The sequence below is a fragment of the Sodalis sp. RH24 genome (genome assembly GCF_047324145.1).
Classification (GTDB): Bacteria; Pseudomonadota; Gammaproteobacteria; order Enterobacterales; family Enterobacteriaceae; genus Acerihabitans.
The window spans coordinates 1,838,059-1,895,729 of sequence record NZ_CP178729.1 but is presented as its reverse complement, the minus strand read 5'-3'; the positions used below and the strand labels follow the sequence as shown (position 1 = coordinate 1,895,729).

Annotated in this window: 48 protein-coding genes (2 of these 48 only partly in view); 27 read left to right on the top strand and 21 right to left on the bottom strand. The window is 57.9% G+C overall.

Annotation, left to right across the window (positions count from 1 at the left end; translation table 11 throughout):
* The 4 genes in view from ACL2XG_RS08700 to gsiD are tightly spaced (at most 28 nt apart) and all read left to right on the top strand, a layout consistent with a single transcriptional unit that may run on beyond the window.
* On the top strand, positions 1-1,929 hold the 3' portion of the coding sequence (locus tag ACL2XG_RS08700; protein ID WP_413722362.1) for a dipeptide ABC transporter ATP-binding protein. The gene continues 9 nt to the left of window position 1, outside the view; the window shows 1,929 of its 1,938 coding nt (coding positions 10-1,938); its start codon lies off the left edge, out of view; the stop codon is at positions 1,927-1,929.
* A 28-nt stretch (positions 1,930-1,957) separates the two neighbouring features.
* Positions 1,958-3,499: a glutathione ABC transporter substrate-binding protein GsiB gene (gsiB, locus tag ACL2XG_RS08695; RefSeq protein WP_410015950.1), complete on the top strand. Its 1,542-nt coding sequence runs from the start codon at positions 1,958-1,960 to the stop codon at positions 3,497-3,499.
* Positions 3,500-3,508: 9 nt separating this feature from the next.
* Positions 3,509-4,429 carry a glutathione ABC transporter permease GsiC gene (gsiC, locus tag ACL2XG_RS08690; RefSeq protein ID WP_413722363.1) on the top strand — a complete coding sequence of 307 codons (921 nt, stop codon included), beginning with the start codon at positions 3,509-3,511 and terminating at the stop codon, positions 4,427-4,429.
* A gap of 9 nt (positions 4,430-4,438) precedes the next feature.
* Positions 4,439-5,344 (top strand): glutathione ABC transporter permease GsiD, encoded by a 906-nt coding sequence (gene gsiD, locus ACL2XG_RS08685; protein ID WP_413722364.1) that lies wholly within the window; start codon positions 4,439-4,441, stop codon positions 5,342-5,344.
* Positions 5,345-6,138: 794 nt separating this feature from the next.
* Here gsiD and ACL2XG_RS08680 read toward each other — a convergent pair.
* A complete protein-coding gene (locus tag ACL2XG_RS08680) occupies positions 6,139-6,966 on the bottom strand; it encodes a 5'-nucleotidase, lipoprotein e(P4) family (RefSeq protein ID WP_413722365.1) in 828 nt (275 codons plus the stop codon).
* A gap of 286 nt (positions 6,967-7,252) precedes the next feature.
* Here ACL2XG_RS08680 and ACL2XG_RS08675 point away from each other — a divergent pair, with 286 nt between their 5' ends.
* The gene (locus ACL2XG_RS08675) at positions 7,253-8,362 is read left to right on the top strand and encodes a PQQ-dependent sugar dehydrogenase (protein ID WP_413722366.1); all 1,110 of its coding nucleotides are present in this window, start codon (positions 7,253-7,255) and stop codon (positions 8,360-8,362) included.
* A 140-nt stretch (positions 8,363-8,502) separates the two neighbouring features.
* On the opposite strand, the gene ACL2XG_RS08670 is transcribed toward ACL2XG_RS08675, so the two are convergent.
* The gene (locus ACL2XG_RS08670; protein WP_410015945.1) at positions 8,503-9,129 is read right to left on the bottom strand and encodes a glutathione S-transferase family protein; all 627 of its coding nucleotides are present in this window, start codon (positions 9,127-9,129) and stop codon (positions 8,503-8,505) included.
* 368 nt (positions 9,130-9,497) lie between these two features.
* On the opposite strand from ACL2XG_RS08670, the gene ACL2XG_RS08665 reads away from it, so the two are divergent.
* From ACL2XG_RS08665 to ACL2XG_RS08650, 4 genes are all read left to right on the top strand, one after another.
* A complete protein-coding gene (locus tag ACL2XG_RS08665; protein ID WP_413722367.1) occupies positions 9,498-10,340 on the top strand; it encodes a MetQ/NlpA family ABC transporter substrate-binding protein in 843 nt (280 codons plus the stop codon).
* A 72-nt stretch (positions 10,341-10,412) separates the two neighbouring features.
* Positions 10,413-11,429 carry a methionine ABC transporter ATP-binding protein gene (locus tag ACL2XG_RS08660; RefSeq protein ID WP_413722368.1) on the top strand — a complete coding sequence of 339 codons (1,017 nt, stop codon included), beginning with the start codon at positions 10,413-10,415 and terminating at the stop codon, positions 11,427-11,429.
* Complete coding sequence (locus ACL2XG_RS08655; protein WP_410015942.1) at positions 11,422-12,081, top strand: methionine ABC transporter permease; 660 nt, start codon at positions 11,422-11,424, stop codon at positions 12,079-12,081. Before ACL2XG_RS08660 ends, ACL2XG_RS08655 begins: the two co-directional genes overlap by 8 nt.
* Positions 12,082-12,361: 280 nt before the next feature.
* Positions 12,362-13,561, top strand: a complete 1,200-nt coding sequence (locus ACL2XG_RS08650) for a serine hydrolase (protein WP_410015941.1) — start codon at positions 12,362-12,364, stop codon at positions 13,559-13,561.
* Between the two features lie 54 nt (positions 13,562-13,615).
* Here ACL2XG_RS08650 and ACL2XG_RS08645 read toward each other — a convergent pair whose 3' ends face one another.
* Together ACL2XG_RS08645 and ACL2XG_RS08640 are read right to left on the bottom strand one after the other, a co-directional pair.
* Positions 13,616-14,908 (bottom strand): serine/threonine transporter, encoded by a 1,293-nt coding sequence (locus ACL2XG_RS08645; RefSeq protein WP_410015940.1) that lies wholly within the window; start codon positions 14,906-14,908, stop codon positions 13,616-13,618.
* A gap of 1,232 nt (positions 14,909-16,140) precedes the next feature.
* The gene (locus ACL2XG_RS08640) at positions 16,141-16,362 is read right to left on the bottom strand and encodes a hypothetical protein (protein WP_413722369.1); all 222 of its coding nucleotides are present in this window, start codon (positions 16,360-16,362) and stop codon (positions 16,141-16,143) included.
* A 61-nt stretch (positions 16,363-16,423) separates the two neighbouring features.
* Here ACL2XG_RS08640 and ybjM point away from each other — a divergent pair, with 61 nt between their 5' ends.
* On the top strand, positions 16,424-16,792 hold the full coding sequence (gene ybjM / locus ACL2XG_RS08635; RefSeq protein WP_410015938.1) for an inner membrane protein YbjM: 369 nt from the start codon (positions 16,424-16,426) through the stop codon (positions 16,790-16,792).
* 72 nt (positions 16,793-16,864) lie between these two features.
* Here ybjM and ACL2XG_RS08630 read toward each other — a convergent pair whose 3' ends face one another.
* Positions 16,865-17,131, bottom strand: coding sequence for a GrxA family glutaredoxin (locus ACL2XG_RS08630; protein ID WP_410015937.1), 267 nt, complete (start codon positions 17,129-17,131; stop codon positions 16,865-16,867).
* Positions 17,132-17,375: 244 nt separating this feature from the next.
* Here ACL2XG_RS08630 and rimK point away from each other — a divergent pair, with 244 nt between their 5' ends.
* The 8 genes from rimK (at position 17,376) to rlmC (ending at position 25,396) form a co-directional block, all read left to right on the top strand.
* Positions 17,376-18,278, top strand: a complete 903-nt coding sequence (gene rimK, locus ACL2XG_RS08625) for a 30S ribosomal protein S6--L-glutamate ligase (protein WP_413722370.1) — start codon at positions 17,376-17,378, stop codon at positions 18,276-18,278.
* A gap of 269 nt (positions 18,279-18,547) precedes the next feature.
* The gene (locus tag ACL2XG_RS08620) at positions 18,548-19,027 is read left to right on the top strand and encodes a YbjN domain-containing protein (RefSeq protein WP_410015935.1); all 480 of its coding nucleotides are present in this window, start codon (positions 18,548-18,550) and stop codon (positions 19,025-19,027) included.
* 376 nt (positions 19,028-19,403) lie between these two features.
* Positions 19,404-20,516 carry a spermidine/putrescine ABC transporter substrate-binding protein PotF gene (potF, locus tag ACL2XG_RS08615; protein WP_410015934.1) on the top strand — a complete coding sequence of 371 codons (1,113 nt, stop codon included), beginning with the start codon at positions 19,404-19,406 and terminating at the stop codon, positions 20,514-20,516.
* Positions 20,517-20,640: 124 nt separating this feature from the next.
* Positions 20,641-21,774 carry a putrescine ABC transporter ATP-binding subunit PotG gene (gene potG / locus ACL2XG_RS08610; protein WP_410016594.1) on the top strand — a complete coding sequence of 378 codons (1,134 nt, stop codon included), beginning with the start codon at positions 20,641-20,643 and terminating at the stop codon, positions 21,772-21,774.
* A gap of 14 nt (positions 21,775-21,788) precedes the next feature.
* Entirely contained in the window at positions 21,789-22,751 is a 963-nt protein-coding gene (potH, locus tag ACL2XG_RS08605) for a putrescine ABC transporter permease PotH (RefSeq protein WP_410015933.1), read from the top strand.
* Entirely contained in the window at positions 22,748-23,593 is an 846-nt protein-coding gene (gene potI, locus ACL2XG_RS08600; RefSeq protein WP_413722371.1) for a putrescine ABC transporter permease PotI, read from the top strand. Before potH ends, potI begins: the two co-directional genes overlap by 4 nt.
* 71 nt (positions 23,594-23,664) lie before the next feature.
* Positions 23,665-24,189 (top strand): YbjO family protein, encoded by a 525-nt coding sequence (locus ACL2XG_RS08595; RefSeq protein WP_413722372.1) that lies wholly within the window; start codon positions 23,665-23,667, stop codon positions 24,187-24,189.
* 55 nt (positions 24,190-24,244) lie between these two features.
* Complete coding sequence (gene rlmC, locus ACL2XG_RS08590; protein ID WP_413722373.1) at positions 24,245-25,396, top strand: 23S rRNA (uracil(747)-C(5))-methyltransferase RlmC; 1,152 nt, start codon at positions 24,245-24,247, stop codon at positions 25,394-25,396.
* Here rlmC and artM read toward each other — a convergent pair.
* The 5 genes from artM to ACL2XG_RS08565 all read right to left on the bottom strand — a co-directional run bounded on the left by artM (position 25,373) and on the right by ACL2XG_RS08565 (position 29,020).
* Positions 25,373-26,041 (bottom strand): arginine ABC transporter permease ArtM, encoded by a 669-nt coding sequence (gene artM / locus ACL2XG_RS08585; RefSeq protein WP_410015929.1) that lies wholly within the window; start codon positions 26,039-26,041, stop codon positions 25,373-25,375. The genes rlmC and artM overlap by 24 nt on opposite strands.
* Complete coding sequence (artQ, locus tag ACL2XG_RS08580; protein ID WP_410015928.1) at positions 26,041-26,757, bottom strand: arginine ABC transporter permease ArtQ; 717 nt, start codon at positions 26,755-26,757, stop codon at positions 26,041-26,043. Before artQ ends, artM begins: the two co-directional genes overlap by 1 nt.
* A gap of 9 nt (positions 26,758-26,766) precedes the next feature.
* Positions 26,767-27,498 carry an arginine ABC transporter substrate-binding protein gene (gene artJ / locus ACL2XG_RS08575; protein ID WP_410015927.1) on the bottom strand — a complete coding sequence of 244 codons (732 nt, stop codon included), beginning with the start codon at positions 27,496-27,498 and terminating at the stop codon, positions 26,767-26,769.
* 16 nt (positions 27,499-27,514) lie between these two features.
* Complete coding sequence (gene artP / locus ACL2XG_RS08570) at positions 27,515-28,243, bottom strand: arginine ABC transporter ATP-binding protein ArtP (protein WP_413722374.1); 729 nt, start codon at positions 28,241-28,243, stop codon at positions 27,515-27,517.
* A gap of 228 nt (positions 28,244-28,471) precedes the next feature.
* Positions 28,472-29,020 carry a lipoprotein gene (locus ACL2XG_RS08565; RefSeq protein WP_413722375.1) on the bottom strand — a complete coding sequence of 183 codons (549 nt, stop codon included), beginning with the start codon at positions 29,018-29,020 and terminating at the stop codon, positions 28,472-28,474.
* 666 nt (positions 29,021-29,686) lie between these two features.
* Between ACL2XG_RS08565 and ACL2XG_RS08560 the strand changes: the two genes are divergently transcribed.
* Positions 29,687-30,529, top strand: a complete 843-nt coding sequence (locus ACL2XG_RS08560) for an N-acetylmuramoyl-L-alanine amidase (protein WP_413723412.1) — start codon at positions 29,687-29,689, stop codon at positions 30,527-30,529.
* Here ACL2XG_RS08560 and ltaE read toward each other — a convergent pair.
* The 5 genes from ltaE to cspD all read right to left on the bottom strand — a co-directional run bounded on the left by ltaE (position 30,491) and on the right by cspD (position 36,041).
* Positions 30,491-31,543, bottom strand: a complete 1,053-nt coding sequence (ltaE, locus tag ACL2XG_RS08555) for a low-specificity L-threonine aldolase (protein ID WP_410015924.1) — start codon at positions 31,541-31,543, stop codon at positions 30,491-30,493. The two genes, ACL2XG_RS08560 and ltaE, sit on opposite strands and share 39 nt — an antisense overlap.
* A gap of 101 nt (positions 31,544-31,644) precedes the next feature.
* Positions 31,645-33,366: a ubiquinone-dependent pyruvate dehydrogenase gene (poxB, locus tag ACL2XG_RS08550; RefSeq protein WP_410015923.1), complete on the bottom strand. Its 1,722-nt coding sequence runs from the start codon at positions 33,364-33,366 to the stop codon at positions 31,645-31,647.
* A 96-nt stretch (positions 33,367-33,462) separates the two neighbouring features.
* Positions 33,463-34,362, bottom strand: a complete 900-nt coding sequence (locus ACL2XG_RS08545; RefSeq protein ID WP_413722376.1) for a lysine exporter LysO family protein — start codon at positions 34,360-34,362, stop codon at positions 33,463-33,465.
* Positions 34,363-34,515: 153 nt separating this feature from the next.
* Complete coding sequence (locus tag ACL2XG_RS08540) at positions 34,516-35,466, bottom strand: VirK/YbjX family protein (protein WP_413722377.1); 951 nt, start codon at positions 35,464-35,466, stop codon at positions 34,516-34,518.
* Positions 35,467-35,819: 353 nt separating this feature from the next.
* Complete coding sequence (gene cspD, locus ACL2XG_RS08535) at positions 35,820-36,041, bottom strand: cold shock-like protein CspD (RefSeq protein WP_132922666.1); 222 nt, start codon at positions 36,039-36,041, stop codon at positions 35,820-35,822.
* Between the two features lie 367 nt (positions 36,042-36,408).
* Here cspD and clpS point away from each other — a divergent pair, with 367 nt between their 5' ends.
* Positions 36,409-36,729: an ATP-dependent Clp protease adapter ClpS gene (gene clpS, locus ACL2XG_RS08530; RefSeq protein WP_331122169.1), complete on the top strand. Its 321-nt coding sequence runs from the start codon at positions 36,409-36,411 to the stop codon at positions 36,727-36,729.
* A gap of 27 nt (positions 36,730-36,756) precedes the next feature.
* Positions 36,757-39,030 carry an ATP-dependent Clp protease ATP-binding subunit ClpA gene (clpA, locus tag ACL2XG_RS08525; RefSeq protein ID WP_410015920.1) on the top strand — a complete coding sequence of 758 codons (2,274 nt, stop codon included), beginning with the start codon at positions 36,757-36,759 and terminating at the stop codon, positions 39,028-39,030.
* A 205-nt stretch (positions 39,031-39,235) separates the two neighbouring features.
* Here the strand turns inward: clpA and infA are convergent, their stop codons facing one another.
* The 5 genes from infA to trxB all read right to left on the bottom strand — a co-directional run bounded on the left by infA (position 39,236) and on the right by trxB (position 45,313).
* On the bottom strand, positions 39,236-39,454 hold the full coding sequence (gene infA, locus ACL2XG_RS08520) for a translation initiation factor IF-1 (RefSeq protein ID WP_002211347.1): 219 nt from the start codon (positions 39,452-39,454) through the stop codon (positions 39,236-39,238).
* 92 nt (positions 39,455-39,546) lie between these two features.
* The gene (gene aat / locus ACL2XG_RS08515; RefSeq protein ID WP_410015919.1) at positions 39,547-40,275 is read right to left on the bottom strand and encodes a leucyl/phenylalanyl-tRNA--protein transferase; all 729 of its coding nucleotides are present in this window, start codon (positions 40,273-40,275) and stop codon (positions 39,547-39,549) included.
* A gap of 44 nt (positions 40,276-40,319) precedes the next feature.
* Complete coding sequence (gene cydC / locus ACL2XG_RS08510) at positions 40,320-42,047, bottom strand: heme ABC transporter ATP-binding protein/permease CydC (protein ID WP_413722378.1); 1,728 nt, start codon at positions 42,045-42,047, stop codon at positions 40,320-40,322.
* Positions 42,048-42,049: 2 nt separating this feature from the next.
* Positions 42,050-43,813: a heme ABC transporter permease/ATP-binding protein CydD gene (cydD, locus tag ACL2XG_RS08505; RefSeq protein ID WP_413722379.1), complete on the bottom strand. Its 1,764-nt coding sequence runs from the start codon at positions 43,811-43,813 to the stop codon at positions 42,050-42,052.
* A 531-nt stretch (positions 43,814-44,344) separates the two neighbouring features.
* Positions 44,345-45,313 (bottom strand): thioredoxin-disulfide reductase, encoded by a 969-nt coding sequence (gene trxB, locus ACL2XG_RS08500; RefSeq protein ID WP_410015916.1) that lies wholly within the window; start codon positions 45,311-45,313, stop codon positions 44,345-44,347.
* 432 nt (positions 45,314-45,745) lie between these two features.
* On the opposite strand from trxB, the gene lrp reads away from it, so the two are divergent.
* From lrp to ACL2XG_RS08470, 6 genes are all read left to right on the top strand, one after another.
* A complete protein-coding gene (lrp, locus tag ACL2XG_RS08495) occupies positions 45,746-46,240 on the top strand; it encodes a leucine-responsive transcriptional regulator Lrp (RefSeq protein ID WP_005287608.1) in 495 nt (164 codons plus the stop codon).
* Positions 46,241-46,384: 144 nt separating this feature from the next.
* The gene (locus tag ACL2XG_RS08490; RefSeq protein WP_413722380.1) at positions 46,385-49,855 is read left to right on the top strand and encodes a DNA translocase FtsK 4TM domain-containing protein; all 3,471 of its coding nucleotides are present in this window, start codon (positions 46,385-46,387) and stop codon (positions 49,853-49,855) included.
* 210 nt (positions 49,856-50,065) lie between these two features.
* A complete protein-coding gene (lolA, locus tag ACL2XG_RS08485; RefSeq protein WP_410015914.1) occupies positions 50,066-50,677 on the top strand; it encodes an outer membrane lipoprotein chaperone LolA in 612 nt (203 codons plus the stop codon).
* A gap of 7 nt (positions 50,678-50,684) precedes the next feature.
* Entirely contained in the window at positions 50,685-52,028 is a 1,344-nt protein-coding gene (locus ACL2XG_RS08480; RefSeq protein ID WP_413722381.1) for a replication-associated recombination protein A, read from the top strand.
* Positions 52,029-52,137: 109 nt separating this feature from the next.
* Entirely contained in the window at positions 52,138-53,430 is a 1,293-nt protein-coding gene (serS, locus tag ACL2XG_RS08475; RefSeq protein ID WP_410015912.1) for a serine--tRNA ligase, read from the top strand.
* A gap of 325 nt (positions 53,431-53,755) precedes the next feature.
* Positions 53,756-54,901, top strand: a complete 1,146-nt coding sequence (locus ACL2XG_RS08470; protein ID WP_410015911.1) for an MFS transporter — start codon at positions 53,756-53,758, stop codon at positions 54,899-54,901.
* Between the two features lie 1,361 nt (positions 54,902-56,262).
* Here ACL2XG_RS08470 and ACL2XG_RS08465 read toward each other — a convergent pair.
* On the bottom strand, positions 56,263-57,671 hold the 3' portion of the coding sequence (locus tag ACL2XG_RS08465) for an ABC transporter ATP-binding protein/permease (RefSeq protein WP_413722382.1). The gene runs 337 nt beyond the window's last position; the window shows 1,409 of its 1,746 coding nt (coding positions 338-1,746); its start codon lies off the right edge, out of view; it ends in the stop codon at positions 56,263-56,265.

Here is a 57,671-nt window from a genome sequence, read left to right as displayed (position 1 = left end):
GGACGCCATCCGGTTCCGTCACCGGCGGCAGCGCCCGGTTTACCGGAGGAACAGGTATTGTCGGTGCGTGACCTGAGCGTGCATTTTTCCCATGAAGGCCAGCGCATCGAGGCGGTGCGGCGTATTTCATTTACCATCAACCGCGGCGAGACCCTGGCGATTGTCGGCGAGTCCGGCTCCGGAAAGTCGGTCACCGCCTTATCGATTATGCGGCTGGTGGAGCTGGGCGGCGGCCGGGTGGACAGCGGCGTCATGCTGTTTCGTCGCCGTGGCGGCGAGGTGCTTGATCTGGCCCGGGCCGGACAATCCACGTTGCGGGGCCTGCGCGGCGCCGATATGGCGATGATTTTCCAGGAGCCGATGACGTCGCTGAATCCGGTGTTTCCGGTGGGCGAGCAGATAGCCGAATCCATCCGCCTGCATCAGGGCAAAGACCATCGCAGCGCCCGGCAGGAGGCGCTGCACATGCTGGATCTGGTGCGCATTCCCAACGCCGCAAGCATGCTCGATCGCTATCCCCATCAACTCTCCGGCGGCATGCGCCAGCGGGTGATGATTGCCATGGCGCTGTCGTGCAAGCCGGCGCTGCTGATTGCCGATGAGCCCACCACCGCCCTGGATGTGACTATCCAGGCGCAAATCCTGCAGTTGATCCGCACCCTGCAGCGTGAAATGCAAATGGGGGTGATGTTTATCACCCATGATATGGGCGTGGTGGCCGAAATGGCCGACCGGGTGCTGGTGATGTATCAGGGCAATGATGTGGAGTCGGCCCCGGTCGACACGCTGTTCGCCCACCCCCGTCACCGCTATACCCAGGCTTTGCTGGCGGCGGTGCCGAAGCTGGGTTCGATGGCCGACAGCGATTTCCCGGCGAAATTTCCGCTGCTCAACCCACAGGACGCCGCGCCTGCGGATATCGAGGCCGCGGCCAGGGCGCCGGATTCTCCCGCGCTAAGCGCGGCCAAGGGGCAAGATACCGTGCCGCCGCGCGCCGCGCCGATTTTGCAGGTCAAGGATTTGGTCACCGGTTTTGATATCCGCGGCGGTATTTTCAACCGTGTCCGGCGCCGGGTGCACGCGGTGGAAAAAGTCAGTTTCTCCTTGTATCCCGGCGAAACCCTGGCGCTGGTGGGCGAATCCGGCTGCGGAAAATCCACGACAGGCCGCTCGCTGCTGCGCCTGGTGGAGAGCCAGAGCGGCGATATTATTTTCAACGGCCGGTCGATTACCGCGCTCACGGGACATGAATTGCAGCATCTGCGCCGCGATATCCAGTTTATTTTCCAGGATCCGTACGCCTCGCTCGATCCCAGGCTCACCGTCGGTTATTCGATTATGGAACCGCTGCTGGTGCACGGCGTAGCGCAGGGCCAGGAAGCGCAACGGCGGGTGGAAACGTTACTGACGCGGGTAGGGCTGCTGCCCGAACATGCCCAGCGTTATCCCCACGAGTTTTCCGGCGGCCAGCGCCAGCGTATCTGTATCGCCAGGGCGCTGGCGCTTAATCCTAAGGTGGTGGTGGCCGATGAATCGGTCTCGGCGCTGGATGTCTCGATACAGGCGCAGATCATTAACCTGATGCTCGATTTGCAACGTGAATTCGGCATTGCCTTTTTGTTTATTTCCCACGATATGGCCGTGGTGGAGCGGGTCAGCCATCGGGTGGCGGTCATGTATCTGGGGCAAATCGTCGAGATCGGACCCCGTCGCCAGGTTTTCGCCAACCCGCAGCATCCTTATACCCGCAAATTAATGTCGGCGGTGCCTGTTCCCGATCCCACGCGCCGCCGGCCGGAACATGCTTTACTGGTAGATGAGATTCCCAGCCCCGTCAGGGCGCTGGGAGATGAACCAATCGTTGCGCCGTTGGTTAAGGTCGGGGAGGGGCACTATGTGGCCCGTCATCCGATCGGCGGCGCCTACTGACAGGGATATTCTTGGAGAGTGCAACCTTATGATAAAAAACACGGTTAAGCGTAATATGCTTATCGCCTCGGCGGTGATGGGCGCGTTGGCATCGGTACCGGCCTGGGCGGCCAAGGACGCGGTGATTGCAGTGGGTTCCAACTTTACCAGCCTGGACCCGTATGACGCCAATGATACCCTGTCGCAGGCGGTGGCCAAGTCGTTCTACCAGGGGCTGTTTGGCTTCGATAAGGATATGAAGCAGGTTAACGTATTGGCGGAAAGTTATCAGGCCAGCGCCGACGGCCTCACCTATACCATCAAGCTGCATAAAGGCGTGAAGTTCCAGGACGGTACTGATTTTAATGCCGAAGCGGTCAAGGTGAACCTGGATCGCGCCAGCAATCCGGACAACCATCTCAAGCGCTACAATCTGTTCAAAATGATCGACAAGACCGAGGTGGTCGACCCGTTAACGGTAAAAATTACGCTGAAAACGCCGTTCTCGCCGTTTATCAATAATTTGTCCCATCCGGCGGCGGCGATGATTTCCCCCGCGGCACTGCAAAAATACGGCAAGGAAATCGGCTTTCATCCGGTGGGCACCGGCCCATACGAATTTGAGGTGTGGAACCAGACCGATTTTGTCAAAGTGAAGCGTTTTGACGGCTACTGGCAAAAAGACGCCGCCAAGCTCGACAGCATCACCTGGCGACCGGTGGTGGACAACAATACCCGCGCGGCGATGCTGCAAACCGGCGAAGCCAATTTTGCCTTCCCGGTCCCTTACGAACAGGCGGCCTTACTGGCAAAAAGCACGAAGCTGGATGTGGTGTCGGCGCCCTCCATCCTGCAGCGCTATATCAGCCTGAATGTAACGCAAAAGCCGTTTGACGACGTCAGGGTGCGCCAGGCCGTGAACTACGCCATTAATAAAGACGCGCTGATCAAAGTCGCCTATGCCGGTTATGCTGTGCCCGCCGAAGGGCCGCTGCCCGCAGGCATTGATTATGCGGTTAAATATAAACCCTGGCCCTACGATCCGGCCAAGGCGCGCGAACTGCTGAAGGAAGCCGGTTATCCGGATGGGTTCACCACCACTCTGTGGTCATCGCACAATACCAGCACCTTCCAGAAGGCGCTGCAGTTTACCCAGCAACAGCTGGCCCAGGTGGGGATTAAAACCACCGTTACCGCCATGGATGCCGGCCAGCGCGCGGCCCAGGTCGAGGCCAAAGGGGTGAACGAAACCGGCGTGCGCATGTTCTATACCGGCTGGTCCGCGTCCACCGGCGAGGCCGACTGGGCCCTGACGCCGCTGTTCGCCAGCACCTCCGCGCCGCCTGCCATCTTCAATACCGCCTTTTACAGTAATCCGCAGGTGGATAAAGATTTGACCGAGGCGCTGAAAACCACCGACCGCGCCGAGAAAACCCGGTTGTATAAAGACGCGCAGGATAAAATCTGGGCTGACGCACCCTGGGTATTCCTGCTGACGGAAAAAATGCTGTACGCGCGCAGCAAGAATCTGACCGGTTTTTATGTCATGCCGGACAGTTCATTTGATTTCACCCACGCTGATATGAAATAACCCGGCAGAATGCTGAATTATTTTATTAAGCGCTTATTGGGGCTGATCCCGACCCTGCTGATCGTCGCGGTGCTGGTGTTCCTGTTTGTCCACCTGCTGCCGGGCGATCCGGCCAGGCTGGCGGCGGGGCCGAACGCCGATGCCTCGGTGGTGGCGCTGGTGCGCCAGGATTTGGGGCTGGACCGGCCCTTGCCGGAGCAGTTTGTCCATTTTATCTCCAATGCCGTGCGTGGCAATTTCGGCACCTCGCTGGTGTCGAAACGGCCGGTCAGCGCCGAGATAAGCTCGCGGTTTATGCCCACATTCTGGCTGACCGTCGCCAGTATGGCGTGGGCGGTGATTCTGGGCATGGCGCTGGGCATCGTTTCGGCGGTATGGCGTAACCGCTGGCCGGACCGCATCGGCATGACGCTTGCGGTCTCGGGGATTTCTTTTCCCGCCTTTGCGCTGGGCATGCTGCTGATGCAGGTATTTTCCGTCGGTCTGGGCTGGCTGCCCACCGTGGGCGCGGACACGCCGCGGCATTATATCCTGCCCGCCATTACTCTCGGCGCGGCGGTGGCATCCATCATGGCGCGTTTTACCCGCGCCTCTTTTGTCGAGGTGATGCAGGAAGACTATATGCGCACCGCCCGGGCCAAGGGCGTGGGCGAATTCTGGGTGGTGGTAAAACATGGCCTGCGCAACGCTATGATTCCGGTGGTGACCATGATGGGCCTGCAGTTTGGTTTTCTGCTGGGCGGTTCGATCGTGGTGGAGGCGGTATTTAACTGGCCGGGACTGGGACGTTTGCTGGTGGATTCGGTGGAGATGCGCGATTATCCGGTGATACAGGCCGAGGTACTGCTGTTTTCGCTGGAATTTATCATTATTAATTTACTGGTGGACATGTTATATGCGGCAATCAATCCGTCTATCCGGTATCAGTAAGGACCGGCGATGAAATTCTGGCGACGAAACGCCGCCCTGGCGGCGATGCCGGTGCTTAATCCTCATCGCGTGCGCACGCCGTGGAGCGAGTTCTGGCGGCGCTTTAAACAGCAGCCGCTGGCGCTGGCGGCCGGGGTATTTGTGCTGCTGCTGATAATCAGCGCGTTATTGGCGCCCTGGCTGGCGCCGTTTGACGCGGAAAACTTTTTTGATTATGACCGGCTTAACGAAGGGCCGTCGGCCATGCACTGGCTGGGGGTGGATTCCCTGGGGCGCGATATTTTCAGCCGTATCCTGATGGGCACGCGCATTTCGCTGGCGGCGGGCTTTTTTTCCGTCTTGCTCGGCATGGTCATCGGCACGGTGATGGGCCTGGTGGCCGGGTTTTATGAAGGCTGGTGGGACCGGCTGATTATGCGGATCTGCGACGTGCTGTTTGCCTTTCCGGGTATTTTGCTGGCTATCGCCGTGGTGGCGATTATGGGCAGCGGCATGGCGAATGTGATTATCGCCGTGGCGATTTTCAGCATTCCGGCGTTTGCCAGGCTGGTGCGCGGCAATACGCTGGTGCTCAAGCACCAGACCTTTATTGAATCGGCGCGCAGTATCGGCGCGTCGGACCGCACCATCCTGCTGCGCCATATTCTGCCGGGGACGATGTCTTCCATCGTGGTGTATTTTACCATGCGTATCGGCACCTCGATTATCACCGCCGCCAGTTTGTCATTTCTGGGGCTGGGCGCGCAGCCGCCGATGCCTGAATGGGGGGCGATGCTAAATGAGGCGCGGGCGGATATGGTGACGGCGCCGCATATTGCCATTTTCCCGAGCCTGGCGATTTTTTTGACGGTGCTGGCGTTTAATTTGCTGGGGGATGGGTTGAGGGATGCGCTGGATCCGAAGTTAAAGAATTAAGGAGAAGGGTGCCCTGGCGGGGGCCGCGTGCGCTTTTTGGCTTTTACTGGTGGTGCTGATGGGGTGGGTTTGCGAGGCGGAGGCTTCGTTTGCCGGAGTGGGGTTGTCAACGGGTGAGGTGGGGATTTCGCTTGCTGGAGTGGGATGTCTGCGGGTGAGGTGGGGATTTCGTTTGCCGGAGTGGGATGTCTGCGGGTGAGGTGGGGATTTCGTTTGCCGGAGTGGGGTTGTCAACGGGTGAGGGGGGCGCTTGCCGGAGTGGGATGTCTGTGGGTGAGGTGGGGATTTCACTTGCCGCGGGCGGCGGTGTTTTATGGTGCCCCGTGCGGGCAAGCGACGAGGGGCCGGCAGTCGCCCCGGCCCCCTCGACCCCCGGGCTACCGGCAGATCGCACGCCGCTGCGCGGTGCCTTCCGTCCCGGCTCCCGCCCTGCGGCCCGCACGGCACGCGCTCCCGGCGCGGGCCTAAGCTCTCACCGCATCCCTGCGGCTCGTCCGGTCGTGAACCGTGCCGTCAGCGTGCTTGATGCCGGTCCAACGTCAACGTCAAAATCAACGACCAAGTCAACGTCAAAATCAACGACCAAGTCAAAGTCAATGTCAAAATCAACGACCAAGTCAAAATCAAAATCAAAGTAAAAATCAAAGTGAAGGTGAAGGTCAAAAGCAGGTGGCAATAGAAAATGGCACTATCTATAGCAAGAGCCAGTGCCAAAAATAAATGCCATTGGCAGAAGCGACAGTCAATGATAAAAGCAACTGCCACGGACCATTACCCGCAGTGCCAATCCTTCCCTATTTCCCATCCCAGGCATCAATTCTCTCCTCCCTGATCTTCACCTTGCCCTCATCATTCACCTTAAAGTAATCCTGCGCCATGCCCCCCTCCCAATCGCCATAGCTGGGATTGGGCAGCACAATATATTTGCGCCCGAATTCCTCCTGGTGACGGTTAACAAAATCCCGCCGTTGGGTATTCAGTTTATGATAGGTCTCGCCGCTGAAATCATTCAGGTTATCGCCGACATACACCACGATATCATAGCCCTGTTTTTCCACCGCCGCGAAACGCTCAACCTTATTGGAGCTGCCGCCGGTAGGTTTCAATAATACTGTTTGCGGGCTGACGTCGGCAAAACCCAACGCCTTGAGATTATCCACCGTGGCGGTGTAGTCAGCCTGCGCGCGGTTGGAGACATAAAAAATACGACCGCCGTGCTCCAGCACATAGTGGGAGAACGCCACCGCGCCCGGCAGCGCCTTGGCCTCGCGCGCCTGGTTCCATTTGCTCCAGGTAGCGTCGGTAAAGGGCTGGTGATGCTTGATCTGCCAGCCGGCGTAGGCGCTGTTATCGATCATGGTCTCATCCAGATCCACCACCACCGCCTTCTTCAGGCCGGGGCGGGCCTTGGCTTGGATAAATGCCGTTTCGGCGGTATTAAAAGCCTGGTAGGACAGGGCGCTGATTTCGCCCGATTGCTGCATCCAGTTAACGGCAAATACCGTTTGTTCCGTGAGCTTTTGCTGTGCCGTCTCAGGCGCGGCGGCTTGCTGATGAGGAGCGCAGCCGCTTAGCAGCAGGCTGAGGGTCAAAGCGGCGAACCCGCATTTTACAGTATGCATTGTTTCTCCTTGTCGTATTCCGAAACTGTCTATGACTCAACCCATCGAAGCGGGTAATCTCAGTGTTGTCTGGCAGGGGGTATCAATTTTCAAGATAACTTAGTTATTTATAAATTAATAACATGCAATTTATTAATTATGAAACTAAAAACATCGTGCGATTGGGCACGGGAACCACGCGAGGGAATAACGGTAATGTCAGTAAGTGTAAATCCGGCGGTGATTTATCGCGCAACCGGCGGGTCATTTCTACGCTTAAGGGGAACGATAAAATGGAGAGAACACCATGCGTTGGATAACACCTCTGCTGCTGTCGGCCGGCCTGGCGTTTTTCAGCGGCCGGCTCATGGCGGCGGAACTTCAGGTCACCCAATTGCTCACGGGTATGGATCACCCCTGGTCCCTGGCATTTTTGCCGCGGGACGGCGGTATGTTGATTACCGAACGACCGGGACGGCTACGCTACTGGCAGCCCGGCCAGCCCCTTTCGGCCCCCATCGCCGGCGTGCCAAAGGTCTACGCCCACGGCCAGGGCGGGCTGTTCGATGTGGTCCTGGCCCCGGATTTTGCACAGTCGCGGCGCATTTATCTTAGCTATGCCGAAGCGGGCAAAGACGACGCGGGGACGGCGGTCGGGTATGGCCGTTTATCGGAAAATAACCAGCAACTGACCGATTTTAAAGTGATTTTCCGCCAGCAGCCCAAACTGTCCAGCGGCGAGCATTTTGGCGGACGGCTGGTATTTGACCGGCAAGGATTTCTGTTTATCAGCCTGGGCGAAAATAATCGCCGCCCCACGGCGCAGGATATGACCAAACACCAGGGCAAAATCGTCCGTTTAACCGCCGATGGCGAAATACCGCCGGATAATCCTTTTGTCCACGACGATAATGCCCGTCCGGAAATCTGGTCCCTGGGGCATCGCAATCCGCAGGGAATGGCATTAAATCCCTGGACCGGCGTCATCTGGGAGAATGAACATGGCCCTCAGGGGGGCGATGAAGTGAATATCATCGCCAAAGGCGCTAACTTTGGCTGGCCGATCGCCACTTACGGCATTAATTACTCGGGTTTGAAAATCCCCGAAGCGCAGGGCGGTGTGGTCGCGGGCACGGTGCAACCCGCCTGGTATTGGCAAAAATCGCCGGCGATAAGCGGTATGGCGTTCTATAACGCCGATCGATTTCCGCAGTGGAAGAACTCGCTGTTTATCGGCGCATTAAAACAACAGGCGTTAATCAGACTGACGCTAAAGGGAGACGTTGTGAAGTCTGAACAACGCTTGCTGGAAGATCGCCATGAGCGCATCCGCGATGTGCGCGTGGGTCCCGACGGTTTCGTCTACGTGCTCACCGACGAGCGGGACGGTAAATTACTCAGGCTTGGGCTGGAATAACCAGCGGCCTGATAGCCGATGGCTGGGGTCTTTTGAACGGCGTAACGCACGCATGGCGGGCAACGGCCGCCACGGGGATCGGGCCCTTCCGGCCGGGCCCGCATCGCGTCATCATGCCGGCCGGGGGCGGCAGGCCCGGGTTAGCTCAGCGGCAGCATGACCCGCGTCTTGAAGGCATGACGGGAAGAAATGGCGTCATACCAGGTTTGCAGATGGGTACGTGGTTTGCGCTCGATATCAAGCGTAAACCAGTTATACGCCAGGCATCCGATGGGAATGTCGCCGATGCCGAATTTTTCCCCGGAAAAATAGGGGTGCTTTTCCAGAGCGGTTTCAGCGATATCCAATAATTCCTCGCATCGTTTAATGCCGTTTTCTATCAATTGTTTATCACGCTTGGCCGGTGGCGTGCGGATAAGATTGATATACACCGGCTGTAACGCCGGCGACAGGCTGGATAACGTCCAGTCCATCCATTTTTCGGAGGCGGCGCGTACCGCCGCATCCGCTAATAGCCACTGGTCCTGGCCGAATTTTGCCGCCATATAGCGTACGATGGTATTGGATTCCCAGAGCACCAAATCGTTATCATCATCCTGCAGGCAGGGCACCAGGCCGTTGGGATTTAACGCCAGGAACAGCGGATCCTTGTTTTTACCGTATTCGCCGCCAGCCGGTATTACGTTGAACGCCAGTTCAAGTTCCGCGGCGCACCACAGTACTTTTTTCACGTTCACTGAATTCTCACGACCCCAGATTGTCAACATTGCGCCTTCTCCGTTATATTTTTCTAAATAGTTGGGCAATCTTCAGCGTGGCCTAACAGGGGGTTATGCCGTAAAAAAACCGGTTTACCTGCTCCGCCTTTTATCGCCGTATTAAGCCTGATTTTAGCGCATAAAAAGAAAATGAGCTTTTCCCGGACATATCTTCATGGTTTAACCGGTCTTCATAAATTATAACCTGTAAACTATTGCGCTAATTGATAATTATCTAAACATGCATCTTTAAACGATATTTTGTTTCAAAAAAAAATAGCGCGGCAAGAATCCGCGATGTCCGCCTGGGAATTATGCTTTAATCTTGGGTTTTACGGCCATTGGCCGGGTCCATTCATTTAGGGAAAGGTATCGTTATGACAGTGATAAAAATCGTGCGCGCGGTTTTATCCGTAGGGCTGTTTGCCCTGGGGTTGCAATTGGCCCAGGCGAACAGCGATCCAAAAACCATTGTCTTCGGCGTCGCGCCGGGTCCTTATGGGGATATGGTGAAGCAGGCCATCAAGCCTGAGCTGGTAAAAAAAGGCTATACGGTGGAGGTGCGGGAGTTCAGCGACTATGTGCAGCCGAATATGGCATTGGCCAACGGCAGTATTGACGCCAATCTTTTCCAGCATACGCTGTATCTGGAAAAGTTTGCCGCCGACAAAAACCTGAAGGTGAGTAAACTTATCACCGTGCCCACCGCCAGCATGGGTTTCTATTCGCATAAAATCACTGCTATCCGCGAGCTCAAGAAGGGCGATATCATCACGCTATCAAATGATCCCACCAACCTGGCGCGCGGCCTGCGTTTTCTGGAAAAACTGGGTCTGATTAAAATCAAGGCGGATATCGACCCCACTAAAGCCTCCGAACGCGATATCGCCCTGAATCCGCGCGGCCTGGTATTCAAGCCGCTGGAGGCCGCCCAGTTGCCGCGCACCCTTGACAGCGCCAGCGGCGCGCTGGTCAACGGCAACTTTGCCATTGCCGCGGGCCTGAAGATGTCATCGGCCCTGGCGCTGGAAACGCTGGATGAAAATCTGAAAAATGTCATTGCGGTACGCACCGACGATTTGGATAAACCTTTTGTCAAAGACATCAAGGCCGCGGTGGAATCGCCGGCGTATGCTGCGGTGATTAACCAACCCGGCTCGATGTTCAGCCAATTCCAGAAACCCGAATGGATGCAGGCCGCCCCCCAGGTTAAACCCTGACCAAGCCCCTGCCGGCACTCTTGTCCGGCAGGCGGTTTTCCGCTTTGGATGTGATTTTGGAGTATGCGGATAATGATTCAGTTAGACCATATCAGCGTGGATTTCCCCCAGGGAAAGCAACCGGGCGCCCGCGCGGTGGACGACGTCAGCCTGCGGGTTAAACGTGGTGAAATCTACGGTATCGTCGGCGCCAGCGGGGCGGGCAAAAGCACGCTGCTGCGCACCATCAACCTGCTCCAGCGGCCAAGCGCCGGCGAGGTTATCGTTAACGACGTCCGGGTCAGTGCGCTTTCCGGCGGCGCGCTGCGCCGGCAACGGCAAAAAATCGGCATGATTTTCCAGCATTTTAACCTGATGCATACGCGCACGGTGGCGGCGAACGTCGCCTTCAGCCTGCGGGCGGCCGGCAAATCCTCCGGTGACATCGCCCGGCGGGTACCGGAAATCCTGGCGCTGGTGGGCCTGGCCGATAAGGCGGCGGCCTTCCCGGCACAGCTTAGCGGCGGGCAAAAACAGCGGGTCGGCATCGCGCGCGCCATCGCTAACCAGCCTGAGGTGTTGCTGTGTGACGAGCCGACCTCGGCGCTGGATCTGGAAACATCGGCATCGATACTGACACTGCTTAAGGAAATCAATGTCCGCCTCGGCATTACCATTGTATTGATTTCCCATGAAATGACGGTCATCAAGACCATCTGCGACCGCGTGGCGGTGATGACCGGGGGGAAAGTGGTGGAGGAAGGGGCGGTTTTTGACATTTTCGCCACGCCCCGGCACGAATTTACCCGGCAACTGGTTTCGCATACCTTTAATCTGGAGCTGCCGCCCCGCTTAATGCAGGATTTACGCGGTACCCTGTTGAAAATATTGTTTGTTGGCGCCTCCGCCGAGCAGCCGGTGCTGTCGGATGTCGCCACGCGTTTCGGCGTGTCGGTGAATATCCTGCACGGAAAAATTGAGTATATCGGCTACCGCGCGTTGGGCGTGCTGGTGGCGCTGTTAACCCATCCCACCCGGCCGGAACAGGTTGCCCTGGCGGTCACCTATATCCAGGAAAATACCGCGCGCGTGGAGGTGCTGCATGGCTGATTTATGGCTCGATCTTTTTGCCGCGTTTGGCGAAACCTTCCAGATGGTGGGGATCGCCACGCTGTTTGCCATTATCGGCGGCCTGCCGCTGGGCTTTCTCATCTATGTCACCGACCGCCATCTGTTCTGGCAAAACCGCGCCCTCTATCTTAGCGGCACGGTGCTGGTAAATATCATCCGTTCGATACCCTTTGTCATTCTGCTGGTGCTGCTGCTGCCGTTAACGCAATTGTTGCTGGGCAACACCATCGGGCCCATCGCCGCGGCCGTGCCGTTATCCGTGGCGGCCATCGCGTTTTATGCCCGTCTGGTGGATGGCGCGCTGCGCGAAGTGGATCCCGGCATTGTCGAGGCTGCCGAAGCCTTTGGCGCCAGCCCGATGCGCATCATCTGCACGGTGTTATTACCGGAGGCGCTGGCGGGTCTATTACGCGGGTTGACCATCACCCTGGTCAGCCTTATCGGCTATTCCGCCATGGCGGGGATTGTCGGCGGCGGCGGGGTGGGCGATCTGGCCATCCGTTTTGGTTATTACCGCTACGAAACCAACGTCATGATCATTACCGTGGTGGCGCTGGTTATTTTAGTCCAGATAGTCCAGGTGTTGGGCGACGCCCTGGCACAACGCGCCGACCGGCGCAGTAAACGCTAAACCGCCGCCCGCCGTCAGGCGGCGGTAAGATAAAAAAATGTAAAAAGAGCTGAAAATTGATCGCCGTTGCGGCAAAGTTGAACTGTTTCGCATAGACTTAATGTGTTTGCACGGCTGACAAACCAGCACACAAATTTAAAACGGGTATGATGATCAGGAACATCGCTATGTTTATGGTTTTGCCCATCATCCCAAGGTATGGCTTTGTCATCAAACTCTGTTGGGATCTCTACCGTGAGTAACGCGGTTACCATTGTTGAAGGGATACTCTGGCCACGCCATGAAGAATGACATTTTTCCACAAAAAAAAACCACCCTGACCCTGGGCGCACTGCTGGTGCTGGCCCTCATCCCCGCAGCCCGGGCCGATACGCCGCCCGCCGCGCCGGAAGTAAACGCCAAGGCGTTTATCCTGATGGATTATCAAAGCGGCAAAGTGCTGGCGGAGTCAAATGCCGATCTGCGTCTCGACCCCGCCAGCCTGACAAAAATCATGTCCAGCTATGTGATTGGGCAGTCCCTGAAGGCCAAAAAAATCACGGAGCAGGATAAAGTCACCATCGGCAAGGATGCCTGGGCCACGGGTAACCCGGTACTGCGCGGTTCGTCGCTGATGTTCCTGAAGCCCGGAGAGCAGGTCTCCGTGGCGGATCTGAACAACGGGGTGGTGATCCAGTCGGGCAACGATGCCAGTATCGCCCTCGCGGATTATGTCGCCGGCAGTCAGGATGCGTTTGTCAGCCTGATGAACAAATATGTCGACGTCATGGGATTAAAAAATACCCATTTCCTCACCGTGCATGGGCTGGATGCCGAAGGGCAATACAGCACCGCGCGGGATATGGCGATCATCAGCCAGGCGCTGATTCGGGATGTCCCGGACGAATATGCCCTGCATAAACAAAAAGAATTCACCTATAACAAGATTAAACAGCTCAACCGCAACCGGCTGTTATGGAACAGCAATCTCACCGTGGACGGCATCAAGACCGGTTATACCGATGGCGCGGGCCATAACCTGGTGGCGTCGGCTATCACCCCTGGCGGCATGCGGCTGATTTCGGTGGTGCTGGGCGCGCCCACCGACGGGGTGCGTTTTCGCGAGAGCGAAAAAATCCTCACCTGGGGCTTCAATTTTTATGAAACGCTGACGCTGATTCCCGCCGGCAAACCCTTTACCCGCCAGCGGGTCTGGTTCGGCGATCGCAGTGAGGTGGACTTGGGCGTGGCGCAGGATGCGTCTGTTACCTTGCCTAAAGGCCAGATGAAAAACCTGAAGGCGTCATTTACCCTGGCGTCTCCTCATCTTGAGGCGCCGCTGGCTCGCCACCAGGTGGTAGGAACCATTGATTTTCAACTGGACGGCAAGGTTGTCGAACAACGCCCGCTTGTGGTGCTCGATGAAGTGCAGAAAGGCGGCTTTTTCCGCAACATCTGGGATTGGATCCTGCAGACCATACACGGCTGGTTTGGCAAATAGGCCGTCTCGTCTTCCGTTATTATGATGCCTCCCAGCGGGAGGCATTATCCCACCTTATTCCAGCAGCTTATACAGAATCGCCGACAGCGCGATAAAGCCTATGGCCCAAACAAAATAATTGCTGGCCGCGCCGCGATAGCGGGCCATGGCCGGCACCTTGGCTATGGCATACATGGGCAGCAGAAAAAGCAGCATGGCGATAATCGGGCCGCCCAGCATTTCAATAATACCCAGGATGCTGGGGTTGATGGTCGCCACCAGCCATGTCGACGCCAGCATAAACAGCCCCGTCAGCCGGTGCAGTGTAACCTCATGGACGGTTCTGCCCGGCTTGCGCAGCGCCTTATCCAGCAGGCTGATAAAGCCCTCGCTGGCGCCGAGGTAATGGCCGAGGAAGGATTTGGTTATCGCGACAAACGCCACGACCGGCGCCAAAAAACCGATAAAGGGATTGTTGAAGTGATTGGCCAGGAAGGACAGGATGGAGATATTTTGCGTTTTGGCGTGCGCCAGGTCCTGGGGCGAGAGGCTAAGGACGCAGCTGAAAACGAAAAACATCACCGTCAGCACCATCAGGATGTTGCTGTATAATAAAATGCGCGAGCATTTTTGCTCGGCGTTATCGCCGTATTCCTTTTTTTTCGACATGGCGAAGGCGGAAATGATGGGTGAATGGTTAAACGAGAATACCAGCACCGGCACCGCCAGCCACAGGGTATGCCATAACCCGCCGTTTCCTGTGCCGCGAAGCGGCAGGGCGGTATGGAAAATGTCGGTGCTCCAGTGGGGCATCAGGAACGCGCCCAGGAACAACAGCACCGCGACAAAGGGAAATACCAGCATACTCATGACCTTGACGATAATCTCTTTACCCAGGCGGATGACGGTCATCAGGCCCATGATCAAGATCAACGACAGCAGCGCGCGCGGCGGCGCGGTAAGGTGCAATTGATGGGTAATAAAACTGTCGACGGTATTGGTGATGGCGACGCCGTAGACCAGCAGAATGGGGTAAATGGCAAAAAAATAAAGCAGGGTAATCACCTGGCCCGCCCGGGCGCCGAAGTGTTGCTCAATCACGTCGGTAATATCCCGGCACGCGCCGTCGCCCGACAACACCAGGCGGCATAAAGCGCGATGGGCGAAAAAGGTCATGGGGAACGCAATCAGCGCCATGATGATCAGCGGCACCAGGCCCCCGATACCCGCATTGATGGGCAAAAACAGCACCCCGGCGCCGATAGCCGTGCCATAAAGCCCCATCATCCAGACAGCATCCGTTTTGCTCCAGGATGCCGACGCGGTCCGATGGGCCAGTGTTTCCGTGGTGGCTTGAGTTGTATCCATTATATCTCCAAAAAACAAAGCGGAACGAATAATATATAAACTGCAAAGGCTTATTACATAGCCGCTTTTATTGCAATAGCAGTTACGAAAAACAGTAAGAGCGAGTCATCAGGTAAATAATATTGGGCGGTGAGATCAGATGGACATAATATAGAATTTGTTCGGGATATTCATGCGCTATGTTGATTTTTTTGATCTAAGTCGATTATTTAATGGTGCAGTACGGGTTAGGTTAATGCGTAATAATAATAACTCCTGCTATAATATTTGTAATGGTTCATTAACGTTAAAGTTATCTAACGCTTTAATATAATAATATTTTTTGGCATCGGCGGCGTTTTTTTCGACCTGCCGCCGTCATGAGATTAATGCCTGCCCAATAGCCTGCACCCCTATAACGCTATTATGCGGCCAAGCACCTAATGTCGCCATTTATTATTGCTGTTATTATGAATTATCTTTTAATTAATTTACTGTAATTGAATTAGTCATTTTTCGTGGAATAATAGGGGATAATACGGCCCCGGCCCAACGACCAGACTAAAAAATCGCTGTCCGGCCTGCAGGTGGCGGCGTCAGCGCAGGGGCGCAGAGGTGCAGGTTGTAGCGGGGAAACCGCCGCTCGATGCGCCAGGCAACCGTTATGACCGGGGGAATGGCGGACAATAAAAAACCCGAAAGTCTTGAACCTAATAGGCGGGACGATCGGGCTCCTCAATTTGGGGACATCAAAGAAAAGCAGTGGCACATATTCAGACTGCGGCCATAAGCGAAAGTTCTGCGTTAGATCAAAAAAATCTCATTTCCGACCGGCGCCATGAGCGCCGGGCTTATGCGTCGGCGCCCGCGCCGTACGGCAGCAGCCGGCAACGCGTACGGCCGGCGCGGCGCGCGCGGCCGGTGGCTGCTGTTTATGTAAAAAAATTAATGTAAGAGGGCGACGTGTCATCATAAGAAAAAACTGAAATTTTCATTTTATTGCGACGCCGCCATGGATAGAAAGGGTCTGATGGTGGCAAAAAGCGTTTCAGCGCCGCGCCCCGGGCAAAAAAAGAAATTATTTTATTTACCGTAAAAAAGTCAGTCTAATGACAAGGTTGGAAGCGTATCATCGGTATTATATGTCCATCGGGGTGTGATTGTTCTCTCACAATGAATAACAAAATTTCATTCTTGCGTAACAAATCGGCCACCTTAATAAGCATGGACCATAACTTTATTGTTACCAGCAACTATTTGATAATTATGAGATTATCAAGTATATTCATTAGAATAAAATCTGAGAATACACCATTATTGCCGCCAGGGAAGCGTACCGGGATTTGACGGTTACCGGACGTTTGCCTTTGGCGTTGTTTTTCCCTTGTCGCCGGGAAAATATACGCCATTTTATCGCGGTAAACATTTTTCTGCCGATGACCGGCGGCCGGGATGAATTGGGCGGCATTCATCATCGGGAAACCGCGTTTTTTTTCTATGGCGTTTTGATCACAGCGTGAATTATGGGAGGCAAAAATGGCGCTCTACCGGCATTGGGCTGGAACCATAAGCAGTGCTGTACTGTTCGGCGTAATCTTTGCCAGCCAGGTCAGCGGCTTCGAAGTGATGAAGACCGGGGATCACGGCGCGGCATTTGGCCTGCTGCTGTTTTTACTGCCCGGCATCGTCGGCAGCCTGCTGTTGCATGAGAATAAAATCATCAATCCGATCGTGGGCGCCCTGATCGCTTCGCCTTTTTGCCTGCTGCTGTTTTACCTCGGACATGGTTTATCCATCAGCCTGTGGTATCAGCTTGCCTACATGTTAAGCGCGGTATTCTGGTGCGCCTGCGGCGCGCTGGGGTGTTACTTTGCCGGCGTGATATACAAAGGGGCGGCGCATTGACGGCGGCGTAAAAGAATAAAGCCAGCCCGGGCTGGCTTCCATCGCAGTGATGCAGTAATAAAGCAGTGCGGATTATTGCTGGTAAAGGCTGAGGTTTTCTTTCGCGTAAGCTTCAAAATCAGTGCAGCCGCCGATATGAACCTGATCGACGAAGATTTGCGGCACGGTTTCCACGGGTTTGCCGACGGTTTTCGACAGGTCGGCCTTGGATATGCCTTCCGCATGGATATCGACATAACGGAAAGAGAAGTCATCCCGTTCAGCGGTCAGTTTTTCAGCCAGCTCTTTAGCGCGCACACAATAAGGACAGCCCGGACGTCCAAAAATGACAGCAAACATATACACTCCTTAACGCATAAAAGAAAAAACGAAACGAATCTTTGCACTCGGTTATGCTTTTCGCTGTCAGCTACTATGCCTGTGACCTGCGTCAAAAAAAAGCAGAAAATACCTTTTAGTCCAATGCATCCCGCCTATCTGTTTCATACGCGTGCAAACCGTCTTTGGACGCTAAACTTTTCTCGACCCGCGCCCGCGGGCGGATTATTATGAGCCGGTCCACTATGATCAATCTGGGTAAACCGTGAAAATAGCCATTTTATCCCGGGACGGCACCCTGTTTTCCTGCAGGCGACTGCGGGAAGCGGCCGAATCCCGACGTCATAGCGTGGATATCATCGATCCGCTCTCCTGCTATATGAACATCAATTGTGACGCGCCCGCCATTCATTACCGCGGCAATCGCCTGGCGCATTACGATGCGGTTATCCCGCGTATCGGCACCGCCATCACCTTTTACGGCACCGCGGTCTTGCGCCAGTTTGAAATGCTGGGTAGCTATGCGCTGAACGGTTCTTCGGCCATTACCCGCGCCAGGGATAAACTGCATTCCCTTCAATTGCTGGCGAAAGAGGGCATCGATCTGCCGGTGACGGGCTTTGCCGATTCCCCGGACGATACCGGCGATCTGATTGCCATGGTGGGCGGGGCGCCCCTGGTGGTAAAGCTGGTGGAAGGCACTCAGGGCATCGGCGTGGTGCTGGCTGAAACATCCCAGGCCGCCAAGAGTGTTATCGACGCCTTTCGCGGCTTGAAGGCGCAGTTTCTGGTGCAGGAATATATTCAGGAGGCGAAAGGCTGCGATATCCGGTGCCTGGTGGTGGGCAACCGGGTGGTGGCGGCTATCGAACGCCAGGCCGAAGCGGGAGATTTCCGCTCCAATCTTCATCGGGGCGGTTCGGCCCGCAAAATTGTCATTACCCCCCGGGAGAGGGCGGTGGCCATCAAGGCGGTCAGCACTTTGGGGATTGATGTGGCCGGCGTCGATATCCTGCGGGCGCGGCGCGGGCCCTTGGTGATGGAGGTCAATGCCTCGCCGGGCCTGGAAGGGGTGGAAACCGCCACCGGCACCGATATTGCCGGAATGATGATTGAATACATCGAACAGCACGGCCAGAAAATGTTAAAACCGGGCAATACCTTGTAAATCCACCGTACCCGCGGCAAAAAGAGCATTTTCAGATTTTGTCCCGGGGGGCGGACATTGGTCTGACCTATGGTGATTAATGAGAAAGCTATCTATTAAAAATCAATATGATGTTGTTTGCCGCGCAATAGCGCGCCGCGCGCCGCTACGCCCGGATAACCGGCCGGGCCGACTGTTAAAATAATTTCCTGCGTTTGTCCATGGCACCTTTGACGATTATTCCGTAAGCTATGCCCCGTTTCGCATTTTTCATTTAGAGGTTGGCCTTCATGGATTCACTTGTTGTCCCGGATCTGGACATCCTTAGACGCTGGCTGGAAAAGCTCAGCCTGACGTTTTTCGAGTGTGACTCCTGCCAGGCGTTGCATCTGCCGCATATGCAAAATTTTGACGGTATCTTCGATGCCAAAGTTGATTTGGTCGATAACGTCATTTTATTTTCCGCCCTGGCGGAGGTGCGTCCCACCGCGCTGATAGCGCTGGTGGGGGATTTAAGTCAGATAAATGCCAGTTCGCTGACGGTGAAGGCCTTTATCGATATTCAGGACGATAACTTGCCCAAGCTGGTGGCGTGCCAGGCGTTAAGCATTGAGGTGGGCGTGACCTTTGGTCAGTTTAAACATTTTATGCAGCAGTCCGAAGAACAGATTTCCATGCTGATTCTGGAAGCGCGTGCCAATGATTTGCTGTTTATTGACGGCGAAGAACAGCCCGCCGACGCCAAAAATACCCTTCCGGTTATCCATTGATCTGCCGCCTGCCGCAGGCGGCGTGCCCTCCCGGTACCTTCCCATCATTTATGCTGTCGTTGCGCCCGCGCGAGCGCAGATCCTTTGTCATTTATGCGTCCAATACCAGATTTGTTCACTAATTAGTGAATAATTAATCGATTAAAGCCATTTTTTTTGCGGATCGCTGGCGTCGCAGTGGCGCTGCGGTTATGCTTGCGATGCTGCGCGTGATCCGTCGGACAACCGTTTTCATAACGTTATCTCCCCGCGCGCGTCCGCGGGGGATCGGCTATTCACGGTGCCGCCAACAGCCGCTGCGCTTATTTAAGCACTGTATACCGGCGACGTTATACAGAAATATCTTTTATTGACCGGGATTTGGAGGAAGCAACGGATGTTCACCCAACGTAAAAAATGGTTGTCGGGTATAGTTGCCGGCCTGCTGATGGCTGCGTCCGTCACCGCATCAGGTGCGGAACAAAAAACGCTGCATGTCTATAATTGGTCGGATTATATTGCGCCGAACACCGTGCCGGATTTTGAAAAACAAACCGGCATAAAAGTCATCTATGATGTTTTCGACTCCAATGAAGTATTGGAGGGTAAACTGATGGCCGGCAGTACCGGCTTTGACGTGGTGGTGCCTTCCGCCAGTTTCCTGGAGCGACAGTTAACCGCCGGGGTATTCCAGCCTTTGGATAAAAGTAAACTGCCGAATTATAAAAATCTGGATCCGGAATTATTGAAACTTATCAGCCAGCATGATCCTGATAACAAATATGCCATTCCCTATATGTGGGCTACCACCGGCATTGCCTATAACGTCGATAAGGTCAAAGCCATTCTGGGCGCGGACGCGCCGGTAAACAGCTGGGATCTGGTGTTAAAACCGGAAAACCTGGCGAAGCTGAAAAGCTGCGGCGTTTCATTCCTTGATGCGCCCTCGGAGATATTCGCCACCGTCCTCAATTACCTGGGCAAGGATCCGAACAGCGCCAACGCCGCGGATTATACCGGGCCGGCCACCGATCTGCTGTTAAAGCTGCGCCCCAGCATCCGTTATTTCCATTCCTCGCAATATATCAACGATTTGGCAAATGGGGACATTTGCGTTGCCATCGGCTGGGCCGGCGACGTGATGCAGGCGGCAAATCGCGCGAAGGAAGCGAAGAACGGCGTTCATATCGCCTATAGTATTCCTAAGGAAGGCGCGCTGGCGTTTTTTGACGTGCTGGCGATTCCGGCCGACGCCAAAAATACCGACGAGGCCTATCAGTTCCTTAATTTTCTGATGGACCCCCAGGTTATTGCCCAGGTCAGCAATCAGATATTCTATGCCAACGGCAATAAAGCGGCCACGCCGCTGGTCAATGAAGAGGTGCGCAATAATCCCGGCATTTATCCGCCGCCCGAGGTGCGCGCTAAATTATTTAGCCTTAAAGTTCAGCCGCCGCAAATAGACCGGGTTATCACCCGTGCCTGGACCAAGGTAAAAAGCGGCAAGTAATCTGCCCGCCGCAGGGTTGACATTATGCTAACCAACAGGCGGTTTCATACCGCCTGTTATGCTATTTCAGAGACGGTAGACGATTAACGATTATCCGTTTCTTCTGTTCCGGAGAGTCATGTCAGTGAACGATGCTATACCCCGCCCACAGCCCAAAACCCAGAAAATGGTAACGCCATTGCTGGAGATTCGTAATTTGACCAAAACCTTCGACGGCCAGTCGGCGGTCGATGATGTCAGTTTAACGATCTATAAAGGGGAAATGTTTGCTTTATTGGGCGCGTCAGGCTGTGGTAAATCCACGCTGCTGCGGATGCTGGCGGGCTTTGAACAACCCACCCATGGCCAGATTGTGCTCGACGGCCAGGACCTGTCCCATATGCCGCCGTATCAACGGCCCATTAATATGATGTTCCAGTCCTATGCGCTGTTTCCGCATATGACGGTGGAACAGAATATTGCCTTCGGCTTGAAGCAGGATAAACTGCCGCGCGCCGAGATTAAGCAACGCGTGGCGGAGATGCTGGCGATGGTGCATATGCAGGAATTCGCCGCCCGCAAGCCCCATCAGCTTTCCGGCGGCCAGCGCCAGCGCGTGGCGCTGGCGCGCAGCCTGGCTAAACGGCCAAAGCTATTGCTGCTTGACGAACCGATGGGCGCGCTGGATAAAAAATTACGCGACCGCATGCAGCTGGAAGTGGTGGATATCCTGGAACGCGTCGGGGTGACCTGCGTGATGGTCACGCACGATCAGGAAGAGGCCATGACCATGGCCGGACGCATCGCCATTATGAACCGGGGCAAGTTTGTGCAAATCGGCGAGCCGGAAGAGATTTATGAGCATCCCAACAGCCGCTTCAGCGCCGAATTTATCGGTTCGGTCAATATGTTCGACGGCCTGCTGGTTGAGCGTCACGACGATGCGCTCATTATCCAAAGTCCCGGCCTGGTGCATCCGCTGCAGGTGAATTCCGATGTGTCGGTGGTTGACGGCGTGCCGGTGCATGTGGCGCTGCGGCCGGAAAAAATCATGCTGTGCGAGGAGGTGCCCGCGGACGGCTTTAACTTTGCCGTCGGCGAAGTGGTCAATATCGCCTATCTCGGCGATCTCTCCATTTACCATGTGCTGCTGCAAAGCGGCCAGACCATCAGCGCGCAGCTGCAAAATGCGCACCGTTACCGAAAAGGCACGCCGACCTGGGGGGATGAAGTGCGTCTCTGTTGGGATGCGGACAGCTGTGTTGTGCTGACGGTATAGGACAGGGGAACATCATGTCTGCATCTGACGAAAAATTACTGCCCCCGCCGGCCGTCGAGCGGGTCAACACCCCCCGCATCTTGACAAGGCTGCAGATGCGCCATGGGCGCAAGGCGGTGATTTTTCTGCCTTACCTGTGGCTGTTGCTGCTGTTTATGCTGCCGTTCCTGATTGTTTTCAAAATCAGCATGGCGGAGATGGCCCGGGCGATCCCGCCCTACACCGACCTGGTCAGCTGGCTCGACGGTAAGCTGGATATCTCGCTGAACCTGGCCAATTACCTGCAACTGCTGGACGATCCGCTGTATATCGAGGCGTATCTGCAATCACTGCAGGTCGCGGCCGTTTCCACCTTTTTCTGCCTGCTGATAGGCTACCCGATGGCCTGGGCGGTGGCCCACAGTAAACCCTCGACGCGCAATATCCTGCTGTTGCTGGTTATCCTGCCGTCGTGGACGTCATTTTTAATCCGGGTCTACGCCTGGATGGGGATCCTGAAAAACAACGGTATTCTCAATAACGTCCTGCTGTGGCTCGGCGTTATCGATCAGCCGCTGGTGATCCTGCATACCAATCTGGCGGTATATATCGGAGTGGTCTATGCCTATCTGCCGTTTATGATCCTGCCCATTTATACCGCGCTGACGCGGCTGGATTATTCCCTGGTGGAGGCATCGCTCGATCTCGGCGCCCGGCCGATGAAAACCTTTTTCCAGGTGATTGTTCCCCTGACCAAAGGCGGCATTATCGCCGGCTCGATGCTGGTGTTTATTCCGGCGGTGGGCGAATACGTGATTCCAGAGCTGCTCGGAGGCCCCGACAGCATCATGATCGGGCGCATTTTATGGCAGGAATTTTTCAATAACCGCGATTGGCCGGTGGCGTCCGCGGTAGCGGTTATCATGCTGCTGCTGCTGATTGTGCCGATTATGTGGTTCCATAAACATCAGAATAAAACCCTGGGGGATCGGGCATGAATACGCTACCTGTCGTGCGTTCGCCCTGGCGCATCGTGATTTTAATCACCGGGTTTACCTTTTTGTACGCCCCGATGCTGATGCTGGTCATCTACTCGTTCAACAGCTCGAAACTGGTCACGGTATGGGCCGGATGGTCGACGCAGTGGTATGGCGTCCTGGTCAATGACCAGGCGATGCTAAGCGCCGTGTCGCTCAGCCTGACGCTGGCGGCCGCCACCGCCACCATGGCGGTGATCCTGGGTACCCTGGCGGCGGTGGTGATCGTGCGTTTCGGCCGCTTTCGCGGCGCCAACGGGTTCGCCTTTATGCTGACCGCGCCGCTGGTGATGCCGGATGTGATAACCGGCCTGTCGCTGCTGCTGCTGTTCGTGGCGCTGGGGCACGCCATCGGCTGGCCGGCGGAGCGAGGCATGTTCACCATCTGGCTGGCGCACGTGACGTTTTGTACCGCCTACGTGGCGGTGGTGGTCAATTCCAGGCTGCGCGAGCTGGATGCCTCCATCGAGGAAGCCGCGCTGGATCTGGGCGCCACGCCCATCAAGGTGTTTTTTATTATAACGCTGCCGATGATTGCCCCGGCCATAGTATCCGGCTGGCTGCTGGCCTTTACCCTGTCGCTCGATGATCTGGTCATCGCCAGTTTTGTCGCCGGTCCGGGGGCCACCACGTTGCCGATGCTGGTGTTCTCAAGCGTCAGGATGGGGGTAAATCCGGAAATCAATGCCCTGGCCACCATCATCCTGGGCGTGGTCGGCGTTATCGGCCTGATCGCCTGGTGGCTGATGTCCCGCGCTGAAAAGCAACGCCTGCGGGATCGCCAGCGGGCGGCCCGTGGCTGATTGCGCAGATTACTGCTAGTCTTTATCCGTGTGCCGCTGTTTAATACGGCGTAATAACAAGGAGAAAGGCCATGTCGGACATCCTGAGGGATGGCAATACGGGCCCGCTGCATTGGCGTATGCTAAAGCGCGCCGCGGCGGAACGGACGCGCTGGCGCGGTAATGTGCCGGTGGCGGTATTGGTCGCCGGCAGCGCCATCGTCGCCACCCGCTGCCTGGGCATGCTGATGTTGACCAGCAACCTGGGCGTGGAGGGGGTGCGCAGCTTTATCGAGACCAGCAGCCGCTCGTGGGATTTGACGCTGCTGTTTCTGGCAAGCCTAACGGTGCTGTTCGTCGAGTTGCGCTGCGGATTTGCGGTGATGCGCGGTCATTCCTGGGCGCGCTGGTATTTTGCCGGGTGCCAGGGCCTGAGCGCCGGCTATTTGTTCCTGGCCACCTGGAATGGTTTTTATCCTGAAATGTTCGCGCTGCCGGGCGCCAGCGCCGCGGAGATCTCCGGCGAACTGCTGATGCATAAACTGCCGGATATGGTGATCGTGCTGCTGTTATTCGCGCCGATCTCCAGCCGGCGGTTTTTTAAACGCGGCCGGTGATTTTTACCTAAAACCGGTGGTACAATGCGCGCCCGTTTAACCGGCCAGAAAATCTATGCATTGCGAACTCTTCAGCGCGGATCGATGCCATTCCTGCCAGTGGCTGGATAAGCCCTATGCGCAGCAGCTGGCGGATAAACAGGCCGCCCTGGCCGGATTATTGTCGGCCATGCCCGTGGCGCAGTGGCTGGCGCCGGTGGCTTCGCCGCCCGCGGCGTTTCGCAATAAGGCGAAAATGGTGGTAAGCGGCAGCGTAGAACGCCCGGTGCTAGGCATCATGGCGCGGGACGGAGAGCCGCTGGATCTCTGCGCCTGCCCGCTTTACCCCCCCACCTTCGCGCCGGTATTCGGCGTGCTTAAGCACGTTATCGCCCGCGCCGGCCTGACGCCTTATCACGTGGCGCGCCGGCGCGGCGAGTTAAAATTCCTGCTGTTGACCGAAAGCCGGCATGACGGCGGCATGATGCTGCGTTTCGTGCTGCGCTCGCAGGCCAAGCTGGACGCGCTGCGCGCCCAATTGCCCTGGCTGCGGGAGCGTGTGCCCCAGCTTCAGGTGATATCGGTGAATCTCCAGCCGGTGCATATGGCCATTCTTGAAGGTGAAACTGAAATCATCCTGACCGAGGATACCGCGCTGGCGGAACGGCTCAATGATGTGCCGCTGTTTATCCGCCCGCGCGGTTTTTTCCAGACCAACCCGTCGGTCGCCGCGCGCCTGTATGCCGCCGCCCGGCAGTGGGTCGGCGAACTGGAAATCAGCAGCCTGTGGGATTTGTTTTGTGGGGTGGGGGGGTTTGGTTTGCACTGCGCGCGCCCGAATATGCGCCTGACCGGCATTGAAATCAGCGCCGAGGCGATAGCCAGCGCGCGCCAGTCGGCGCAGCTGATGGGGCTGACCCAGGTGATGTTCCAGGCGCTGGATTCCACCCAGTTCGCGCGCTCAAGGGCGGAGGTGCCGGATCTGGTGCTGGTCAACCCACCCCGGCGCGGCATTGGCGCGGATTTATGCCGCTATCTGGAGAGCATGGCGCCCCCGTATATTCTTTACTCCAGCTGCCAGGCGGAAAGCCTGGCCCGGGATCTGCAGGCCCTGCCGGCATACCGTATCGTCAAGGCGCAGTTATTTGATATGTTTGCGCATACCGCCCATTACGAGACGCTGGTTCTGCTGCAACGCATTCCCTCAGTTACGTCGTTCAAACCGTAACGCCCGATGCTCGATCAAACGCATCAGCAGGGTCAGCACGCCGTTAACGCACAGATAGATAATGCCTGCGGCGCCGAACACCATGACGTCGTAGGTGCGACCATACATTAACTGCCCATGGCCCATGATATCCATCAGGGTAATGGTGTAGGCCAGCGAGGTACTTTTAAACACCAGCACCACTTCATTGGAGTAGGACGACAGCGCCCGCTTGATGGCGAACGGCATCAATAAGCGCAGGGATTGCAGGCGCGACATGCCCAGCGCCGCGCATGACTGCCATTGTCCGGCGGGAATGGCGCGCATAGCGCCGGTAAAGAGCTGGGTGCTGTAGGCGGCGCTGTTAAGCGCCAGCGCCACCATGGCGCACAGCCATGGCTGCGAGACCAGCGCCCATAACCAGGGAATGGCGCGCAGGGCGGCGAATTGCCCGGGCCCGTAATAAATCAAAAATATCTGCACCAGCAGCGGCGTGCCGGTGAACAGGGTAATGTAGATTTTGATTAACGGCGTCAGCACCGGCGTCTTCAGGCTGATAACCAGGGTAAACAGCAGCGCCAGCAGCAAGGCTATGATGATGGCGCACAGCGTCAGCGTCAGGCTGGTGGGCAGCCCCTTCAGCAGTTCGGGCAGGTAGGCCAGCATCAGGAATCCCTCGTCTCGAAACGGGTGGAACGGCGCTCGAACGCCCGCAGGATGATCTGGCTGAACAGGGTGATGACCAGATACACCGCCGCCGCGACCAGGTACCAGGTAAACGGCTGCTGGGTGAAACTGACGATACTTTTGGTTTGCAGCATCAGGTCATTAACGCTTATCAACGACACCAGCGCGGTATCTTTCAACAGCACCAGCCATTGATTGCCCAGACCGGGCAGCGCATGGCGCCACATCTGCGGCATCACCAGGCGGAAAAAAACCGTGCTTTTTTTCATGCCCAGCGCCTGGCCCGACTCCCACTGTCCCTGCGGGATGGCTTTCAGCGCGCCGCGCAGCGTTTGCGAGGCATAGGCGGCATACAGCAACGCCAGGGCAATCACGCCGCAGACAAAGGGACTGACGTTAAAGTTATCAATCGGCAGGCGCACCGGAATACGCGCCGCAATCAGGTTGAGGCTAAAGCCGTCGGCAAGTATCACCAGCAGCTGCGAGGCGCCGAAATAAATAAACAGCACCACCAGAATTTCCGGCAGGCCGCGCAACAGCGTCACCACGGCGGTGCCGATAAGCCCCAGCCATCTCCAGCGGACGGATTCCCAGGCGGCAAAACACATCGCCAGAAACAGCCCGGCCACCAGCGCGCACAGCGCCAGGCCGACGGTGGTCCCGGCGGCGCTGGCTATGGGTTGAAGTTCATTCATGAAAGGCGATTACTGCTTAAACCATTTCTGGTAGATAGTCTGGTAGGTACCGTCTTGCTTGACTTTATCCAGCGCCGTATTGAACTGGTCGCGCAGCTCATTATTGTTCAGGCGCATGGCAATGCCCAGGCCGGTGCCGAAATAGGCTTTATCGGTGATTTTATCGCCGACGGTGGCCAGGTCGGCGTCTTTCTTCAGCCATTCATTGACCACGGCGGTATCGCCGAAGACGGCGTCCAAACGGCCGTTTTTCAAGTCCAGGATGGCGTTCTGATAGCTGTCGTAAGGCACGGCGGTGATTTCAGGATGTTTATCCAGCAGGAATTTCTGATGGGTGGAGCCGTTCTGCATGCCGACACGCTTATCTTTCAACGCGGCCAGATCGGCGAATTTGCCTTTTTGCGCCACGAAAATGGCGGAGTTTTCATAATAAGGCTGGCTGAACGTCACCTGCTGCAAACGGTCCGGCGTGATATCCATGCCTGAGATCACCGCGTCGAAACGACGGAATTTAAGGCTTGGGATCAGGCTGTCGAAAGCCTGGTTGGTAAAGGTGCATTCGGCTTGAAGCTGTTTGCAGAGCGCATTGGCCAAATCGATATCAAACCCCTGGATTTTGTTATTGGCATCAACAAATTCAAACGGAGGATAAGAGGCTTCCGTGGCGAAACGAATGGTCTGCGCCGCGGCGGCGGAAAACGTCATTCCGGCCAGCACTGCGGCAATAATCAATTTTTTCATTTTTTTATTCCAACAATTAATGCGACAAATAGTGAGCAAACGCCTCGGTGTGGGGGGTGGCGAAATGCGTGGCATCGCCTTGTTCCACAATGTGGCCGTTTTCCATATACACGATGCGACTGGCAGTCTTACGCGCTACCTCTACTTCATGCGTCACAATCACCTGCGTGATGCCGGTTTGGGCCAGTTCACGAATGATGCTGACGATTTGTGCGGTAATTTCCGGGTCCAGCGCCGCGGTCGGCTCATCAAACAGCAGCACCTGCGGTTCCATCATCAGCGCCCTGGCTATCGCGACCCGTTGCTGCTGGCCGCCGGATAAATGCAGGGGAAAACGATCGGCGAAATCGGTTAAACGCAGGCGATCGAGCAGCTTGTCCGCCCGTTCGTTGGCCACGGCGCGCGACAGGGCGAGCACCCGGCAGGGCGCCTCGATCAAATTCTGCCGCACGGTTAAATGCGGCCAGAGGTTGTATTGCTGGAATACCATGCCGACGTTTTGACGCAGTTCGCGAATGGCTTTCTCGCCGGGCGCCTGGATAAAATCGAAATGGTTGCCGGCGATCGACAACTGACCGGCGCGGGGCATCTCCAACAGGTTGAGTACCCGCAGTAAAGAACTTTTACCCGCCCCGCTGGGGCCGAGCAGCACCAGCGTTTCTCCCGCCGGGCAGTCAAGGGTGATATCAAACAGCGCCTGGGTGGCGCCGTAAAAACAGTCAATGCGGTTTAGTTGAATACTCATGCGAAGAAACTGAATAGCCATTAAGGCGGCAGATGTTAACGTCGACAGCCTGTCGATGCAATCTGCCGCGATTAAAATTTACATTTAGGGGCGTAATAATATCACGAACAGCACAAAACGTCATTCCTCACCGCCGTATTGCCGCGATGTGCTGCATTTTAGCCCAGCGGGCAGCGGGCGCAGCGCCCGCTGGCGCCAGCGGCAGCAAGAACCGCTGGCTACATGCGATTAACGTTCTTCCAGCGTTTGGCGCAGGGTGCCGGCGGGATGGGGAGATAGCGTGCCAAGGTAGCGTACGTCGTCCAGCACCCAGCAGTTGCCTTCGCGGATCATCAGCACTTCATCCTGCCAGCGCACCGATTGGCCGTTGCTGCCCTGGCTGCGGGACAGGTCTACGCGCAGGGGGATATTTTTCGCATCGGTATTGAGGATACGCGAGGCGCTGTGAACCTCGGCCGTGGCGGGTCCGTCGGCCTGGCTGCTGAAGATATCCCCGGGCGGCAAGGCGGTAAGCTTGGCCTGCGCTTTACGATCCGTGGTCAATACGTGGAACAACCGTTCGCTGAGGTAAGGGCGGTACTGCCCCAGCTGCGAGACGCTGGGTTTGCCCTGCGGCTGCGCGATGCGCAGATTGTAGAACGCCTGCGCCACCGTATCCGGCCCGCCGTCGACGCAGGGTGCGCTGCGCGTGCCGATATCCTTAAACGCCGGATCGACCTGGGTGCATGCGGCAAGAATCAATGCCAGCGGCAAGAGGGCATAAAGCTTATTGTTCATTATTAACCTTCACGATAGAGGATGGCGAGAGATCAGTACCATCGAGTATAATTAAAAATCAGATGGTTGTGTGAGGATCGGCACGTTTGGCTAAAGACGGGGACGCGCCAGGCCCGGTTAAGATGGCGCCTGGCGTTATTCTGGCGGGCAATGGGGTGGGATAGCGGTCTTAAAATCATTTTATCCCAAGGTATTGTGCGGGTGAATATCTTTATCATCCTTGGAGAATGCGCTTGCATTAAACTTCAAGTGGATGTTATTGCTCAATATTTCCTGATATTTTTTTAATCTGCATTAATTCAGGGCAATCGGCGGGTATTTCATCATTTTTGCCGTCTTGCGGTGGCGCCTGTAAATCATCAATTTCTTTATGGATTAACGCGCCTGTAGCGGTTTTTAATCCTTGGTCTTGTCAAGACCGGAAAATCCCGAGCGCTGCTTTCGCGCCGAGGGGAAAGGATATTTATCAGCCGCGGCATGCGTTGCTGGCGACAGCGTTGAAAATAATTAAATCGTAAACAGGATAGCCGGCCCGATACCTGGCGTATATCATTTACAGCGCGTCACCGTCGGGTGATATGACTCAACAGGATTAGGTGCTTGATGGATATTGGCATGATGAGCAGCGGCGCGCCGGGCTGTCCGGCCGGCGGGCCGAAACCAACGATGCCATGGTGGGCCATGACCCTGTTAATCCTGTGCATCGCCGGCTGCCAGCAGGCAATAACACCGCCGGCCCATGAGGCGGCTTACCGGGTGGACGATTCACGGCGCGCGCATGGCGCGGATGAGCGGGTGCAGTTTTTAGTGATCCATTATACCGCCGAGGATTTCGCCGCGTCGCTGAGCACCCTGACCGCCGAGCAGGTCAGCGCCCACTATCTTATCCCGGCGGTGCCCGGAGGGGCGCCGGGCGTCCCCACCGCGCTACGGCTGGTGGATGAGTCCCGACGCGCCTGGCACGCGGGCGAAAGCTATTGGCGTGGACGCACGCATCTTAACGATACGTCGATTGGCATTGAAATCGAAAATCAGGGGTACCGGCGTACCCTGACGGGCGCGCGCGCGAGCCCCTATCCCCCGGCGCAAATCGCACTGGTCATTGCCCTGAGCCGCGATATCATCCGCCGGTATCATATCCTGCCAGGCAATGTCGTGGGGCACAGCGATATCGCCTGGCGGCGCAAACAGGATCCCGGCCCGTTATTCCCCTGGCGGCAATTGGCGGCGGCGGGCGTTGGCGTCTGGCCGGATACGCGGCGGGTAGAGCATTACCTGGCGGGGCGCGACCCCAACTCGCCGGTGGCGATGGCGGGCATAATGACCCGGATGGCGCAATACGGTTACGATGTAGCGCCGCAACTGCCGGCGGCGCTGCAGCAAAAAGCGCTGGCGGCGTTCCAGATGCATTTTCGCCCGCGGGATTTCCGCGGCCTGGCGGACGCGGAAACCGAGGCGATCCTGGATGCGTTACTGGAAATACACGCCGGTGAGCGGGGCGCCGGATAGCTGTGCCTGATGGCGCAGGAATTCCTCCCAGCAGCCCACCACCTTTTCCAGATCGGCGCGGCTGATATTTAAATGGGTGACCAGGCGGGTAACCGTGCCGGCGGCCACCACGATATCATGCTGTTTCATCCAGGGGCCGAGTTTGGCGGCCAATTCCGCCGGCTGGCGGATAAACAGCATATTGGTTTGCGCGCCCGGGGCCACGATCTCAACGCCCAGTGCCGATAGCCGCTGTTCCAGCCAGCGGGCGTTATCATGATCCTCGCGCAGCCGCTGCACATTATGCTCAAGGGCGTAACGGCCCGCCGCCGCCAGGATCCCCGACTGACGCATCCCGCCGCCCACCATCTTGCGCCAGCGCCGGGCCTGGTGGATATAATCCGCGCCGCCGCACAGCAGCGAACCCACCGGCGCACCCAGTCCTTTTGATAAGCAGATAGTCAGCGTATCGCAATATTGCGTGATTTCGCTGAGCGGGATCTGCAGCGCCGCCACGGCATTGAAAATGCGCGCCCCATCAATATGCAGCGCCAGACGGTGGTCGCGGGTAAACTGCCAGGCCTGCCGCAGGTATTCCTGCGGCAGCACTTTACCGTTATGGGTATTTTCCAGGCTTAACAGGCGCGTGCGGGCGAAATGAAAATCATCGGGTTTGATGGCCGCCGCCACCTTATCCAGCGGCAGGGTGCCGTCGGCGTCGGCGTCAAGCGGTTGTGGCTGGATACTGCCCAACACCGCCGCGCCGCCGGCTTCGAAGCGGTAATTATGCGCCTGCTGGCCGACGATGTACTCTTCCCCGCGCTGGCAATGCGTCAGCAAGGCCACCAGGTTGGCCTGGGTGCCGCTGGGGAAAAACAGCGCCGCGTCTTTGGCGCTGAGCCGGGCCCCGTCGGCTTCGAGCGACGCCACGGTGGGATCGTCGCCATAAACATCATCGCCAACCTCGGCTTCCGCCATCAGCCGGCGCATGGCGGCGCTTGGCAAGGTGACGGTATCACTGCGTAGATCAATCATGCTCACTCCGTTACGTTCTTGATACGGGCGTTAACACCTGTGCCCTAATGATGCCGCCGCCCGGCAAAGGGACCCTGATGCCGGGCGTATCATACCGGGCCCTAGCGCAGCCAGTTGGTTTTGGCCAATTCTACCACTTCATCGCCGCGGCCGTTAATGATGGCCCGCAGCATATACAGGCTGAAACCTTTTGCCTGTTCGAATTTAATCTGCGGCGGCATGGCCAGTTCTTCCTTGGCGGTAATCACATCCACCACCACGGGTCCGTCGGTGGCAAACGCCTCTTCCAGCGCGGCGTCAAGATCAGCGGATTTTTCCACCCGGATGCCCTTGATCCCGGCGGCGCGGGCGATGGCGGCAAAATCGGGGTTCTGCAGGTCGGTGCCGTCGGTCAGATAGCCGCCCGCCTTCATTTCCATGGCGACAAAGCCCAGCACGCTGTTGTTGAAAATCACGATCTTAACCGGCAGCTTCATCTGCGCCATGGATAAAAAATCGCCCATCAGCATGGTGAAGCCGCCGTCGCCGCACAGGGCGACCACCTGGCGCTTGGGATAGGCCGCCTGAGCGCCCAGGGCCTGCGGCATGGCATTAGCCATGGAGCCATGGTTAAAAGAGCCGATAAGCCGGCGCTGCCCGTTCATTTCCAGATAGCGTGCCGCCCATACGGTCGGCGTACCCACATCGCAGGTGAAGATGGCATCGCGGGCGGCCAGGCGGCTGACCTGCTGCGCCACGTACTGCGGATGAATAGGTTTATTGCCGTTGGGTTTGGCCAGGGCATCGAGATCCCCCCTGGTGGCGTGATAATGCTCCAGCGCCTGATCAAGATGATGGCGCCCGGTTTTCTCCGTCAAGCGCGGCAACAGTACCGCCAGCGTGGATTTGACATCGCCGACCAGCGCCATATTCACCGCGCAATGGGCGCCCAGGCTGCCCGGATCGATATCAATCTGGATGATATTGGCGTTGGTGGGATAAAAGGCGCGATAGGGGAAACGGGTCCCCAGCAGGACCAGCGTGTCGGCGTTCATCATGGCATGATAACCGGATGAGAAGCCAATCAGGCCGGTCATGCCGACATCATAGGGATTATCCCACTCCAAATGCTCCTTGCCGCGCAGCGCATGGACGATCGGCGCCTTGAGCAGTCCGGCCAGCCTGACCACTTCATCATGGGCGCCGGCGCAGCCGCAGCCGCACATCAGCGTGATATTTTCCGCCTGGTTCAGCACCGCGGCCAGTTTTTCCAATTCGCCCACCGGCGGGACACTCAGGGACGGCTGCGGGGTATACCATGACGGCTGATAGTCTTCCGGCGCCGGTTTCAGCGCCACGTCCCCCGGCAGCACGATCACCGAGACGCCGCGGTTGAGAATGGCCTTGCGCATGGCGATGCCCAGCACCTGGGGCAGTTGTTCCGGATTGGAAATCAATTCGCAGTAATGGCTGCATTCGCGGAACAGTTCTTCCGGGTGGGTCTCCTGGAAGTAGCCGCTGCCGATTTCGCTGGAGGGAATATGGGCGGCAATCGCCAGCACCGGCACCTGGTTGCGGTGGCAGTCATACAACCCGTTGATCAAATGCAGGTTGCCCGGCCCGCAAGAGCCGGCGCACACCGCCAGCTGACCGGTGACATGGGCTTCCGCCCCGGCGGCGAAGGCCGCCACCTCTTCATGACGGGTGCCCATCCATTGAATGGTGCCCATGCGATTAAGACTGTCGCTCAGGCCGTTAAGCGAATCGCCGGTGACGCCCCAGATACGCTTGACGCCGGCTTGCTCGAGGGTTTTGGCAATGGCTGCCGCAACGGTTTGTTTCATGGCTTTCCCCTTTAAAATGAGTCGGGACTAAGACAAAAAAATCCCATGCCGGTAAAGCTTAGTCCTTTTAAACGGGGAAGTGCAGTGCCTGGCCGGTCAGGCGGAGAATAGCGCGATAAGAACCGGCGCCAGCAGGCTCAATAAAAAGCCGTGCACAATGGCCGCCGGCACCACTTCCAGGCCGCCGCTGCGTTGCAGCACCGGCAACGTGAAATCCATCGACGTGGCGCCGCACAGGCCCAGGGCGACGCTGCGGCTGCGGCGCATCAGCCCGGGAATCAGCATGATGGCCAGCAGCTCGCGTATCAGATCGTTAAAAAATGCGGCGCTGCCCACCACCGGGCCAAAGGCATCGGTCATTAAAATGCCGGAAAGGGAATACCAGCCGAAAGCAGAGGCCATGGCCAGTCCGGTAAGCAGGGGCAACCCAAGGATCATTGCCGCGCCGGCGCCGCCGAGCATCGCGCTGGCAGCCACCACCAGGGCGATATTGGCGCCGCGCCGGTTCAGCAGTATCTGCCGTAGCGTCATGCCGCTGTTGCGCAACTGCATCCCCACCAGCAGCAGCAGCAGGATCAGGGCGAATTCGCTGGCGCGCGAGGCGACGCTGAGCCAGCGCCATTGGGTCAGGCCGATGGCAAATCCCGCCGCCACCACCAGGCAGAGCTTGAGCGAATCCATGGCCATGCGCAGCCGGGAGGGAGGCGTGTCCTGATGGGTGGGCGCCGGCCAGGGCGCGCGCTTCTCCAGCCACCACAGCGCGGCGCCGTTAACCGTCAGGATGCACAGGGCGCTGATGCCGGCATACCAGGCAATCAGCAACAGGTTGCTGGCCAGGTTATCTAAAAATGCCAGGCTGATGCCCATGAAGAACAGAATGATATAGACCATCGCGCTCAACAGGCGGTTGGCGGCCCGCAGCACCCCTTGGCGCAGGCGTGGCAACAGGTAGCCGAGGAGTAAAGGAATGAGAATAATCAACAGGCCGGAATACATAGTGGGGTCACATCCTTTTGTGCGGCGGGGAAAGCTGCCTTAAACTAACCAAAACCGGGATAACTGTAAAGGCGGCGTGGGGCGATGGTGTCTTGCGCGGATGAACGTGATAAGTACGCACGGCGCTGCCGCCTGGGACCAGGCGGCAGCCGGCTAGTCCCTGGCGAAATGCGCGTTGATTTGTCGGGCAAGCTGGTCCAGCAGCTCATATCGGCGTCGGTATTCGGCGCGTTTTTTGCTGGGCACTGTTTCCAGAGGCTTGCGCGGGATGCTTAATGGCAGATGGAAATAACCCTGTTCGTCGCGTTGACCATTGAGGGATAACCAGAAATTGTCGTAGTCAGCGTGCAGGAACCGCCTTTTTTTAGAAGAGTAACGCCGCGCCCGGTACATATGGCTATTATTGCCCACGGCGAGAATGCGCTGGATATCCAGGTTGGCCGCCAGCAGCATTACCGTCTCGAGCGCCAGCCGCTTGGGAAACAGGCCGTGGCAGGATTTTGTGGCGGCATGTATCGCCTCGTGGGCCACCTGCCGCCCCGCCCCCTGCAGGCCGCCGATAAAGAGCGTGGCACCCTGGCCGGGGGTAATGGCAAAGGTTATCTCGGCCAGCATGACATGGTGTTCATCGGTAAGCAGCACGGTGGCCTCGCCTTCGCGGTTTAAATGGTCCAGCGAGTCGAGGCGCAGGTAAAAACGCCGCCCGTCCCTGGCCGCAAGCTCCGCCAGGATGATGCCTGCGCCCGTCAGGTGTCCGTTGAGCAGGGACGGGGGGAGGTGCGCCTGGGTATAGGTGTAGTGAAACAGCAGGGCGTCCAGCCGTTGTTTACGGCGCATGTTCGCGGCGAGATAGGGGCGGTGCAGCTTACAGGGCAGCCCCGGCTGTGAGGCGAGCATCTGCGGCAACAGCGGGGATTGCGCCAGGTATGCCAGCCAGGGCGCGGAATACGCGAACGTGCAGAGATAGCGGAGCATGAACTTGCAGCGATAAACCGGGCGGGCCCAAGCCGCGCCCGGCATCAGCTTGCCGAAAAACAGGGCCAGCGCCAATTGCCAACCGGTTAATGAATCCGGTTTTTCCAGACTGGATACAAGCTGTGACATATCTGTATGACCTGGTTTAAAACAAAAGCCTATTTCAACAAGGCCTTGTTAAACGGTTGGTCAATATGGCGGGGGGATGAAGAAGAGATAATAACTTGTTTACCATATGTTTATGGTGCAGGGCTTGGACCGCAGGATATCGCGTCAGCCGGGGGTGAGATGGCGGGAGGAGGGAATCAGCGCGCGCGGGGAAAACCTAAGGCGATTTAGTGATTGCTACTGATATAATTATGCTTGCGTCTTAAAAGAAAAATGTTATACCTTGAGTATGCAGGGACCAGCTTGCGAAAAAAATGCCAGCGATTCACTGGCATTTCACTAGCATCCTTAGGCATTAATCGCGAGGCGCGTCATCAGGCAACAGTCTCGGTTTCAACAGGCACAATCAGACTCGCATGGTTCCCCTTGGGACCCTGATGAACGTCGAATCTGACCACTTGCCCGGCTTTGAGCGTGCGATAACCGTCCATTTGGATTGTTGAGTAATGCGCAAATATATCCTCGCCGCCGCTTTCAGGACAGATAAACCCAAAACCTTTGGCGTTATTGAACCATTTTACTTTACCCGTCTCCATGCTTCTACATCCCTCGCAACCGAATCTTATATGTGATGAGGATTGTTGACGTCGTAAGCCTGATTGGTCAAAACAGCAGCGGCTTACGCAAGTACACTCTAGAGGATAGGAAGCACAGGTCAAGAGGATGCTGGAGGAGTTGGCTGATGACATTACTAAACTTTGAAGCAGGTAACGATATTGACGCTTTTTTGACAAAATCTCAAGGCGCCGGTCGCGATCAAAATCCTATTATTGTTATAGGTTTTAGCAGGCGGCGGTTTTGAACATCTAATGGTAGACTGTTAACCATGATGGGGCTGCGCTCCGGGGTAGCCGGCGGTTGCAGCGGTATATCAAGAAAGAGCAACGTATTGACGGAAAGGCGATGGGTAACACAAGCGAAAGGCCAGGCGAACAGAATTTTGCCGAAGACCTATTGAAAGATGCGGTAAAACCCCCATCAATGTATAAAGTGATACTTATCAATGACGATTACACTCCGATGGAATTTGTCATTGACGTACTGCAAAAGTTCTTTTCTTATGATGTTGAACGTGCAACGCAACTGATGCTTACGGTTCATTATCACGGCAAGGCTATCTGCGGAGTCTACACCGCCGAAGTCGCCGAAACCAAAGCCGCTCATGTTAATCGTTATGCCCGGGAAAATGAGCATCCGTTGCTTTGTACGCTGGAAAAGGCCTGAACAGGCAATCAATTTGGGGAGGTGCCAATGCTCAATCAAGAACTGGAACTCAGTTTAAATATGGCTTTCGCCAGAGCGCGCGAGCACCGGCATGAGTTTATGACCGTGGAACATCTGCTGCTGGCATTGCTCAGCAACCCTTCTGCGCGGGAAGCGCTCGAGGCGTGCACGGTTGACCTGGTGGCGTTACGCCAGGAGCTCGAAGCATTCATCGAACAGACCACACCGACCTTACCGACCAGTGACGAAGAGCGCGATACGCAGCCTACGCTCAGCTTCCAGCGCGTATTGCAGCGCGCGGTGTTCCATGTCCAGTCATCAGGACGCAGTGAAGTCTCCGGCGCCAATGTCCTGGTTGCTATTTTTAGCGAACAGGAGTCCCAGGCGGCCTATCTGCTGCGTAAGCATGATGTCAGCCGGCTCGACATAGTGAATTTCATCTCCCACGGCACCCGTAAAGATGAAACGCAGGCACCCGGCCCTGAAAATCCGGTTAACGAAGAGCAGGCAGGCGGGGAGGAGCGTATGGAAAATTTCACTACCAATCTTAACCAACTCGCCCGGGTGGGCGGGATCGATCCCCTGATTGGCCGTGAGCGGGAGCTGGAACGTACCGTACAGGTATTATGCCGTCGCCGTAAAAACAACCCGCTGCTGGTGGGCGAATCCGGCGTCGGTAAAACGGCGATTGCGGAAGGCCTGGCCTGGCGCATCGTCCAGGGCGACGTGCCCGAGGTTATCGCCGACTGCACGATTTATTCACTCGATATCGGCTCGTTGCTGGCCGGCACGAAATACCGTGGCGACTTCGAGAAGCGCTTCAAGGCCCTGCTCAAGCAGCTTGAATCAGATAAAAACAGCATCCTGTTTATCGATGAGATCCACACCATCATCGGCGCCGGCGCCGCTTCGGGCGGTCAGGTCGATGCGGCTAACCTTATCAAACCGCTGCTTTCCAGCGGCAAGATCCGGGTCATGGGGTCCACCACCTACCAGGAATTCAGTAATATTTTCGAAAAGGATCGGGCGCTGGCGCGTCGCTTCCAGAAAATTGATATCACCGAACCGTCGGTGGAAGAGACCGTGCAGATCCTGACCGGGCTTAAGCCAAAATATGAGGCCCATCATGACGTGCGTTATACCGCCAAGGCGGTGCGCGCGGCGGTTGAGCTGGCGGTGAAATACATCAACGATCGCCATCTGCCCGACAAGGCCATCGATGTTATCGATGAGGCGGGCGCCCGCAGCCGGCTGATGCCGGTGAGCAAACGTAAAAAGACCGTTAACGTGGCGGATATCGAATCGGTGGTGGCGCGTATCGCGCGGATTCCGGAAAAAACCGTCTCCTCCAGCGATCGCGATGTGCTCAAGCACCTGAACGAACGCCTGAAGATGCTGGTGTTCGGACAGGATAAGGCCATCGAGGCGCTGACCGAAGCGATCAAGATGAGCCGCGCCGGGCTGGGCCAGGATCATAAGCCGGTAGGTTCCTTCCTGTTCGCGGGTCCGACCGGCGTGGGTAAAACCGAAGTCACGGTGCAACTGGCGAAAGCGCTTGATATCGAGCTGCTGCGCTTTGATATGTCCGAATATATGGAGCGTCATACGGTCAGCCGGCTGATCGGCGCGCCTCCGGGATATGTGGGCTACGACCAGGGCGGCCTGTTGACCGATGCGGTCCTCAAGCATCCGCACGCCGTGCTGCTGCTTGATGAAATCGAGAAAGCGCATCCGGACGTGTTCAATCTGCTGCTGCAGGTGATGGACAACGGTACGCTGACCGATAACAATGGCCGTAAGGCGGACTTCCGCAACGTTATAGTGGTGATGACCACCAATGCCGGGGTGCAGGAAACCACGCGCCAGTCTATCGGTATGATCCAGCAGGATAACAGTACGGATGCCATGGGCGAGATCAAGAAGATCTTTACCCCCGAATTCCGCAACCGCCTGGATAACGTGATTTGGTTTAATCACTTGTCGCCGGAAATCATCCAATTGGTGGTAGACAAGTTTATCGTGGAACTGCAGGCGCAGCTGGATGCCAAGGGCGTGTCGCTGGAAGTCAGCGATGAAGCCCGCGACTGGCTGTCCACCAAGGGCTATGACAAGTCCATGGGCGCGCGGCCGATGGCCAGGGTGATGCAGGAGAACCTGAAGAAGCCTCTGGCCAACGAACTGCTGTTCGGGTCGCTGGTCGATGGCGGTTCAGTCACCGTAGAGCTGAACAAGGACAAGAAAGAGCTGACCTACCATTTCCTCAGCGCGCAAAAACGCAAAGCGGAAGGCGTGGTCCACTAAACCCCGATCAGCGGGTAACGGGCAAGATAAAAAGGCGATGCGCTGCATCGCCTTTTTTTATTCCCCCAGCGGAGCGGCGGCGGACGAGGTCCGGCTGCGCGACAGGGGGCCGGGCCGTGTTCCGGCACCGGCAGGTATCATTATGGAGTATCAGGTCGGCGCGGATAAACGCCCGCACGGCGCATATCGGCGGTAAGGAAGCCTATCAGCGGCTACGGAAGACAATGCGGCCTTTGCTCAGGTCGTACGGGGTCAGCTCAACAGTGACTTTGTCGCCCGTCAGGATGCGGATATAGTTTTTGCGCATTTTACCGGAGATATGAGCGGTTACCACATGCCCGTTTTCCAATTCCACACGGAACATGGTGTTAGGCAATGTATCCAGTACCGTGCCTTGCATTTCAATATTGTCTTCTTTGGCCATCGAATCCTCTAGGTTTAAATACCATAGTTTTTAACCGGCAAGATAATGCCGAAAAACCCTCATTATGTAAAGAAGTGATGAAGAACGCCGCATTATTCACAACGATCGGGGTCGCTGTCTACGCTGCCGGCAGAGAGGGTTTGTGGTTGCCAGCAATGGGGTGCCAGCGTTAAAGGGTGTAACTGACTCAGCAGGGTCAGATAGTCGCGTCGTGGTATTTCCCGTGCGCCTAACGAGGCCGTGTGTGAGTTCAATACCTGACAGTCTATCAGTTTTCCCCCTTGTTGCCTAAAGAAACGGCAAAAAGTCAGCAACGCCGTCTTGGACGCGTTGTCCCGGCGGCTGAACATGGATTCGCCGCAGAACAGGGCGCCCTGCGCCACGCCGTACATACCGCCCACCAGTTCATCGCCCTGCCAGACTTCCACCGAGTGAGCCTGTCCAAGGGCATGCAGGCGGCGATAGGCCAAAACCACCTCGGGGCCAATCCAGGTGCCTTCTATGCCCCGTTCGGCGCAGGCGGCGATCACCTCGGCAAACGCCTGGTTGAGCGTAACGCGAAACGGGCTGTGCCTGAGAAAACGTTTCAGGCTGCGGCTGATATGGAATTCCTCCGGGAACAGCACCGCGCGGGGATCCGGCGACCACCACAAGATGGCATCCCCCGGCGAGTACCAGGGGAAAATGCCCAGTTGATAGGCGGCCAGCAGGCGCTCGGGGGAAAGATCCCCGCCGAAGGCCAACAGCCCGTTGGGTTCATGCAGCGCGGATGTCGGCGCGGGAAATCGTATTGAATCCGGAGAAAGCCGGTACAGTCGCATAGCGCTTATTTTTTATTCTCCTCAACCGTCCGCTTTAGCGATAATTATACGCCACCCGGAGAGTGATAACGAAAATACCGCCCCTTTTCCGCCATCAGCGTCGCATGGGAGCCTTGTTCAGCGATCCCGCCCCGATCCATGACATAAATTCTATCCATCATATCCAGGCCCTGCAGCCGATGGGTGATAATCACCAGGGTCTTGGCCCGGCCCAACTGATGCAACGCGTCCAATACACGCCGTTCGGTGGCGGCGTCCAGCCCTTCGGTCGGTTCGTCGAGCAGCAGCAGCGGCGCGTCGTGGAGCAGGGCGCGGGCGATGCCGAGCCGCCGCTGTTCACCACCGGATAACTGCCGTCCGCCTTCGCCCAGCCAGGCGTCGAGGCCTTGGTTTTCCAGGAGCTTGTCCAGCCCCAGAAGCGAAAGGATATGGGCCAGCCGCGCGTCGTCCGCCTGGGCCGCGCCCAACAGCAGATTGTCGCGCAGCGTGGCGTTGAAAATATGCACCCGCTGGGGCACCACGCTCATCATGGCGCGCAGCGCCGGTTCACTCCAGCGCGCCAGGGATTGACCGTTTAACAGAATTTGCCCGCGGTCCACGTCCCAGGCGCGGGTCAGCAATTGCAGCAGGGTGGATTTGCCGCTGCCGGTGTGGCCCAGGATGGCGATATGTTCTCCCGCGTTTATCCGCAACGACACCCCGGCAACCGCCGGCAGCGGCTGATCGGGATAACGGAAACCGACGGCGTCGAGGACCAGCGCGGCATCGCCGCCGGCCGCCGGTCCGTCGGCCGGGAAAACCACCGCCGGGTCGCGGCCGATGACGTCGGCGATACGTCCGGCCGAGGCGATAACCTGGCCGAGATGCTGAAAGGCGCCGGCTACCGGGCCAAGCGCTTCGAACGCCGCCAGCGTGGTAAACACGAACAACGCAATCAGCGCGCCGGGATGACTGTCGCCGCCGATGCCGGCGGCGGCAAGCCACAAAATCAAGGTGACCGCCATGCCGGTTATCAGCGTCAGCATCCCCTGCGCCAGGGCGGCCAGGTTGGCCTGCTGCCGCTGACGTTGCTGCCAGCGCCGTTCAGTCTCGTCCAATTGCCCGCGGTAGCGCGCGGCGGCGCCGTAAACCGTTAGTTCGGCATTGCCCTGCAGCCAGGTGGCCAGGTGCTGCCGGTAATCGGCGCGCAGCCGGGTCAGCGCTTCCCCCACCGGCTTCCCGGCCCGATAGAACAGCGGAGGGACGATCAGCAGCACCGCCAGCATGATTGCGCCCAATGTCAGGGCCAGGGAGGCGTCGAGCCAGCTTAGCCCCACGGTGACCACCAGAATCACCACAAAAGCGCTCAGCAGGGGCGAGAGGACGCGTAAATAGAGGTGATCCAGGGTATCGACATCCGCCACCAGGCGGTTAAGCAGCTCCGCCTGGCGAAAACCGGCCAGCGCGCCGGGGGAAAGCGGCAGGATTTTTTGAAAGGTGTAGATGCGCAAATGCTGCAAGACGCGGAAAGTGGCGTCATGGCTGACCACCCGTTCCGCCCAGCGGCCGGCGGTGCGGGTTATGGCTGCGCCGCGCACCCCGGCGGCCGGCAGCATATAGTTAAAGCTGTATAAGCCCGCCATGCCCGCCAGCGCCGAGCCGGCCAGGAACCAGCCGGACAGGCTGAGCAGGCCGATGCTGGCCAGCAGCGTGACGATGGCCAGGAGCATGCCCAGGGCAATCTGGCCGGCATGGCGGCGATACAGGGCCAGGAAGGGGAATAATACGCGCATAGTCAGAGTCCTCCGCGACGATAGGCCAGCAGGTCGGCAAAGGGGCCGGGTAAAGAGGCCAACTGCGCATAGCGTCCCTGCTGCACGATTTGGCCGTTGCCCATGACCCAGATATCATCGAAATCGCGGATATCCGCCAGTTGATGGGTGACCAGTATCGTGGTGTGCCGCCGGGATGCCCGGTCCAGCGCCGCCGTGACCAGCTTTTCGCTGTGGGCGTCCAGGCTGGCGGTCGGTTCGTCGAGCAGCATCAGCGCCGGGGATTGCAGCAGGGCGCGTCCCAGGGCGACACGCTGCGCCTGGCCGACGGACAGGCGCGCGGCATTGTCGCCAAGCACGGTATCCAGTCCCTGCGGCAGCAGCGGTAAAAATTCGCTGATATAGGCCTGCTCCACCGCCTGTTTTAGAACGGCGGCATCCGCGTCGGGCCGCCCGAGCAGGATATTATCCTTCAGCGTCGGCGCGGGCAGGAACGGGTCTTGGCTGATCCAGCTCAGTTGGCTGCGCCAATGCGACGGCGACAGGTCGCGCAGCTCATGGCCGTTAACGCGCAATGAACCCTGGTAGGGCAGGAATCCCAACAGCACATGTAACAGCGAACTTTTGCCGGCCCCGCTTTGCCCGACGATGGCCAATCGCCGGCCGGGTTCCAGCGTGAAATTCAGCGGGCCGGCCAGCGCCGTGCCGTCCGGCGCCATGATGACCAGCTGTTCGGCGCGCAGGCCGATGGGGCCCAGGACGGGCGCGGCGAGACCCGCGCCCTGCGACTGCACGTCGGTCTCGAGAAAGGCAACCAGCGATTCCGCCGCGCCCACCGCCTGGGCCTTGGCGTGGTAAAAAGCGCCTAAATCCCGCAGCGGCTGAAAAAACTCAGGCGCCAGTATCAAGACCAGGAAACCGGCGAACAAGGTGACGCCGGTGCCGTAGCTGCCGAAGTGAAGCTCGCCGAGATACGAAAAGCCAAAATACACCGCCACCACCGCAATGGAAATCGAGGCAAAAAATTCCAGCACACCGGAGGAAAGAAACGCCAGCCGCAGGACTTCCATGGTACGTAAACGGAAATCGTTGGTGGCGCGGCTGATATGCTCGGTTTCCGCCTGCGCGCGATCAAACAGTCTTAGCGTGTCCAGGCCGCGCAGGCGATCGAGGAAATAGCCCGACAGCCGGGCCAGCGCCAGGAAGTTGCGGCGGTTGGCGTCGGCGGCGCCCATCCCCACCAGCGCCATAAACAAGGGGATCAGCGGCGCGGTGCAAAATAATATCAGCCCGGCCATCCAGTTCACCGGGAACACCGCCAGTAAAATCAGCAGCGGCACCAGGCCCGCCAGATACATCTGCGGCAGATAGCGCGCATAATAATCCTGCATGTCCTCAATCTGCTCAAGCAGAAGGCTGCTCCAACTGCCGGCGGGTTTGCCCTGGATCCAGGCGGGGCCCAGCAGTTCCAGCCGATCCAGCACCTGGCGGCGTATTTCCCGTCTCAGCACCTGTCCGGCGATAAAACCGACCCGCTCGCGCAGCCAGCCCGCCAACGCCCGCAGCGCAAACAGCGCCGCCATGGCGATAAACCAGCCCGTAAGCGCCTCGCGCGGCTGCTGCCCGACAATCAGCGCCTGCAGCAGATAAGCCAATACCCAGGCCTGGGCGATGATAACCAGGCCGCTCAGCAGGCCCAGCAGTAAAGAGAAACGAAGCCAGCGCTTTACCAGCGCGCTTTGCGACTTGAGCCAGCGGACAAGCACTTGCTGTCGGTTTTTATTCATTGAAGACAATTTCAGCCGGTGTGATGTGTATGTAAGTCGAAAATCCCATGTGGGGAAGCGAAAAGCCGGAAAAGGGCAGGCGTTCTCCAGCGTGCCGACATATTACCCTGTTGCGGCGGAGGTGAAAATAATAATGACATTTATCAGGGGACCTTTGCCTGCGGGCGCAACGGCATTTCAGCCGACTGGACGGCGCCGTGGGGATATGAAATTCTGCCGCTTTTTCGCATGCCATAAGTTGGGCGTTTTCATGGTATGCCGGGCGCCGGCATGCGACAAGGGGATGGCAGTCGCGCCATCCCCTCCCGGCATCAAATATCACATAAAACAAAAAGAAAGCGTTAACGTTGCAAACAGTGGTTTTGACGTTGTAACGGCATAGCGTGCGCTGGCGGCACAAAGCCCGGCTGGATGAGCCGCCGGGAGCGGCTCAAGCTCAGGGTCGCGCCGGGAGCGCGTCCCGGGCGGTTCAAAAAACGGGCTGGTTGTGGCGACAGGAACCGCGCATCAACGCCGCGCCTCGAAACGCCCTTACCGATCGTTTACCGGCACCAACCCGTCCAGATAACGTTCAGCGTCCAGCGCCGCCATGCAGCCGGTGCCGGCCGAGGTAATCGCCTGGCGGTAGATATGGTCCATCACGTCGCCCGCGGCAAATACGCCCGGAATGCTGGTCTGGGTGGCGTTGCCCGCAATACCGGACTGTACGCGGATATAGCCGTTCTCCAGCTCCAGCTGGTTGCCGAAAATCGCCGTATTGGGATGATGACCGATGGCGATAAATACGCCGGCGACCGCCAGCGTGTCGACCACGCCGCTGACGACGTTCTTCAGCCGCACGCCGGTCACGCCCATTTCATCGCCCACCACTTCTTCCAGGGTGCGGCCGGTATGCAGCACGATACTGCCGCTGGCGACCTTATCCATCAGGCGATCGATGAGGATTTTCTCCGCGCGGAAGATATCGCGCCGGTGGATCAGATGCACCTCGGTGGCGATATTGGACAGATACAGCGCTTCTTCCACGGCCGTATTGCCGCCGCCGACCACCGCGACTTTTTGCTGGCGGTAGAAGAAACCGTCGCAGGTGGCGCAGGCGGATACGCCTTTGCCCTTATAGGCTTCCTCCGACGGCAGGCCGATATAGCGCGCGGATGCGCCGGTGGCGATAATCAGGGCGTCACAGGTAAATTCACCGGTATCGCCGGTCAGCCGGAAAGGGCGGTTTTGTAAATCGACCTGGTTAATATGATCGAAAATGATTTCGGTGTTGAATTTTACGGCGTGGGCGTACATGCGCTCCATCAGCGAAGGCCCGGTCAGCCCTTCCGGATCGCCCGGCCAGTTCTCGACCTCGGTGGTGGTGGTCAGCTGGCCGCCTTGTTCCATACCGGTTATCAGCACCGGATGCAGGTTGGCGCGGGCGGCATAAACCGCGGCGGTATATCCCGCCGGTCCCGACCCCAGGATAATTAATTTACTGTGTTTCGCCGTAGACATATTTTCCTCGTTTAACTCACCGCTTAGATCCCAACTCGTCGATGATAAGAAAGTTACCAGACAATGAAAAGGATGCAAAAAGTTGTTGGCGATTTTTATCATCGTTATGGACTATCGATAGGCGGATTTTACCATCAATTAGGACATTATCGGGCTAAAAAGAGCCCTTAAGCCCCGGACAATGTGTTTCCGCAGGATTTAATCGGCATGTTGTTCTGATTTTTATCGTTTTACTTTGACAATACGCTGCGCTTTTGCGAAAACATCAGGGTAAGGAAAATGATGCGTTGGTTTCGGACAGGCAGTTAGCAAGGCAGTTGAAACAGTTGGCCCTAAAATAAAACAGACAACGGGTCTTAAAGCAAACCCTGATACATTGAAGTCGGCAGGGGTGTGGCAAGCACAGGGAAGGTACTAAGAGAGACAATAATAATGGTAGACAATAAAAAGCGCCCGGGAAAGGATCTCGATCGTATTGACCGTAACATCCTCAATGAGTTGCAAAAGGATGGCCGGATATCAAACGTCGAACTTTCTAAACGGGTTGGATTATCCCCAACACCTTGCCTGGAACGCGTGCGCCGTCTTGAGCGCCAGGGTTTCATCCAAGGGTATACCGCTTTACTTAATCCACATTATCTTGATGCGTCTTTACTGGTGTTTGTGGAGATTACCCTTAACCGGGGTGCGCCCGATGTGTTTGAGCAATTCAATACCGCCGTACAAAAGCTGGAAGAAATTCAGGAATGCCATTTGGTTTCGGGTGATTTCGACTATCTGCTGAAAACGCGGGTGCCTGATATGTCGGCCTATCGTAAACTGCTGGGCGAGACGCTGTTGCGCCTGCCGGGGGTCAACGATACGCGTACCTACGTGGTGATGGAAGAAGTGAAGCAGAGCAACCGGCTGGTCATTAAGACACGCTAAGTCATAACACAGGTGCAAATTTCACGTTTTATGGTTACACTCCTGTGCATTCATACAGTTTCAGCGCCGGCGGCATGACGGCCGGCGCTGTTATTAAGCTATTATATCGGTTATATCGGCATAGATAACCCTGGAGAGCCTTTCTTGAGCCAGGAATATACAGAAGATAAAGAAGTTGAATTGAAAACGCTCAGCAGCAGTCGCCGGTTACTCGAGGCTGTTCTGATTGTCATGGCGATTTTTGCCCTCTATTTGATGATTTCCCTGGTCAGTTTCAACCCTTCCGACCCCAGTTGGTCGCAAACTGCCTGGCATGGTCCTATCCATAACCTGGGGGGCGGCATCGGCGCCTGGTTTGCCGATACGCTGTTCTTCACCTTCGGCGTGCTGGCCTATGCCCTTCCGCCGCTGATGCTGATTTTCTGCTGGACGTCGTTTCGCCAGCGGGAAGAGCAGGACTATGTGGACTATTTTGCCCTGTCGCTGCGGCTGATTGGGACCCTGGCGCTGATCCTGACCTCATGCGGCCTGGCCGCGCTCAATGTCGACGATCTTTATTACTTTGCCTCGGGCGGCGTGATCGGCAGCCTGCTCAGCAACGCCATGCTGCCGTGGTTTAACGGCATCGGCGCCACCCTGACCCTGCTCTGCGTATGGGCGTCCGGCTTGACCCTGTTTACCGGCTGGTCCTGGCTCACCATTGCCGAAAAAATCGGCGGCGTGGTCATGGGTTGCCTGACATTTATGTCGAACCGCTCCCGCCGCGACGAGCGGGACTACGACGACGAGTACGATGACGAAGACCTGGAGGCCGCAGGGGACGACGCGGTCCGCGCCGAAGCGTTGGACGCGCTTGACCCGCTGCTGGCGACCTCCGGCCCTGATGCCGCCGGGACCAAGCCTGATGCCGCTCCCGCGGCTATCGGCACGGTGGCGGGGCCTTCCGCCACGTCCAGCCATCCGGAGCTCGCCGAGCAGACCGGCGACCCGCTGGCCGTCCCGCCGCCGGGCGCGGTGTCGCCGCCGGTGGCGGCCCCTGCGGCCGGCCCCGCGCCTGCCGCCGTCTACTCCCAGCAGCCCGCCGCGCCGGCCCCCCAGTCGGCGTCCGCGCAGGCTATCCCGCAATATCGTTTTGAGTTGCCGGACGCACCGTCCGTTCCTCCTTCCCAGGGCGGCTTTCCCGATGAAGACGATGATGGTCCGCAGATGGGCGACTGGCAGCACGACGGTGACGAATCGCACACGCCATACGATTTCAACGTGGCGCAGCGCAGCAGCGGGCAGGTCACTGCTTCCACGCCGCCTTATGACGCCGCCGCGCTGACCTTTATGCCGGCGTTCAGCGCCACCAGCGACGAAAATCCGCAGGTCAAGCAGGGCATCGGTCCTGAATTGCCGCGTCCTAACCGGGTACGCATCCCCACGCGCCGGGAGCTTGCCTCGTTTGGCATCAAGCTGCCGTCGCAGCGCAACGCGACGGCGACGGCGCAGCAACGCCCGCAGGAAGAAGACGCGCTGTCGCAGGCGCCGCAGTCCGAGGAAGAACAAGCCGCCGCCCAGCAGTCGGCGCTGCACCAGGAATTTCTGCAGCAGCAGGAACAACGCTATGGCGCGGCCGGGACCGAGGGCGACGACGAGGAAGAAGACGCCTGGCAGCAACAGCAGCTGGCCGCCGAATTTCAACGCCGGCAGGAGATGCGTGACGTGGCGGACGCCGACGAACGGGCCATGCCGACATCGCCGGTTTCGCCGCCGGCCGGCATTGATGCGCCTGCGGCGTTCGCTCCGCCGCCGCGGGCCGATCGGGTGGATGATACTCTCGCAGCCCGGTTTACGCCCTCCACGCAGCCTGGTCACGAGTTCGGTTCCGGCGCGTCGACCGCGGCCGGGCATGTTCCCGGCGGTTATGACGAGCAGGCTCATTCCCGCGCAGAGGATTATCCGGCCGACGGTGAGGACGCGCTGTCGGACGGGCATGTCCAGCCTTCGGCACGGCTAGGGGCAGGCGCCGCGCCGGCGCCATTGCCGTCGCCGGTGGGGGGGCGCGCGGTGGTTCAGCCGGCGGCGCCCGCCATGGACAGCCTGATCCATCCCTTCCTGATGCGTAATGAACAACCGTTGCACAAGCCCACCACGCCGCTGCCGACGCTGGACCTGTTAACGTCGCCGCCGGTGGAGGACGAACCGGTGGATATGTTCGCGCTGGAGCAAACCGCGCGGCTGGTTGAAGCGCGGCTGGCGGACTACCGCGTGAAGGCCGAGGTGGTCGGTATTTCTCCCGGTCCGGTTATTACTCGCTTCGAGCTGGACCTGGCGCCGGGCGTGAAAGCGGCGCGCATCTCCAATCTGTCGCGGGATTTGGCGCGCTCCCTGTCGGCGGTGGCGGTGCGGGTGGTGGAAGTGATCCCCGGCAAACCTTACGTCGGCTTGGAATTGCCGAACAAGCGCCGCCAGACGGTATACCTGCGCGAAGTGCTGGATTGCGATAAATTCCGCGAGACCGTCTCGCCGCTGGCTATCGTGCTGGGCAAGGACATTGCCGGCCAGCCGGTGATTGCCGATCTGGCCAAAATGCCCCATCTGCTGGTGGCCGGTACCACCGGGTCAGGTAAATCGGTGGGGGTCAACGCCATGATCCTCAGCATGCTGTATAAAGCGACGCCGGAAGAGGTACGCTTTATCATGATTGACCCGAAAATGCTGGAACTGTCGGTGTACGAAGGCATTCCCCACCTGCTGACCGAAGTGGTCACCGACATGAAAGACGCCGCCAATGCCCTGCGCTGGTGCGTGGGCGAGATGGAGCGCCGCTATAAACTGATGTCGGCCCTGGGGGTGCGTAACCTGGCCGGCTATAACGAACGTATTGAACAGGCTATCGCCATGGGCCGGCCGGTGCCGGATCCTTTCTGGAAACCGGGCGACGGCATGGCCGATTCGCCGCCGATGCTGGAAAAACTGCCATATATCGTGGTGTTGGTGGACGAGTTCGCCGACCTGATGATGGCGGTGGGCAAAAAGGTGGAAGAGCTGATTGCGCGTTTGGCCCAGAAAGCCCGCGCCGCCGGCATCCATCTGGTGCTGGCGACCCAGCGGCCGTCGGTTGACGTGATAACCGGCCTGATCAAGGCCAATATCCCGACCCGTATCGCCTTTACCGTGTCCAGTAAAATCGACTCCCGTACCATTCTCGATCAGTCGGGGGCTGAATCATTGCTCGGCATGGGCGATATGCTGTACCTGGCGCCCAACTCTTCCATACCGGTGCGTGTGCACGGCGCCTTTGTGCGCGACCAGGAGGTGCACGCGGTCGTCAGCGACTGGAAGGCCCGTGGCCGGCCGCAGTATATTGACAGCATCACCAGCGCGGGCGAAGAGGGTGAGGCCGGTCCCGGCGGCATGGACAGCGACGAGGAACTGGATCCGTTATTCGATCAGGCGGTGCAGTTCGTGGTCGACAAGCGCCGCGCCTCGATTTCCGGGGTGCAGCGCCAGTTCCGCATCGGCTATAACCGCGCCGCCCGCATCATCGAGCAAATGGAGATCCAGGGCATCGTCAGTTCGCAGGGCCATAACGGCAACCGTGAAGTACTGGCCCCGCCATCGCCGGATTAACGCGCTGGTGCCCATGACAGGCCTGCTTTGACCGCCAGGGGGGTAACCCCCTGTGCAAAGATGCGTAAAGCGGCAGGTTTTCAGAGGATTGGCCTATGCCTTCCCGTCATTGTTCCGATAAAGTTAAGCCTATCAGGGTGCCGCCTTCCGGCTGGTCTATTTCTTGCCGGCCCGGATGTAGCGCCTTTCATTTTTCAAGGAATGCTTATAATGAATAAAAGGTTATTAGTCGCTTGCCTGCTTAGCGCCGTGGTTGCCGCGCCGGCGCTGGCCGATGATGCCGGCGCGCTGCAAAGCCGCCTGAATCGGGTCAACAGTTTCCATGCCGCATTCACCCAGAAAGTGACCAGCGCGGACGGCGGCGCGGTGCAGGAAGGCGAAGGCGAACTGTGGGTAAAACGGCCGAATCTGTTTAACTGGCATATGACCGCGCCGGATGAGAGCCTGCTGATTTCCGACGGTAAAACGCTGTGGTTTTATAATCCCTTTGTCGAACAGGCCACCGCCACCTGGCTGAAAAACGCCACCGGCAATACGCCGTTTATGCTGATTACCCGCAACAGCCCGGACGACTGGCGGCAATACAACGTCAAGCAAACCAACGATCGGTTTGAGCTGACGCCCAAGACCGCCAGCGGCAACCTGAAGCAATTTACCATCGACGTCAGCGCCAGCGGCACCATCAACAGCTTTACCGCCGTCGAGCAGGACGGGCAGCGCAGCGCCTACCAGCTGAAAAGCCAGAATAACGGCCAGGTGGATGACGCCAAATTCCGTTTTACCCCTCCCAAGGGCGTGACGCTGGACGATCAGCGTCAGTGAGGTAAAAATGAGCAATCTGTCGCTTGATTTTTCCCATAACGAATTCCAGCCGCTGGCCGCGCGCATGCGCCCAAGAACGCTGGAAGAATATGTCGGGCAGCAGCATCTGCTGGCGCCGGGCAAGCCGCTGCCGCGCGCCATCCAGAACGGGCAACTGCACTCCATGATCCTGTGGGGGCCGCCTGGTACCGGAAAAACCACGCTGGCGGAGCTGATTGCGCGTTACGGCAACGCCGATGTGGAGCGTATTTCGGCGGTGACCTCGGGCATCAAGGAAATCCGCGAGGCGATCGAGCGCGCGCGCCACAATCGTGATGCCGGCCGCCGCACCATCTTGTTCGTCGACGAAGTGCATCGCTTTAATAAAAGCCAGCAGGACGCCTTCCTGCCGCATGTGGAAGAGGGCACCATTACCCTGATTGGCGCCACTACGGAAAACCCTTCGTTCGAGCTTAACTCCGCGCTGCTCTCCCGCGCCAAAGTTTACCTGCTGAAGTCGCTTACCGCCGGGGATATCGAACAGGTGCTGGCCCAGGCCATGACCGATACGGAGCGGGGCTATGGCGGCCAGAATATCGTGCTGCCGGACGAGACGCGCCGGGTGCTGGCGGAGTGGGTGAACGGCGATGCACGCCGCGCGCTCAACAGCCTGGAAATGATGGCGGATATGGCGCAAACCGATGCCCAGGGCAACCGGGTGCTTACGCCGCTGCTGCTGAAGGAAATTTCCGGCGAGCGCAACGCCCGTTTTGATAATAAGGGCGATCGTTATTATGATTTGATTTCGGCGCTGCATAAATCGGTGCGCGGTTCCGCGCCGGACGCGGCGCTATATTGGTATGCGCGCATCATCACCGCCGGCGGCGATCCGCTTTACGTGGCGCGCCGCCTGCTGGCCATCGCCTCGGAGGATGTGGGCAATGCCGATCCGCGCGGCATGCAGGTTGCCCTGGCGGCCTGGGATTGTTTTACCCGCGTCGGTCCGGCGGAAGGGGAACGGGCGATTGCCCAGGCGATTGTCTATCTGGCCTGCGCGCCAAAAAGCAACGCGGTTTACACCGCTTTTAAAGCCGCGATGCATGATGCCCGCGAAAACGCCGATTATGATGTGCCAGAGCATCTGCGCAACGCCCCCACCAAGCTGATGAAGGAAATGGGGCTGGGCGCCGAATACCGCTATGCCCATGATGAACCGAACGCCTATGCCGCCGGCGAAGACTATTTTCCCGAGCAGATGGCGCACACCCGCTACTACTATCCAAGCCCGCGCGGACTGGAAGGAAAAATTGGCGAAAAGCTTGCCTGGCTTAGCGCGCAGGATCAAAATAGCCCAACAAAACGCTACCGATAACCAGGCCGTTGCGGTAAGGTTAGCGATAGAAAATCCGTTGCCGCGATAGTCTCTGACGGCGTCGCGAAGTCATATACATCAATCTGATAACAATAAGCACAGGACTAGCATGCTCGATCCCAATCTGCTGCGCAATGAGCTAGACGCAGTTGCCGAGAAACTGGCTCGCAGAAATTTTACCCTGGATGTCGATACGCTGCGTAAACACGAAGAGCGGCGCAAGGTACTGCAGGTCGAAACCGAAACATTGCAGGCCGAGCGTAATTCCCGCTCCAAACTGATCGGCGCGGCGAAAGCCCGTGGCGAGGATATCGAGCCATTGCGCCAGGAAGTCAACGGATTGAGCGATCGCCTCGAGGCGGCCAAATCCGAACTGGATATTTTGCAAGCCGCCATCCGCGACGTGGCGCTGTCGCTGCCTAATATTCCGGACGACCGCGTTCCCTCTGGTAAGGATGAAACCGAAAACGAAGAAATCAGCCGCTGGGGCGAACCGCGTCGCTATGATTTCGACGTGCGCGACCATGTTTCCCTGGGGGAAATGGCCGGCGGGCTGGATTTCGCCGCGGCCGTCAAGTTGACCGGTGCGCGTTTTGTGGTGATGAAAGGGCAGATTGCCCGCCTGCATCGCGCGCTGACGCAATTTATGCTCGATTTGCATACCGAGCAGCACGGCTACCAGGAAAATTATGTTCCTTATCTGGTAAACCACGCATCGCTGTTCGGTACCGGCCAATTGCCGAAATTCGCCGGGGATTTATTCCATACCCAGCCCCTGAGCGAAGAAGCCGACACCAGCGCCTATGCCCTGATCCCCACGGCGGAAGTCCCGCTGACCAACCTGGTGCGCGACGAAATCCTGGAAGAAGACCAACTGCCGCTGAAGATGACGGCCCATACCCCGTGCTTTCGTTCCGAGGCCGGCTCCTACGGCCGCGATACGCGCGGGTTGATCCGTATGCACCAGTTTGACAAAGTCGAGCTGGTCCAGGTGGTGAAACCGGAAGATTCCATGCGCGCGCTGGAGGAACTGACCGGCCATGCGGAGAAGGTGCTGCAACTGCTGAACCTGCCTTACCGCAAGATCCTGCTGTGCACCGGCGACATGGGCTTTGGCTCGAGCAAGACCTACGATCTGGAAGTCTGGCTGCCGGCGCAGAATACCTACCGGGAAATTTCCTCCTGCTCGAATATGGGCGATTTCCAGGCGCGGCGCATGCAGGCGCGCTACCGCGCCAAAGAAGATAAAAAACCACGCCTGGTGCATACCCTGAATGGCTCCGGCCTGGCGGTGGGGCGCACCCTGGTGGCGGTAATGGAAAACTACCAGTTGGCCGACGGGCGCATTGAAATCCCGGCGGCGCTGGCGCCGTATATGAACGGCCTGACCCATATCGGCTAATCACCACTGGCGTTCTCCCTTTAACACGTCAAGTGCAGGTGCGGCGTCAGCGGGCTTACCGCGCCATGGGGCCTCGGTCGGGCGAAAATACCACGCCCGATTCAACCCCATTGGCACGCTCTCCCTTTAACAGGGCAACCCTACGTTCGGTACCCTGATTTTTATCCCGGATGAAGTATGCGATGTTGGCGTCAGCTGCGTCATGGGGCCGCTAATTGCCTGAACACTATCAAAAAATGCTGGCGCTTATTTCGCCTGATTGACTTTTTTTACCGTAGTGGCATGATGCGCCCAATTCCTGCGCGTTGAGTCCGGTTTATTCATCATGTCCGTCTATTCCCGCCCGGTGGTAATGCTACTCACCGGGTTGCTGTCGTTGACCATTTCCATCGCGGTATTAAATACCCTGGTGCCGCTGTGGCTGTCCCACGAAGCCATGCCCACCTGGCAAATCGGGCTGGTCGGCTCCTCCTATTTTAGCGGTAACCTCGTGGGGACCCTGCTGGCGGGAGCATTGATTAAAGCGGTGGGTTTCAACCGCAGTTATCAGTATTCATGCCTGCTGTTTGCCGTCGCGACACTGGGGCTGGGCCTTTCCATCGGTTTTGGCACCTGGGTGCTGTTCCGGTTCGTGGCCGGCATCGCCTGCGCGCTGATCTGGGTGGTGGTGGAAAGCGCCCTGATGCGCAGCGGTACTCCCCATACCCGCGGGCAACTGCTGGCGGCGTATATGATGGTGTATTATATGGGCACGGTGATCGGCCAACTGCTGCTCAGCGGCGTCTCCACCGCATTGATATCGGTATTGCCCTGGGCGACCACGTTGATGATTGCGGCGGTGTTGCCGTTATTGTTCAACCGCATCGAGGGGCAGGGCATGGATGCCCCCCGGATCGCCATCTGGCCGATGCTGCGGCGTCGCAACGCCCGCTTGGGGATCAACGGCTGCATCATCTCGGGCGTGGTGCTGGGGTCGCTGTATGGCCTGCTGCCGCTTTATCTTTCCCATCAAGGGCTCAGCGACGGCAGCGTGGGATACTGGATGGCGCTGCTGGTCAGCGCGGGTATTCTCGGCCAGTGGCCTATCGGCCGGCTGGCGGATCGCTACGGCCGCCTGATGATTTTGCGGGTACAGGTGTTTATGGTCATTATCGGCAGCCTGTCGATGCTCAGCCACGCGGCCATGGCGCCGGCGTTGTTCCTGCTGGGCTGTTCGGGTTTTACCCTTTATCCGGTGGCGATGTCCTGGGCCTGTGAAAAGGTCAGCCCGGATGAGCTGGTGGCGATGAACCAGGCGCTGCTGCTGAGCTATACGGTCGGCAGCCTGCTGGGGCCGAGCGCCACGGCATTATTGATGCAACGCTACTCCGACCGCGTGCTGTTCGTTATGATTGCGCTGGTGGCGCTGGTTTATCTGGCAATGCTGTTGCGCAAACCGGATCATCATCAAACCCCGGTGGCGACGGCCTGAATAAAACAGGGCCCCGTTTGGGGTCTTGCGGTTGCGGTAAACCGGTGCGTTTTGGTCGTGGTAGGCGGTTTGCCGCGGCGGCGGTTTCGCTGGAGGCTTGCGGGGCGGCGTATGATATGCCGGCGTGGGTTTCGCTGGGGGGCTTGCGGGGCGGTGTATGTTATCGCGGCGTGGGTTTCGCTGGGGGCTTGCGGGGCGGTGTAAGTTATCGCGGCGTGGGTTTCGTTTGGGGCTTGTGGGGCGGCGTATGATACGCCGGAGTGGGTTTCGCTTGCCGTGCGTTAGGTGGTTATATGTAGCGCCGGGCGCCGGCAAGCGACAAAGAGGCCGTACCGCGACGGCCTCCTTGACCTCCGCGCGCCCGGCAGGTCGCGCGTCGCTGCGCGATGCCTTCCGCCGCCCATGCCCCCGTTATGCACCGGCCCGTTATGCGCTCCCGGCGCAACGGGCCTTTCGCCGCTCCCGGCGGCTCATGCCGGGGGCACAGGCGACGTCAGCGCGCTTTATGCCGGTCCACATGTCGCTGTTGGCCATGCGTTTTATGAAGTGGCTGCGGCGCTGTTGCTTGGGACAGGACCGGCGTCGGGATAGGATTGACCCTTATGGGATGCAATGGGTGTGGCATGCCGCTGGCGCTGCGAAAAGCAGGTCGTACAGAGGTACACTTATCGGTCAGGCAGGCATACATTAAGGCAGCAACGTGTTTATCATTCAATATTAAGCTCTAAGTTTTAACAGTAAGCATTACACTTTCAGCCACCAGCCACCAACCACCAACCACCAACCACCAGCCACCAGCCACCAACCACCAAGCACCAACCTTCACCTACAAGCCGGTAGTCTCCGACCTAAAATAAATGTGATGTTTTTCCCGGTAAGCGCATACCGCTAAGTACCCTAACACGTTGTTTTACCTACAGACGATGGTGTTGACGTTGTGCCGGCATAAAGTGCGCCGGCGGCGAGCATCACGGCGGGATGAGCCGCCGGGAGCGGCGAAAGCTAAGGGCCGCGCCGGGAGCGCGTCCCGTGCGGTCCCAAAGCCGGGATGGGCGCTGCCGGGAACCGCGCAGCGGCGCACGATCTGCCGGACGCCAGGGAGTCCAGAGGGACCGTGCGTACGGTCCCTCTGGTCGCTTGCCGGCGCCAGGCAATACATAGCCCCCTCAAACTAAAGCAAGCGAAAACCTCACCCCGTGACACACACCACCTCACCCCGTGACACACACCACCCCGCCGCCGCGACATCCCCTCACCAGCCCAGCGTTAAACAACCCAACATACCCAATCCCCGAGCGTAGCGCCCCATCAAGGCGGCCGGTGCGCCAACCGACGCAAGGCCCCGGTTTGGGCCCGGTCAATTAGCTGCTCCGCGGCAGCGGACTCAGGTTAAGCACCGCGCTGTCCATATCCTCGCCGCGCTCGAACCGCCAGCACCGGGTATGATAACGGGCAACGCTGTTACGGTGGGCGACGCTTATCAGGGTGATCCCCGGAAGCCGCTCCGTCAGCAGGCGGTACATCAACTGTTCGTTCTCATCATCCAGTGCGCTGGTCGCCTCATCCAGAAACAGGATATCCGGTTTGATCAGCAGCGCGCGGGCAAACGCCAGCCGCTGCTGCTCGCCCGGCGATAGCCAGTGGCTCCAGTTGGCCTGCTGGTGCAGCATGGGTTGCAAATGACCCAGACGACACAGGTCCAGCATCGCGCGCATATGATCTTCTGTAAAGTGATCCGGCGCTTCCGGATAACACAGCGCTTCGAGCAGGTTACCGATAGGGATATAGCTGCGCTGCGGTAAAAACAGCACTTTTTTGCCCGCCTGCAGGCTGATATTCCCGGCGCCATAAGGCCAGATGCCGGCAATGGCCCGCAGCAGGGTGGACTTGCCGCAGCCGGAGGGGCCGGCGATCAGCACCCGTTCGCCCGGGGCGATGGCTTGCGTGGCGTCGTGGAACAGGACACGACCGGAGGGGATGGTTAAACTCAGGCCGGTCAGCGCCAGGGCGGTATCCGTCGCGTCGTCGCGCGTAATGGCCGTCTTCTGGCTGCTGTGACGCTCCACCGCGGCGTTAAACCCCGCCAACCGGTTAATACAGGCTTTCCAGTTGGCCAACTGATTAAACGCGTCGATAAACCATGACAGCGCGCCCTGTATTTCACCAAACGCCGATGAAATCTGCATCAGCGTGCCAAGCTGGATGGCACCGGAAAAATAACGCGGCGCCGCCACCAGGATCGGGAAAATAATGGCAAACTGACCATAGAAATTGCTGGCCACATTCAGCCGCCGGCTAACGCGCATAATGGACCACCAGTTGGCGCGGATGGCTTCGAACTTGTTGTCCAGCAGGTTCGCTTCCCGGGGTTCGCCCTGGTAAAGGGCAATGGCATCATTATTTTCGCGAATACGAATCAGGCCAAACCGGAAATTAGCCTCAAATTTTTCCTGTTGGAAACCCAAACGCACCAGCGGTCTGCCCACATACCAAATCAGCAGCGATCCCAGCCCGGCATATAATATGGCGAACCACACCATATACCCCGGCACGGTAAACAGATGCCCGCTCAGGGTAAACGACAGCGGTCCGCTCACCGACCATAAAATGGAAATAAAAGAAACAAAAGTCACCACGCTTGAGAGTAAACCCAGGGCCAGCGACAGGGTGCCGCTGGTCAGCGCGTTCAGGTCTTCGGCGATACGCTGATCCGGGTTATCGACCGTCTGCTGTTGCTCGGTATGGTAATAGGCATGATGATGCAGCCATT

Bases quoted from the DNA above. Each gene is read 5' to 3' on its own strand.
- gsiB (WP_410015950.1), top strand. From the start codon at position 1,958: ATGATAAAAAACACGGTTAAGCGTAATATGCTTATCGCCTCGGCGGTG.
- gsiC (WP_413722363.1), top strand. From the start codon at position 3,509: ATGCTGAATTATTTTATTAAGCGCTTATTGGGGCTGATCCCGACCCTG.
- gsiD (WP_413722364.1), top strand. From the start codon at position 4,439: ATGAAATTCTGGCGACGAAACGCCGCCCTGGCGGCGATGCCGGTGCTT.
- ACL2XG_RS08680 (WP_413722365.1), bottom strand. From the start codon at position 6,966: ATGCATACTGTAAAATGCGGGTTCGCCGCTTTGACCCTCAGCCTGCTG.
- ACL2XG_RS08675 (WP_413722366.1), top strand. From the start codon at position 7,253: ATGCGTTGGATAACACCTCTGCTGCTGTCGGCCGGCCTGGCGTTTTTC.
- ACL2XG_RS08670 (WP_410015945.1), bottom strand. From the start codon at position 9,129: ATGTTGACAATCTGGGGTCGTGAGAATTCAGTGAACGTGAAAAAAGTA.
- ACL2XG_RS08665 (WP_413722367.1), top strand. From the start codon at position 9,498: ATGACAGTGATAAAAATCGTGCGCGCGGTTTTATCCGTAGGGCTGTTT.
- ACL2XG_RS08660 (WP_413722368.1), top strand. From the start codon at position 10,413: ATGATTCAGTTAGACCATATCAGCGTGGATTTCCCCCAGGGAAAGCAA.
- ACL2XG_RS08655 (WP_410015942.1), top strand. From the start codon at position 11,422: ATGGCTGATTTATGGCTCGATCTTTTTGCCGCGTTTGGCGAAACCTTC.
- ACL2XG_RS08650 (WP_410015941.1), top strand. From the start codon at position 12,362: ATGAAGAATGACATTTTTCCACAAAAAAAAACCACCCTGACCCTGGGC.
- ACL2XG_RS08645 (WP_410015940.1), bottom strand. From the start codon at position 14,908: ATGGATACAACTCAAGCCACCACGGAAACACTGGCCCATCGGACCGCG.
- ACL2XG_RS08640 (WP_413722369.1), bottom strand. From the start codon at position 16,362: ATGATGAATGCCGCCCAATTCATCCCGGCCGCCGGTCATCGGCAGAAA.
- ybjM (WP_410015938.1), top strand. From the start codon at position 16,424: ATGGCGCTCTACCGGCATTGGGCTGGAACCATAAGCAGTGCTGTACTG.
- ACL2XG_RS08630 (WP_410015937.1), bottom strand. From the start codon at position 17,131: ATGTTTGCTGTCATTTTTGGACGTCCGGGCTGTCCTTATTGTGTGCGC.
- ACL2XG_RS08620 (WP_410015935.1), top strand. From the start codon at position 18,548: ATGGATTCACTTGTTGTCCCGGATCTGGACATCCTTAGACGCTGGCTG.
- potF (WP_410015934.1), top strand. From the start codon at position 19,404: ATGTTCACCCAACGTAAAAAATGGTTGTCGGGTATAGTTGCCGGCCTG.
- potH (WP_410015933.1), top strand. From the start codon at position 21,789: ATGTCTGCATCTGACGAAAAATTACTGCCCCCGCCGGCCGTCGAGCGG.
- potI (WP_413722371.1), top strand. From the start codon at position 22,748: ATGAATACGCTACCTGTCGTGCGTTCGCCCTGGCGCATCGTGATTTTA.
- ACL2XG_RS08595 (WP_413722372.1), top strand. From the start codon at position 23,665: ATGTCGGACATCCTGAGGGATGGCAATACGGGCCCGCTGCATTGGCGT.
- rlmC (WP_413722373.1), top strand. From the start codon at position 24,245: ATGCATTGCGAACTCTTCAGCGCGGATCGATGCCATTCCTGCCAGTGG.
- artM (WP_410015929.1), bottom strand. From the start codon at position 26,041: ATGCTGGCCTACCTGCCCGAACTGCTGAAGGGGCTGCCCACCAGCCTG.
- artQ (WP_410015928.1), bottom strand. From the start codon at position 26,757: ATGAATGAACTTCAACCCATAGCCAGCGCCGCCGGGACCACCGTCGGC.
- artJ (WP_410015927.1), bottom strand. From the start codon at position 27,498: ATGAAAAAATTGATTATTGCCGCAGTGCTGGCCGGAATGACGTTTTCC.
- artP (WP_413722374.1), bottom strand. From the start codon at position 28,243: ATGAGTATTCAACTAAACCGCATTGACTGTTTTTACGGCGCCACCCAG.
- ACL2XG_RS08565 (WP_413722375.1), bottom strand. From the start codon at position 29,020: ATGAACAATAAGCTTTATGCCCTCTTGCCGCTGGCATTGATTCTTGCC.
- ACL2XG_RS08560 (WP_413723412.1), top strand. From the start codon at position 29,687: ATGCCATGGTGGGCCATGACCCTGTTAATCCTGTGCATCGCCGGCTGC.
- ltaE (WP_410015924.1), bottom strand. From the start codon at position 31,543: ATGATTGATCTACGCAGTGATACCGTCACCTTGCCAAGCGCCGCCATG.
- poxB (WP_410015923.1), bottom strand. From the start codon at position 33,366: ATGAAACAAACCGTTGCGGCAGCCATTGCCAAAACCCTCGAGCAAGCC.
- ACL2XG_RS08545 (WP_413722376.1), bottom strand. From the start codon at position 34,362: ATGTATTCCGGCCTGTTGATTATTCTCATTCCTTTACTCCTCGGCTAC.
- ACL2XG_RS08540 (WP_413722377.1), bottom strand. From the start codon at position 35,466: ATGTCACAGCTTGTATCCAGTCTGGAAAAACCGGATTCATTAACCGGT.
- cspD (WP_132922666.1), bottom strand. From the start codon at position 36,041: ATGGAGACGGGTAAAGTAAAATGGTTCAATAACGCCAAAGGTTTTGGG.
- clpS (WP_331122169.1), top strand. From the start codon at position 36,409: ATGGGTAACACAAGCGAAAGGCCAGGCGAACAGAATTTTGCCGAAGAC.
- clpA (WP_410015920.1), top strand. From the start codon at position 36,757: ATGCTCAATCAAGAACTGGAACTCAGTTTAAATATGGCTTTCGCCAGA.
- infA (WP_002211347.1), bottom strand. From the start codon at position 39,454: ATGGCCAAAGAAGACAATATTGAAATGCAAGGCACGGTACTGGATACA.
- aat (WP_410015919.1), bottom strand. From the start codon at position 40,275: ATGCGACTGTACCGGCTTTCTCCGGATTCAATACGATTTCCCGCGCCG.
- cydC (WP_413722378.1), bottom strand. From the start codon at position 42,047: ATGCGCGTATTATTCCCCTTCCTGGCCCTGTATCGCCGCCATGCCGGC.
- cydD (WP_413722379.1), bottom strand. From the start codon at position 43,813: ATGAATAAAAACCGACAGCAAGTGCTTGTCCGCTGGCTCAAGTCGCAA.
- trxB (WP_410015916.1), bottom strand. From the start codon at position 45,313: ATGTCTACGGCGAAACACAGTAAATTAATTATCCTGGGGTCGGGACCG.
- lrp (WP_005287608.1), top strand. From the start codon at position 45,746: ATGGTAGACAATAAAAAGCGCCCGGGAAAGGATCTCGATCGTATTGAC.
- lolA (WP_410015914.1), top strand. From the start codon at position 50,066: ATGAATAAAAGGTTATTAGTCGCTTGCCTGCTTAGCGCCGTGGTTGCC.
- ACL2XG_RS08480 (WP_413722381.1), top strand. From the start codon at position 50,685: ATGAGCAATCTGTCGCTTGATTTTTCCCATAACGAATTCCAGCCGCTG.
- serS (WP_410015912.1), top strand. From the start codon at position 52,138: ATGCTCGATCCCAATCTGCTGCGCAATGAGCTAGACGCAGTTGCCGAG.
- ACL2XG_RS08470 (WP_410015911.1), top strand. From the start codon at position 53,756: ATGTCCGTCTATTCCCGCCCGGTGGTAATGCTACTCACCGGGTTGCTG.